The sequence below is a fragment of the Geobacter sp. AOG1 genome (assembly GCF_019972315.1).
Lineage (GTDB): Bacteria > Desulfobacterota > Desulfuromonadia > Geobacterales > Geobacteraceae > Geomobilimonas.
This window is the reverse complement of record NZ_BLIZ01000001.1, coordinates 809,856-866,726: the sequence shown is the minus strand read 5'-3', so window position 1 is coordinate 866,726 and position 56,871 is coordinate 809,856. Positions and strand designations below refer to the sequence as shown.

At 59.5% G+C, this 56,871-nt stretch carries 54 protein-coding genes and 1 riboswitch (2 of these 55 running past the window's edge); of the genes, 39 read left to right on the top strand and 15 right to left on the bottom strand.

From position 1 onward, the window contains the following. The 14 genes from LDN04_RS03885 to LDN04_RS03820 all read left to right on the top strand — a co-directional run. Positions 1–324 carry the 3' portion of an NAD(P)H-dependent oxidoreductase subunit E gene (locus LDN04_RS03885; RefSeq protein WP_223906557.1) on the top strand. The gene continues 186 nt to the left of window position 1, outside the view, so 324 of the gene's 510 nt are visible here — the last part of the coding sequence; its start codon lies off the left edge, out of view; the stop codon is at positions 322–324. Positions 325–356: 32 nt separating this feature from the next. Next, complete coding sequence (gene nuoF / locus LDN04_RS03880; RefSeq protein ID WP_223906554.1) at positions 357–2,138, top strand: NADH-quinone oxidoreductase subunit NuoF; 1,782 nt, start codon at positions 357–359, stop codon at positions 2,136–2,138. Positions 2,139–2,179: 41 nt separating this feature from the next. Further along, positions 2,180–4,669 carry a molybdopterin-dependent oxidoreductase gene (locus LDN04_RS03875; protein WP_223906552.1) on the top strand — a complete coding sequence of 830 codons (2,490 nt, stop codon included), beginning with the start codon at positions 2,180–2,182 and terminating at the stop codon, positions 4,667–4,669. A gap of 43 nt (positions 4,670–4,712) precedes the next feature. Beyond that, a complete protein-coding gene (gene nuoH / locus LDN04_RS03870; RefSeq protein WP_223906549.1) occupies positions 4,713–5,804 on the top strand; it encodes an NADH-quinone oxidoreductase subunit NuoH in 1,092 nt (363 codons plus the stop codon). A gap of 29 nt (positions 5,805–5,833) precedes the next feature. Beyond that, on the top strand, positions 5,834–6,232 hold the full coding sequence (nuoI, locus tag LDN04_RS03865) for an NADH-quinone oxidoreductase subunit NuoI (RefSeq protein WP_214173863.1): 399 nt from the start codon (positions 5,834–5,836) through the stop codon (positions 6,230–6,232). 10 nt (positions 6,233–6,242) lie between these two features. Continuing rightward, positions 6,243–6,749, top strand: coding sequence for an NADH-quinone oxidoreductase subunit J (locus LDN04_RS03860; protein WP_223906545.1), 507 nt, complete (start codon positions 6,243–6,245; stop codon positions 6,747–6,749). An 18-nt stretch (positions 6,750–6,767) separates the two neighbouring features. Further along, the gene (gene nuoK, locus LDN04_RS03855) at positions 6,768–7,064 is read left to right on the top strand and encodes an NADH-quinone oxidoreductase subunit NuoK (RefSeq protein WP_223906542.1); all 297 of its coding nucleotides are present in this window, start codon (positions 6,768–6,770) and stop codon (positions 7,062–7,064) included. Positions 7,065–7,106: 42 nt separating this feature from the next. Further along, the gene (gene nuoL, locus LDN04_RS03850) at positions 7,107–9,113 is read left to right on the top strand and encodes an NADH-quinone oxidoreductase subunit L (protein WP_223906539.1); all 2,007 of its coding nucleotides are present in this window, start codon (positions 7,107–7,109) and stop codon (positions 9,111–9,113) included. A 41-nt stretch (positions 9,114–9,154) separates the two neighbouring features. Continuing rightward, the gene (locus LDN04_RS03845; protein WP_223906536.1) at positions 9,155–10,723 is read left to right on the top strand and encodes an NADH-quinone oxidoreductase subunit M; all 1,569 of its coding nucleotides are present in this window, start codon (positions 9,155–9,157) and stop codon (positions 10,721–10,723) included. A 41-nt stretch (positions 10,724–10,764) separates the two neighbouring features. Then, on the top strand, positions 10,765–12,228 hold the full coding sequence (locus tag LDN04_RS03840; RefSeq protein WP_223906533.1) for an NADH-quinone oxidoreductase subunit N: 1,464 nt from the start codon (positions 10,765–10,767) through the stop codon (positions 12,226–12,228). Between the two features lie 142 nt (positions 12,229–12,370). After that, entirely contained in the window at positions 12,371–12,718 is a 348-nt protein-coding gene (locus LDN04_RS03835; protein ID WP_223906530.1) for a hypothetical protein, read from the top strand. Positions 12,719–12,803: 85 nt separating this feature from the next. After that, positions 12,804–13,001, top strand: coding sequence for a hypothetical protein (locus tag LDN04_RS03830; protein WP_223906526.1), 198 nt, complete (start codon positions 12,804–12,806; stop codon positions 12,999–13,001). 23 nt (positions 13,002–13,024) lie between these two features. Continuing rightward, the gene (locus LDN04_RS03825) at positions 13,025–13,474 is read left to right on the top strand and encodes a hypothetical protein (RefSeq protein ID WP_223906523.1); all 450 of its coding nucleotides are present in this window, start codon (positions 13,025–13,027) and stop codon (positions 13,472–13,474) included. 13 nt (positions 13,475–13,487) lie between these two features. Next, a complete protein-coding gene (locus LDN04_RS03820) occupies positions 13,488–14,369 on the top strand; it encodes a radical SAM protein (RefSeq protein WP_223906520.1) in 882 nt (293 codons plus the stop codon). A gap of 4 nt (positions 14,370–14,373) precedes the next feature. Here LDN04_RS03820 and LDN04_RS03815 read toward each other — a convergent pair whose 3' ends face one another. From LDN04_RS03815 to ttcA, 3 genes are all read right to left on the bottom strand, one after another. Next, on the bottom strand, positions 14,374–15,291 hold the full coding sequence (locus LDN04_RS03815; RefSeq protein ID WP_223906517.1) for a TIGR01212 family radical SAM protein: 918 nt from the start codon (positions 15,289–15,291) through the stop codon (positions 14,374–14,376). Positions 15,292–15,339: 48 nt separating this feature from the next. Further along, positions 15,340–16,317, bottom strand: a complete 978-nt coding sequence (locus LDN04_RS03810) for a 4Fe-4S binding protein (protein ID WP_223906514.1) — start codon at positions 16,315–16,317, stop codon at positions 15,340–15,342. Positions 16,318–16,572: 255 nt separating this feature from the next. Then, entirely contained in the window at positions 16,573–17,349 is a 777-nt protein-coding gene (gene ttcA / locus LDN04_RS03805; protein WP_223906511.1) for a tRNA 2-thiocytidine(32) synthetase TtcA, read from the bottom strand. 204 nt (positions 17,350–17,553) lie between these two features. Here ttcA and LDN04_RS03800 point away from each other — a divergent pair, with 204 nt between their 5' ends. Continuing rightward, positions 17,554–18,741, top strand: a complete 1,188-nt coding sequence (locus LDN04_RS03800; RefSeq protein ID WP_223906508.1) for an FprA family A-type flavoprotein — start codon at positions 17,554–17,556, stop codon at positions 18,739–18,741. Between the two features lie 266 nt (positions 18,742–19,007). Here LDN04_RS03800 and LDN04_RS03795 read toward each other — a convergent pair whose 3' ends face one another. Then, positions 19,008–19,250, bottom strand: a complete 243-nt coding sequence (locus tag LDN04_RS03795; protein ID WP_223906505.1) for a hypothetical protein — start codon at positions 19,248–19,250, stop codon at positions 19,008–19,010. Positions 19,251–19,412: 162 nt separating this feature from the next. On the opposite strand from LDN04_RS03795, the gene LDN04_RS03790 reads away from it, so the two are divergent. Both LDN04_RS03790 and LDN04_RS03785 read left to right on the top strand, forming a co-directional pair. Then, positions 19,413–20,471, top strand: coding sequence for a hotdog domain-containing protein (locus LDN04_RS03790; RefSeq protein ID WP_223906502.1), 1,059 nt, complete (start codon positions 19,413–19,415; stop codon positions 20,469–20,471). A 205-nt stretch (positions 20,472–20,676) separates the two neighbouring features. Beyond that, positions 20,677–20,922, top strand: coding sequence for a hypothetical protein (locus tag LDN04_RS03785; protein WP_223906499.1), 246 nt, complete (start codon positions 20,677–20,679; stop codon positions 20,920–20,922). Positions 20,923–21,005: 83 nt separating this feature from the next. On the opposite strand, the gene LDN04_RS03780 is transcribed toward LDN04_RS03785, so the two are convergent. The 8 genes from LDN04_RS03780 to LDN04_RS03745 all read right to left on the bottom strand — a co-directional run bounded on the left by LDN04_RS03780 (position 21,006) and on the right by LDN04_RS03745 (position 30,342). After that, positions 21,006–21,251: a YheU family protein gene (locus LDN04_RS03780; RefSeq protein WP_223906497.1), complete on the bottom strand. Its 246-nt coding sequence runs from the start codon at positions 21,249–21,251 to the stop codon at positions 21,006–21,008. Between the two features lie 45 nt (positions 21,252–21,296). Further along, positions 21,297–21,989, bottom strand: coding sequence for a Bax inhibitor-1/YccA family protein (locus tag LDN04_RS03775; protein WP_223906494.1), 693 nt, complete (start codon positions 21,987–21,989; stop codon positions 21,297–21,299). 48 nt (positions 21,990–22,037) lie between these two features. Next, positions 22,038–23,216: a glycosyltransferase family 2 protein gene (locus tag LDN04_RS03770; protein ID WP_223906492.1), complete on the bottom strand. Its 1,179-nt coding sequence runs from the start codon at positions 23,214–23,216 to the stop codon at positions 22,038–22,040. Positions 23,217–23,399: 183 nt separating this feature from the next. Then, entirely contained in the window at positions 23,400–23,879 is a 480-nt protein-coding gene (locus LDN04_RS03765) for a class II SORL domain-containing protein (protein WP_223906489.1), read from the bottom strand. A gap of 364 nt (positions 23,880–24,243) precedes the next feature. Continuing rightward, positions 24,244–25,572 (bottom strand): anaerobic C4-dicarboxylate transporter, encoded by a 1,329-nt coding sequence (locus tag LDN04_RS03760; RefSeq protein ID WP_223906485.1) that lies wholly within the window; start codon positions 25,570–25,572, stop codon positions 24,244–24,246. A 272-nt stretch (positions 25,573–25,844) separates the two neighbouring features. After that, positions 25,845–27,260 carry a sigma-54 dependent transcriptional regulator gene (locus tag LDN04_RS03755; protein WP_223906482.1) on the bottom strand — a complete coding sequence of 472 codons (1,416 nt, stop codon included), beginning with the start codon at positions 27,258–27,260 and terminating at the stop codon, positions 25,845–25,847. Positions 27,261–27,296: 36 nt separating this feature from the next. Next, entirely contained in the window at positions 27,297–29,033 is a 1,737-nt protein-coding gene (locus tag LDN04_RS03750) for a transporter substrate-binding domain-containing protein (protein ID WP_223913327.1), read from the bottom strand. A gap of 151 nt (positions 29,034–29,184) precedes the next feature. Then, entirely contained in the window at positions 29,185–30,342 is a 1,158-nt protein-coding gene (locus LDN04_RS03745) for an MFS transporter (RefSeq protein ID WP_223906480.1), read from the bottom strand. A 206-nt stretch (positions 30,343–30,548) separates the two neighbouring features. On the opposite strand from LDN04_RS03745, the gene LDN04_RS03740 reads away from it, so the two are divergent. The 7 genes from LDN04_RS03740 (at position 30,549) to LDN04_RS03710 (ending at position 40,063) form a co-directional block, all read left to right on the top strand. Then, positions 30,549–31,781, top strand: a complete 1,233-nt coding sequence (locus tag LDN04_RS03740) for an MFS transporter (RefSeq protein ID WP_223906477.1) — start codon at positions 30,549–30,551, stop codon at positions 31,779–31,781. Positions 31,782–31,862: 81 nt separating this feature from the next. Continuing rightward, positions 31,863–32,618, top strand: coding sequence for a substrate-binding domain-containing protein (locus tag LDN04_RS03735; RefSeq protein WP_223906474.1), 756 nt, complete (start codon positions 31,863–31,865; stop codon positions 32,616–32,618). 78 nt (positions 32,619–32,696) lie between these two features. Then, positions 32,697–34,805, top strand: coding sequence for a 5-histidylcysteine sulfoxide synthase (gene ovoA, locus LDN04_RS03730; RefSeq protein WP_223906472.1), 2,109 nt, complete (start codon positions 32,697–32,699; stop codon positions 34,803–34,805). Positions 34,806–35,055: 250 nt separating this feature from the next. After that, a complete protein-coding gene (locus LDN04_RS03725; protein WP_374045163.1) occupies positions 35,056–36,033 on the top strand; it encodes an ABC transporter substrate-binding protein in 978 nt (325 codons plus the stop codon). Between the two features lie 206 nt (positions 36,034–36,239). Next, entirely contained in the window at positions 36,240–37,151 is a 912-nt protein-coding gene (locus tag LDN04_RS03720) for an ABC transporter permease (RefSeq protein ID WP_223906467.1), read from the top strand. Next, positions 37,144–37,941 carry an ABC transporter ATP-binding protein gene (locus LDN04_RS03715; protein ID WP_223906464.1) on the top strand — a complete coding sequence of 266 codons (798 nt, stop codon included), beginning with the start codon at positions 37,144–37,146 and terminating at the stop codon, positions 37,939–37,941. Before LDN04_RS03720 ends, LDN04_RS03715 begins: the two co-directional genes overlap by 8 nt. Positions 37,942–38,245: 304 nt before the next feature. Then, positions 38,246–40,063: a DUF5018 domain-containing protein gene (locus tag LDN04_RS03710; RefSeq protein WP_223906461.1), complete on the top strand. Its 1,818-nt coding sequence runs from the start codon at positions 38,246–38,248 to the stop codon at positions 40,061–40,063. 575 nt (positions 40,064–40,638) lie between these two features. Further along, positions 40,639–40,715, bottom strand: a riboswitch (cyclic di-GMP riboswitch). Positions 40,716–40,892: 177 nt separating this feature from the next. On the opposite strand, the gene LDN04_RS03705 is transcribed toward LDN04_RS03710, so the two are convergent. Both LDN04_RS03705 and LDN04_RS03700 read right to left on the bottom strand, forming a co-directional pair. Continuing rightward, a complete protein-coding gene (locus LDN04_RS03705) occupies positions 40,893–42,104 on the bottom strand; it encodes an MFS transporter (RefSeq protein ID WP_223906457.1) in 1,212 nt (403 codons plus the stop codon). Positions 42,105–42,192: 88 nt separating this feature from the next. Further along, positions 42,193–43,284, bottom strand: a complete 1,092-nt coding sequence (locus tag LDN04_RS03700) for a hypothetical protein (protein ID WP_223906454.1) — start codon at positions 43,282–43,284, stop codon at positions 42,193–42,195. Between the two features lie 130 nt (positions 43,285–43,414). On the opposite strand from LDN04_RS03700, the gene LDN04_RS03695 reads away from it, so the two are divergent. The 3 genes from LDN04_RS03695 (at position 43,415) to LDN04_RS03685 (ending at position 46,839) form a co-directional block, all read left to right on the top strand. Beyond that, positions 43,415–44,761 (top strand): cyclic 2,3-diphosphoglycerate synthase, encoded by a 1,347-nt coding sequence (locus LDN04_RS03695; RefSeq protein ID WP_223906451.1) that lies wholly within the window; start codon positions 43,415–43,417, stop codon positions 44,759–44,761. 89 nt (positions 44,762–44,850) lie between these two features. Then, positions 44,851–45,837 carry a serine/threonine protein kinase gene (locus LDN04_RS03690; RefSeq protein ID WP_223906449.1) on the top strand — a complete coding sequence of 329 codons (987 nt, stop codon included), beginning with the start codon at positions 44,851–44,853 and terminating at the stop codon, positions 45,835–45,837. A gap of 114 nt (positions 45,838–45,951) precedes the next feature. Then, on the top strand, positions 45,952–46,839 hold the full coding sequence (locus LDN04_RS03685; protein WP_223906446.1) for a retropepsin-like aspartic protease: 888 nt from the start codon (positions 45,952–45,954) through the stop codon (positions 46,837–46,839). 88 nt (positions 46,840–46,927) lie between these two features. Here LDN04_RS03685 and LDN04_RS03680 read toward each other — a convergent pair whose 3' ends face one another. Continuing rightward, positions 46,928–47,542 carry a YMGG-like glycine zipper-containing protein gene (locus tag LDN04_RS03680; protein WP_223906443.1) on the bottom strand — a complete coding sequence of 205 codons (615 nt, stop codon included), beginning with the start codon at positions 47,540–47,542 and terminating at the stop codon, positions 46,928–46,930. A 268-nt stretch (positions 47,543–47,810) separates the two neighbouring features. Here LDN04_RS03680 and LDN04_RS03675 point away from each other — a divergent pair, with 268 nt between their 5' ends. From LDN04_RS03675 to LDN04_RS03620, 12 genes are all read left to right on the top strand, one after another. Beyond that, a complete protein-coding gene (locus LDN04_RS03675; protein WP_223906440.1) occupies positions 47,811–48,296 on the top strand; it encodes a DUF456 domain-containing protein in 486 nt (161 codons plus the stop codon). A gap of 131 nt (positions 48,297–48,427) precedes the next feature. Further along, positions 48,428–49,243 (top strand): mechanosensitive ion channel family protein, encoded by an 816-nt coding sequence (locus LDN04_RS03670; protein ID WP_223906437.1) that lies wholly within the window; start codon positions 48,428–48,430, stop codon positions 49,241–49,243. A gap of 138 nt (positions 49,244–49,381) precedes the next feature. Further along, entirely contained in the window at positions 49,382–50,254 is an 873-nt protein-coding gene (locus LDN04_RS03665) for a bifunctional 5,10-methylenetetrahydrofolate dehydrogenase/5,10-methenyltetrahydrofolate cyclohydrolase (protein WP_223906434.1), read from the top strand. A 13-nt stretch (positions 50,255–50,267) separates the two neighbouring features. Then, positions 50,268–51,128, top strand: coding sequence for an SCO family protein (locus LDN04_RS03660; protein WP_223906431.1), 861 nt, complete (start codon positions 50,268–50,270; stop codon positions 51,126–51,128). A gap of 128 nt (positions 51,129–51,256) precedes the next feature. Next, positions 51,257–52,885 carry a cytochrome c oxidase subunit I gene (ctaD, locus tag LDN04_RS03655; protein ID WP_223906428.1) on the top strand — a complete coding sequence of 543 codons (1,629 nt, stop codon included), beginning with the start codon at positions 51,257–51,259 and terminating at the stop codon, positions 52,883–52,885. After that, positions 52,882–53,484 carry a cytochrome c oxidase subunit 3 gene (locus tag LDN04_RS03650; RefSeq protein WP_223906425.1) on the top strand — a complete coding sequence of 201 codons (603 nt, stop codon included), beginning with the start codon at positions 52,882–52,884 and terminating at the stop codon, positions 53,482–53,484. The genes ctaD and LDN04_RS03650 overlap by 4 nt, the downstream gene beginning before the upstream one ends. A gap of 162 nt (positions 53,485–53,646) precedes the next feature. Next, a complete protein-coding gene (locus LDN04_RS03645; RefSeq protein WP_223906421.1) occupies positions 53,647–53,928 on the top strand; it encodes a cytochrome C oxidase subunit IV family protein in 282 nt (93 codons plus the stop codon). A gap of 9 nt (positions 53,929–53,937) precedes the next feature. After that, entirely contained in the window at positions 53,938–54,846 is a 909-nt protein-coding gene (coxB, locus tag LDN04_RS03640; protein WP_223906418.1) for a cytochrome c oxidase subunit II, read from the top strand. Next, the gene (locus LDN04_RS03635; protein WP_308464654.1) at positions 54,843–55,664 is read left to right on the top strand and encodes a protoheme IX farnesyltransferase; all 822 of its coding nucleotides are present in this window, start codon (positions 54,843–54,845) and stop codon (positions 55,662–55,664) included. The genes coxB and LDN04_RS03635 overlap by 4 nt, the downstream gene beginning before the upstream one ends. 89 nt (positions 55,665–55,753) lie before the next feature. Next, positions 55,754–55,951: an ArsR family transcriptional regulator gene (locus tag LDN04_RS03630; protein ID WP_223906411.1), complete on the top strand. Its 198-nt coding sequence runs from the start codon at positions 55,754–55,756 to the stop codon at positions 55,949–55,951. 184 nt (positions 55,952–56,135) lie between these two features. Next, positions 56,136–56,507 (top strand): DUF2784 domain-containing protein, encoded by a 372-nt coding sequence (locus LDN04_RS03625; protein ID WP_223906408.1) that lies wholly within the window; start codon positions 56,136–56,138, stop codon positions 56,505–56,507. A 198-nt stretch (positions 56,508–56,705) separates the two neighbouring features. Next, positions 56,706–56,871 carry the 5' end (the start) of a cupin domain-containing protein gene (locus LDN04_RS03620; protein WP_223906405.1) on the top strand. The gene runs 209 nt beyond the window's last position, so 166 of the gene's 375 nt are visible here — the first part of the coding sequence; its start codon is at positions 56,706–56,708; its stop codon lies off the right edge, out of view.

Genomic DNA, 56,871 nt, shown 5'->3' with positions numbered 1-56,871 from the left:
CCGAGCCAGATCTACGGTGTCCTCACCTTCTATGCCCAGTTCCACCTCAAGCCGCGGGGGAAGTTCATTATCAGGGTCTGCGTTGGAACTGCGTGCCACGTCCAGGGCGCTCCTCGTATCGTTGAGACGTTCTTTGATAAGCTGGGAATTGGACACGCTGAAACCACTCCCGACTTGCGCTTCACTTTCGAGAAGGTCGCCTGTCTCGGTGCCTGTGGTATGGCACCACTGGCCATGGTGAATGATTCCACCTACGGTTCGATGACGGTGCAGAAAGTCGGAGAGATTATTGCCGATTACAGCCAGAGGCCGATGAAGAAGTAGCTCGATACTTATCCAGTAGGGGACTATTCGTCATGAGCGAAAACGCAGCGATAAAAATTCTGATCTGCCAGGGAACTGGTGGCGTTTCCATGGGTGCCAAGGACGTTGAGGCGGCATTCATCAAGCAAATCGCGGAAAAAGGTGTTGATGCCGTCGTCGGCAAGCGCTGTGACGTCATCAAGACCGGTTGCCGCGGCCTCTGCGCAAACGATGTCCTCGTCGATATCATCACCCCTGAGCAGGGACGGGTCACCTACGACTTTGTCAAGGCGGAAGAGGTCGAACAAATCGTCGAAGAGCACATTATCAACAAGACAACCATGGAGAAACGGAAGGCGAAGCCCTACTACAACACCTTCGTCGACCAGCAGATGCGCATCGTCATGACCGGTTGTGGTCAGATAGACCCCGATAGCCTGGATGCCTATCTGGAAGAGGATGGCTTCAAGGCGATCGAAAAATGCATCAAGTCCATGAAGCCTGCTGAAGTTACCGAGGAAGTCAAGAAGTCGGGACTGCGTGGTCGTGGTGGTGGTGGATTCCCCACCGGCATGAAATGGTCCTTCTGCGCCGCTTCGCCTGGCGACAAAAAGTACCTGATCTGCAACGCCGACGAGGGCGACCCCGGTGCCTTTATGGACCGCTCAGTTCTCGAAGGGGACCCCTTCTGTATCATCGAGGGGATGATGATCGCTGCCTATGCAATAGGCTGCTACTACGGCTACGTCTACGTCCGGGCCGAGTACCCGCTGGCCATCGAGCGCTTGCAGCGTGCCATCGATACCTGCTACGAGAAGGGCTGGCTTGGCAAGAACATCCAAGGGTGGGGCTTCGACTTCGACATGCGGATAAAAATGGGTGCGGGCGCCTTCGTCTGTGGCGAAGAGACCGCGCTCATGGCCTCCATCGAAGGCGAGCGCGGTATGCCACGACCCCGTCCTCCGTTTCCGGCGGTCAAGGGTCTGTGGGGTAAGCCGACCAACATCAACAACGTGGAAACCTTTGCCAACGTCCGTCATATCATCAACAAGGGTGCCGATTGGTATGCATCCCTTGGCACCGAGACGACCAAGGGGACCAAGATCTTCGCCGTGACCGGGAAGGTCAAGCATACGGGTCTCGTCGAGGTTCCGGCCGGGATGACGGTCCGTCAGGTCATCTACGATGTCTGTGGCGGCATCGCCAACAACCGCAAGTTCAAAGCGGTTCAGGCGGGGGGGCCGTCCGGGGGTTGCATCCCCGCGGAAGTGCTCGACACTCCTGTTGACTACGACTCTCTCATCAAAGCAGGTGCCATGATGGGGTCCGGTGGACTAGTGGTCATGGACGAGACCACCTGCATGGTGGACGTGGCCAAGTTCTTTCTTGCCTTTACCAGAATGGAGTCGTGCGGCAAGTGTGTCCCCTGCCGGATTGGCCTCAAGGCCATGCTCGATATTCTTACGCGGATCACTGAAGGAAGGGGTGAGGCCCAGGACATCGAGACTCTTCTGGAGATGGGGACCACCATCAAGAAGGCGTCTCTCTGCGGCCTTGGCCAGACAGCTCCGAACCCGATCCTCTCTACAGTCAAGTATTTCCGCCACGAGTACGAGGCACACATCAACGACAAGCGCTGCCCCTCCAACTGCTGCAAGGAACTGCTCCTGTGGCAGGTGGTGGAAGACAAGTGTGTCAAGTGCGGCGCCTGCCTCAAGGCCTGCCCTTCCAACGCCATCCGCTGGGAGAAAGGGCAAGTCGCTTTTCTCATCAAGGAAAACTGCACCAAGTGCAAGTCTTGTTACGACGCCTGCCGTTTCATGGCCATTGAGTAGCTGATCACCAAGTAAACATCCGAGGGAGAACAGAGGGCGAGATGGTAAATCTTACAATCGACGATACACAGGTAACGGTACCGAAAGACGCTACCATATTTGATGCGGCCAAGGCAGCCGGCATAAGAATACCGATCCTCTGTCACGATAAGAAGCTCCAGCCGTTCGGCGGATGCCGTATGTGTCTCGTGGAGGTTGAGCAGATGAAGGGACGGCAGATTCCCGCCTGCACCACCCCGGTGACCGAGGGGATGATCGTTCGGACTACCACCGACGAAATTGTCAAGGCCCGTAAGCTGGTGCTGGAACTCTTGCTGCTCAAGCACCCCATCGACTGTCCGGTCTGCGATGCGGCTGGTGACTGTGACCTCCAGAATCTTACCTATGAATACAAGGTCAACCTCAACCGCTTCCAGGACGAAAAATTCCAACACCAGATCGACTACGAGAACCCCCTCATAGAGCGGGACATGAACCGCTGCATCCACTGCGGCAAGTGTGCCCGGATATGCGACGAGATCGTTTCCTACGGGGCCTATACGTTCATGAACCGTGGTATCGAGGCGAAGATAGGGACCGAGTTTGATGGTCCCCTCAACTGTGAATTCTGCGGTTCCTGCGTCTCGGTCTGTCCCGTGGGCGCGCTCATCTCTCGTCCCTTCAAGTTCAAGGCCCGCTGGTGGGCTCTCAATAAGGTAAAATCGGTTTGTTCCTACTGCGGTACCGGCTGCCAATTGACTCTGGGGGTCAAGGACGGCAAGGTCCTCACCACCATTTACGACGAGAACCAGGGCTTCCATAATGGCCAACTCTGTACCCGGGGGCGTTTCGGTTACCAGTTTGTCAACAGCGACAAGCGTCTGGCAACACCGCTCATCCGGAAAAATGGTGTCCTGCAGCAGGCCAGCTGGGACGAGGCGCTGACTCTCGTCGCTGCAAAGCTTGCCGAGGCGAAAAATGCCGGCGGAAAAGCAGTTGCTGGCTTGGTAACCGCACGGCTCACGAATGAGGAACTGTTCCTCTTCAAGAAACTCTTCAAGGACGGTCTCGGCTCGGACAACATTGACCATTCGGCGGGGTATGCCCATGCAGCCCTCACCGCAGGTGCAATGGAGAGCTTTGGTACCGTAGCTTCACCGGCGGCCATTTCTGATATCCAGGCATCCGACCTCCTGCTCGTGGTGAAGACTGATGCCTACGAAACCCACCCGGTACTCGGCTTCGAAATCAATCTGGGGGTCAAGCGCAAGGAGATCGACCTCAGGATCATCTCAGATAAGCGCGGCAAGCTGGCCAAACTTCCCAAGGCAGTTACCTACGTTCACAAGCCGGGACAGGAAGTGGCGCTGGTCAATGCCCTTGCCCAGGTGATCCTGGCCGAAAATCTTCAGGATGCCACTGCTACTGGTATTGAAGGATTTGAAGCCCTGAAGCAACAACTGGCAGATTACGCTCCCGAAAACGTTGCTGCAACCTGTGGCCTGGATGCTGATGCCATCAAGAACCTTGCTAGAGACTATGCCAAGGCAGCAAAGGCGCTTATCATCCTTCCTCTTGGCCTCGGCTATCCGGGCCACGGCAAAGCCCTGGCACAGGCCATCGCCAATCTGACACTGCTGACCGGCAAGGTCGGCAAGGAAGGGTGCGGGGTCCTCTACCTGGGTGAGAAGAACAACAGCCAGGGTGCGGCAGACCTCGGCGTCTACCCGACTGCCGGTGGTGCCGATGCGGATGCCATCATGACGGGCTGTCTGAACGGCTCCATCAAGACTCTGATCGTGGCTGGAGAAAATCCGGTTGTCTCCTACCCCGACCGGAAGCGGGTGGAGGCAGCGCTCGACAAGGTGGAATTCCTCGTTGTGCAGGACCTCTTCCTGACTGAAACGGCGGCCAAGGCCCACGTGGTGTTGCCGGCCTGTTCATTTGCCGAGAAGGGCGGTACCTACACCAGCGTCGGGCGTGCGGTGCAGCGGATTAACCAGGCCATCAAACCTGTTGGAGAAGCACGGAGCGATTTTGCCATCCTCAATGGTCTCGTCGCCAGCCTAACCGGTAGTGCGCCCTATGCCGATGTAGCGGCGGTATTCGCCGAGATCGCGGCAACCGTTCCCGCCTATGCCGGCCTCTCTTTGGCCGAACTGGGTGACACAGGGGCCATTCTTCCTGTCACGATAAAACCGCGCTTCGTGCCGGCAGGGGCTGCGGTAATCCCGGTGGAGAGCGGCAAGTTAGCCCTCGTAACCGGAAGTGCTCTCTATCACTGTGGGACCATGTCCCGCTTCGGTGAAGGCCCCATGCACGTATGTCCGGAAGGCTACGTGGAACTGGGGCGCGACGATGCTCGGGCTCTCAGTGTCAAAGAGGGGGATACGGTTGTGGTCAAATCCGCATCCGGAGAACTCAAGCTAAAGGCCAAGGTTGGAACACGCATGCCCCAAGGGGTTGTCTTTGCCCCTTACCATTTTGGCGAGGCATCCGTCAATAGCATCGCCGCCGGTGCGGCGGTAACCTGGGTCAGCATCAGTAAGTAGCAACTACTCCTATACCAATTATTTTCGAGGGGAAGAGGAACACATGGACGCTCTATTAGCACTGCCACCGATGTACTATGTCGCCATGGTCGCCAAGGTTCTCGTAGCCTTTGTATTCGTACTGTTGACGGTGGCTTATGCAACCTACGCAGAACGGAAAGTCATCGGTTTCATGCAGGTACGGCTGGGACCGATGCGGACCGGTTGGTATGGCCTTCTCCAGCCGATTGCGGACGGGCTCAAACTTTTTTTCAAGGAAGAGATCATCCCGAAACAGGCGAGTACCTTTGCCTTCCTGGTTGCACCGCTCATCGCCCTGGTGCCCGCGTTCATCTCCTTTGCCGTCATCCCCTTCGGCGGCAACATCGAAGTATTCGGCTACACGATCCCTCTGCAGATTGCATCGGTGTATGACCCCCAGGTAGGTAAAGTGCTCGACTTAAATGTCGGCGTTCTCTATATACTCGGCATGGCGTCCCTCGGCGTTTACGGCATTGTCCTTGCCGGGTGGTCCTCCAACAGCAAATACTCTCTGCTGGGTGGTCTCCGCGCTTCGGCACAGATGATCTCCTACGAACTGGCCGCAGGCCTTGCAATCATTACTGTCTTTCTCATGTCGGGATCTCTTTCCCTTAACCAGATCGTTGCGGACCAGGCCGGGGCCTTCGGTGTAACCGGATGGTACCTGTTCCGTAACCCCTGCACCTTTGTGGCAGGGATCATATTCTTCATCTGCTCAATTGCTGAAATCAACCGCACCCCCTTCGACCTTCCCGAAGCGGAAACAGAACTGGTCTCCGGCTTCTGTACCGAGTATTCCAGTATGAAATACGCCATGTTCTTCATGGCTGAGTATGCCAACATGGTAACGGTCTGCGCGGTCACTACGACCCTTTTCCTGGGAGGGTGGCATGGGCCGGCGTTCCTTCCGGGATGGATGTGGTTCGTTGCCAAGGTCTATTTCCTGATCTTCTGCTGCATGTGGATTCGGGCTACCTACCCGCGCTACCGTTATGACCAGCTTATGCGACTGGGATGGAAGGTATTTCTGCCGATCACGCTGGTACTTGTTGTTCTCACCGCTCTCTGGATTATGGCGTTTGGAACCGAACCGTGGTTTTCATTCATCATGTAGGGATTAATAACGAAAAGAGGTAAATTCGCATGATAATGCCATTGCTGCAAGGTCTGAAGATAACGTTTCTCCACATGTTCAAGAAGCCGGTTACCCTCCAGTATCCGAAAGAACGACCCGTCGTCGTCCCGAATTACCGTGGACTTCACGCTCTCAAGGTTTCCCATGAACAGGCTAAATGTGTTGCCTGTTATCTCTGCCCGACGGTCTGCCCGGCTAAATGTATTACCGTTGAGGCGGGAGAGGACGCAAAGCACGACAAGTATGCGGCACGCTACGAAATAGACCTGCTCCGCTGCATATTCTGCGGATACTGCGTTGAGGCCTGCCCCGTCGATGCACTGAAGATGACCCAGGAGTTTGAACTGGCCAACTATAAGCGTGAAGACTTCGTTTTCGTTAAAGAAAGACTCTTAGAAAAGAAATAAAGGAGCAGCAATGGAAACCCTCTTCTTTACCATTGTGGCAGCAGTGGCTGTCCTTTCCAGCATCCTGGTCATCACCTGCAAGAACCCGATCAACAGCGCACTGTCTCTGGTCATGACCTTCTTTTGCCTGGCGACCTTCTACGTCATGCTGGATGCTCCGTTCATGGCGGCCATCCAGGTCATTGTCTACGCGGGTGCGATCATGGTCCTCATCGTCTTCGTCATCATGCTCCTCAATATCAGGAGTGAAACGGGGAAACGTACGAACCATGCCGTTGCCGTCAGTAGCATTCTTGCCTTCTTTGTACTCTTTGAGGCCTGCTACTTCCTGTTCCGAAGCACGCCAGCCAAGGAAGGGATGGGGCCGCTTACCAGCAACGTGATCGAAAAGATCGGGCATACCGAATTGATAGGGAAGGCCATGTACAGCGAATTCCTCCTCCCCTTTGAGATTACGTCACTGCTACTTCTGGTCGCTATTATCGGTGCAGTTATCCTGTCGAAAAAGAAAATCTAACCAGTCAGGGGTGATGAAATGTTAGAGAAGTACCTCATTCTGAGCGCAATACTGTTCTCCATCGGGACCCTCGGGGTGCTGATCAGACGAAACGCCATCGTCATCTTCATGTGCGTCGAGATGATGCTCAACGCAGTCAACCTGACATTCATTGCCCTTTCAAAACACTTGGGCAATATCGACGGTCAGGTCTTCGTCTTCTTCGTCATGACGGTTGCTGCTGCCGAGGCGGCTGTCGGTCTGGCGCTGATGATTGCCTTCTTCAAGAACCGCGAGTCGATCGACGTAGAAGATATTAATGTGATGAAGTTGTAACTGCACTCAAGTTTCAGGAACTATACGGACAAGGAGTCTGGAATGTTTGATAATGTATGGCTTATACCTCTCTTTCCCCTGATCGGTTTTTTGATTAACGGATTATTCGGAAAGGCCATCAAGGAAGAAAAGGTGATCGGCGGGATTGGCGCGCTCGCAGTGCTTTGCTCTTTCGCGGTGGCGTGCATGACGCTCTTCAACATCATATCCCTGCCAGTTCACGAACGGGTGCATAATGTCCCGGTATTCACGTGGATAAAATCAGGGACATTCCAGGCTGATGTCGCCTTCCTGATCGATCCCCTTTCCTGCGTCATGCTCATGGTGGTGACAGGAGTCGGATTCCTGATTCATGTTTACTCCATCGGTTACATGCACGGTGAGGAAGGGTTCTACCGTTTCTTCGCCTACCTCAACCTGTTCACCTTCTCCATGCTCCTCTTGGTGATGGGGAACAACCTGCTCCTCATGTTCGTCGGTTGGGAGGGTGTCGGTCTCTGCTCATATCTTCTCATTGGCTACTATTTCCACAAGAAATCCGCCGGAGATGCAGGCAAAAAGGCATTCGTCATGAACCGGGTCGGTGACTTCGGGTTTCTTCTCGGCGTGTTCACCCTCTACTGGTGGCTTGGCCAGAATCATGGTATCTGGACCATACAATTTACCGAACTTGCCAAGCATGCCGAACTCTTCCAGGGGTGCACGCTGCTGACGGTTATAACGCTTGTCTTCTTCGTCGGCGCCACTGGTAAATCTGCACAGATACCACTCTACACATGGTTGCCTGATGCTATGGAGGGCCCGACGCCGGTTTCTGCACTCATCCATGCAGCCACCATGGTCACTGCCGGTGTCTACATGATCGGTCGCATGAATTTCCTCTACATACAAGCTCCCACCACCATGATGGTGGTAGCTCTCATCGGTGGCGCAACGGCACTGTTCGCTGCCACCATCGGCACGGCTCAGAACGACATCAAACGGGTCCTTGCCTACTCCACCGTCTCCCAGCTCGGCTACATGTTCTTGGCCATGGGGGTCGGAGCCTTTGCCGCAGGCATTTTCCACCTGATGACCCACGCCTTCTTCAAGGCCTGTCTGTTCCTCGGGTCCGGTGCCGTTATTCACTCCATGCACCACGCCCTGCACCACTGTCATTCCCATGATGACGCACAGGACATGCGAAACATGGGTGGCTTAAAGTCGAAAATGCCCCTTACTTACGGTACGTTCCTCATTGCAACCATCGCGATCGCAGGTATCCCAGGCTTTGCTGGTTTCTTCTCAAAAGACGAAATTCTCTGGCAGGCGTTTGCCAATCCGCACCACGGCAGCCTGAACATTCTGCTCTGGGCCTTCGGTGCTTGTGCGGCGCTGCTTACCGCTTTCTACATGTTCCGTCTCGTATTCATGACCTTTCACGGGGAATGCCGGATTACCCCCAAGGCAAAGGACCACCTCCACGAATCACCCATGGTGATCGTTTTCCCGCTCATCGTTCTCGCGTTTCTGTCGGTGGTCGGCGGCTATATCGGCATGCCGAAGATCCTCGGTGAATTGCTTGGCGGAATACCCAACTACTTTGAACACTTCCTGGCGCCCGTATTTGAATTTTCAGAGGAGTTCACCAAGGCACATGCCCATGTCGCCGGTCACCATAGCGTGGCGCTTGAATGGGGACTCATGGGGCTGTCGGTTCTGATTGCCTTTGTCGGTATCGGCATCGCCTTCGTCCTCTATGTGAAGGACACTACGATTCCCGCAAAGTTCACCTCTGCTTTTCCGGCCCTGCACCGGGCGGTGTACAATAAATGGTACATTGACGAGCTCTATGATTTCCTCTTCGTCAACCCCTGCAAGGCCTTGGGGAATTTCCTCTGGAAAGGGTTCGACGTGGTCGTGGTGGACGGTATTGTCAACGGAGTGGGGAGCATCGTCATGGGCTTCAGTGGCATACTGCGCTACATCCAGTCGGGCTATGTATTTAACTATGCGTTCAGCATGACCCTCGGCGCCGTAGTGATTGTTGCGTTCTATATCTTCCGGTAGTACCCAGACAATTTTTAACAGGAGCAAAAGGAGCAGAGTAAATGAACCAGATGCCCGCGTTACTGAGCATAATTACTTTCACACCGCTGATTGGGGTAATTCTTCTCCTCTTCATCAACAAGAATAACCACTCCGTACTCCGCGGACTCACAATGGTGGTGACTCTTATTGCCTTCCTGGCATCCCTGCCGCTGGTTACCGGGTTCCAGACCAACGCCGAGTTTCAGTTCGTGGAGATGGTTCCCTGGATCGCAGCCGGGCCCTTCCAGATGAACTATCACGTCGGTATTGACGGTATCAGTCTCTGGCTCGTGATCCTCACCACCTTCATAATGCCGATCGCGGTGCTTTCCACCTGGACCGCCGTGGAGGAAAAGGTCAAGGAATACATGATCTGCCTGCTGCTGCTTGAAGTAGGCATGCTCGGGGCCTTCATCTCCATCGATCTGTTCCTCTTCTACATCTTCTGGGAAGTCATGCTCATTCCGATGTACTTTATCATCGGTATCTGGGGCGGCAAGCGGAAGATCTACGCAGCCGTCAAGTTCTTCATCTACACCATGGTCGGTTCGCTCCTCATGCTGGTGGCTCTTATCTTCCTCTACTTCAAGGCAGGTGCTGGCGATTTCAACCTGCTCCACTTCTACCAGGTTGCTCTTGACCCGGGGACCCAGACCTGGCTGTTCCTTGCTTTCGCACTTGCATTTGCCATTAAAGTTCCTATGTTTCCTCTTCACACCTGGTTGCCCGACGCGCATACCGAAGCACCGACAGCCGGCTCCGTTATCCTGGCCGCCATCCTCCTGAAGATGGGCACTTACGGTTTTGTCCGCTTTGCCATGCCGCTTTTCCCCGATGCCACTGAGAAGTTTACTCCGTTATTCGCCACCCTGTCGGTCATTGGTATCATTTATGCTGCACTGGTAGCCATGGTGCAGGAGGACGTCAAAAAACTGGTCGCCTACTCATCTGTCGCCCACCTTGGTTTCGTCATGCTCGGTGTGTTTGCCCTCAATCAGCAGGGGGTAGCGGGCGGCCTGCTGCAGATGCTCAATCACGGGGTTTCCACCGGAGCACTCTTCCTTATCGTCGGCTTTATCTATGAACGCCGGCATACCCGGCTGATCACCGACTTTGGCGGCCTCTCCAAGCAGATGCCGATCTTTGCCACAGTCTTTATGATCGTAACTCTGTCGTCCATCGGCCTACCCGGTACAAACGGCTTCGTCGGCGAGTTCCTCGTCCTGCTCGGTGCCTTCGAGAGCAAACTGCGCTGGTACACCATCATTGCAACCAGTGGTGTCATTCTTTCCGCCGTCTATATGCTCTGGATGTTCCAGCGGGTCATGTTCGGCGAGCTCAACAATCCCAAGAATCAGACCTTGAAAGACCTCAACGCACGCGAGATAGTCATCATGGTGCCGCTCATAATCATGATCTTCGTCATGGGTGTTTATCCCACTCCTTTTATCGATAAGATGAACCCGGCAATCGACAGGATGATTCAGCTTACCAAAACCAAGCAGGCTGCGCGCCTTCAGCAGCAAATGCCTGCAATGCTCCCCCAGGCAGCTCCCATGGCGGCTCCCCCCGCTCTGGAGATGAAGTAACACGATAACGGTTTCAGAATAGTCACCGGAGGAAATATTTGATGGAAACACTCGTTATGCCAGCCATAAACTTCGCCGCAATCATGCCTGAGACGATCTTGTCGATCGTTGCCATGGTGCTGCTGCTCCTCAACGTCTTCGTTCCCGGCGAGCAGAAGGCCTACTTGGCTTACCTGAGCTTAATCGGCATCGTCGTCGCCTTCTTCAGCGTCGTCAGCGGCTGGAATGCTCCGCTTCCTATGCAGGAAGGGTTCAACGGCTCCGTGCTGCAAGACAACTTCTCCCTCTTCTTCAAGGCGATATTTCTCATCTCAGCCGGGCTGGCGGTCCTGATCTCCGACCACTACATGGTCAAGGAAGAGTGCAACTATGGCGAACTCTATCCGCTTATCCTCTTTGCAACGGCCGGCATGATGCTGATGGCGTCCGGCACGGACCTCATGACCATCTTCCTTGGTCTGGAGGTTCTTTCGGTCTCCCTTTATGTGCTGGCCGGCTACAACCGTTCCAACATCAAGTCAAACGAGGCTGGTCTCAAGTACTTTCTTCTCGGGGCCTTTTCAACCGGGTTTCTCCTCTACGGTATGGCACTTACCTACGGTGCCACCGGCACCACCAAAATTGCTAAGATAGCCTCAGCAGCAGCCTTGGACGCCACCCTTTCCAGCAACCCGATGTTTGTGGTCGGCATGCTGCTCATGGCGGTGGGGTTCTCTTTCAAGATCGCAGCTGCTCCGTTCCACATGTGGACCCCTGACGTTTATGAAGGAGCACCGACCCCCATGACCGCCTTTATGTCAGCAGGACCTAAGGCTGCCGGTTTCGCTGCTTTCATTCGCGTGCTCATGGTTGCTATGCCAACGCTCAAGGCCGATTGGAGTGACCTTCTCTGGATACTGGCAGTGCTGACCATGACCGTTGGTAATATCATAGCCCTGAGCCAGAACAACATCAAACGGATGCTCGCCTACTCTTCCATTGCCCATGCAGGGTATGCTCTGGTCGGTTTTACCGCAGGCAATGGCGAAGGAACTGCCGGCATTCTCTTCTACATGCTCTCCTATGCATTCATGAACATCGGTGCCTTTGCCATCATCATCTTGGTGGGCAAGAAGGGTGAACCGAACAACAATGTGGAAGATTACGCCGGATTCGGCGTCAAACATCCGGTGCTTGCCATGATCATGGCGCTCTTCCTTTTCTCCCTTGCGGGGATGCCACCCACCGCCGGCTTTGTCGGTAAGTTCTATCTCTTCTCCGCCGCACTCAAATCCGGATATGTCTGGCTCGTCGTCATCGGTGTCCTCAACAGTGCCGCTTCGTGCTATTATTATCTCCGGGTCATGGTCTACATGTATATGAAGGACCCGGTTGAGGAATTCGACTGGATGAAGCTCAGTCCCGCAATCTGGGCATCCATCGCTATCTCGGCGGTAGGTGTCATCGTGCCGGGGATCGTGCCGAGCATCATCCTGCAACTGGCACAGAAAGCGATACTTCTCTAGTCAGGCATGTTATGAAAAATGAGAGCCCCTCTTCCCACCGGTAGAGGGGTTTTTTCGTCTATACCCTTACGAAATACAATAGGTTGCTTGGAGCCCAGTTGCATGGTGCTGGAATACAATTATTGCGGTTTGTACTGAATATATGGAATCTGCACAACTTGAAAGACTTCTCAATCGCTTAGTGTGGGCTTCCCGGCGCCATCACGCTGCACTGGAATCCTTAGACGAAGAAACGGCCAACCGCCAGGCAGATGTCATAGCACGGATTGCCGCTGGCATCCTTGGTGGGGGTGAGGCTGGAGAGGAGGGGCTTGTTACGCTTACTCGCAATCCAGACCCGGTGGTGGCTGGGATGGCAGCGGTCTACCTGCTCCCCCGTAAACCGGAAGAGGCGCTGATGGCGCTGCGTCGTGTTGCGCGCGAGGCAGGGCTCATCGGATTCCGCGCCCGGTGCGCAATCGATCGTTGGGAAAAAGGTGAATGGGGCTAGTCCAAATTGAACGTGATGGTAGTTTGCGAGCTGCTGGCGGAGCGCCCGTATAATTGATATACTGACGCTGGATGAGGGAGGGGAAATGGGCGAGGTGAAAGACCGGGAACTGCTCGGGGAGGAACCGAACCCTCGGCGGACTGACAGTATCACCGAGCGACTCGTACGGCTCCGGAGAGAGATCGCCCGGGGGGAGGCGGTATATACCCCCGCCGAACTCCGAACCCTTGAGCGGCAACTGGAGGAGTATGAGCATCTGCAGGAGATGCTCCAGTACCGATGATGGCAGGGGTGGAGGAGACCTACGTGAAGACGATCACTATCGTCCTGCTCGTCCTCGTTCTTTGTGGAACCTGCATGTCTGCACCCGCCAGGGGAGGGGACGATGGTCCCGGCATATCAGGTGCCCGCGAGTTCAAGGACCTTGTAGTCATGTGGCGGGTCTGGAAAAATGGTGACCAGCTTGCCGTTACCGGTGGGATTCGCGCCGTGGGCTCCCAGCCGATCCGTAACCTTGAGTTGCGAACGCGGCATCTTTCGGTAACAGGAGAAGAACTCGGTCGCGCCACCTTCGCCTTTTTCCCCACCGTTGTTCAGCCCGGCTCGTTCCTCCACCAGGGACTCTCCCTGCCGGTTCCGCCAGGGAAGAAACCGGCGCGGCTCGAATTCGTCTATGCCTACTACCACGAGGACGATGAAGCGGAGGTGCTCCCAACTTTTGAAGGGTTCGAGGTGGACCTGACGGACGTGAAGTGAAGGAAGCCTAACCATGCCCCACTACGTCGAACCCTTGTTCCGACCCCCCTCTGAGGCCCGCAGCCTCATCTTCCAGATCACCATCGGCTGCTCACAGAACCACTGCAACTTCTGTGGCATGTACAAGGGGAAGAAATTCCGCCTGAAACCGGTTGGCGAGGTCCGGGATGAGATCGTCTCACTACCGTCCCAGTATCGCTCCCAGGTGGATCGTGTCTTCCTGGCCGATGGTGATGCTCTCGTCTACCCCTTTGACGGCCTCATGGCCATTCTCGACGACCTGGCGGCATTTTTCCCCCGGCTTGCCCGGGTTGGTTCCTATGCCTCACCCAACAGTCTCACCACCAAATCCGCCGCTGAGCTTGCCCTGCTCAGGGGAAAAGGGCTCAGTATCCTCTATTTCGGTCTGGAGTCGGGGGACGACCTCACGCTGAAGAGCATAAGTAAGGGGTTCGATGCCGCCACCATGGCCGAGCTGGCACTGAAGGCGCGGGGAGCTGGAATTAAACTTTCCGTTACTGCCATCCTTGGCCTGGCAGGTAGCAGGCGGAGCCTGGACCACGCTCTGGCCACGGCCGCCTGGGTCAATCTGGTCAATCCGGAGTACTTCTCCCTCCTTACCCTCTTCCACCGCCACAACGACGACTTTATCCGGACCCTTCAGCAGTGCAGCCGTCGCGAGCTGATGCTCGAAGCGCGGGAGATCGTCTACAACCTCAATCCCACCCGGACCATTCTCCGTTCCAACCACGTCTCCAACTTTCTCAACCTCGCCGGCAGCTATCCCAAGGACCGGGAGAGGATCATCGCTGCCGTGGACGGGGCGATGGAGCGTGCGGCAAGGGTGCCCGGATTTCTCGACGGGGTTCCTGAGAATGGAGAAGAGTACTACTGAGCCGTCATGGTGTCAGCCGCTGCCCCTGCCGCGTTCCTCGCCGTGCAAGTTCGGCGTCTATGGCGTTCAACACTTCGAACTTAGCCAGGGACCAGAGCGGCGCGATCAGGTGGTCCCTTCCACCGTCCCCGGTGAGCCGCTGGATGAAGATGCGTGGATCGAGCCGTTCCAGGAAGTCGCAAACCAGTCCCACATAATCGTCCCGGTCAAGCAGCCTGACGTCCCCCTGTTCATAGAGATCTGCCAGCTCCGTTCCCCTCATGACATGGAGAAGGTGAAGCTTCACCCCCTCCACCCCCATCTCGTTGAGCATACCGGCTGTTGCAAGTGTCTCCTCGCGGCTCTCCCCTGGCAGCCCCAGAATAACATGGGCGCAGATACGCAAGCCGCGTGAACTAGCGGCCCGGATGGCTGCCACCGTTACCGCGGCGTCATGACCACGGTTGATGAGGGCAAGAGTCCGGTCGTGGACCGACTGGAGCCCCAGCTCCAGCCAGAAGTAGGTGCGCCGGTGGTAGTCGGCGAGGAGGTCGAGGACAGGGGGGGGGAGGCAATCGGGGCGGGTCCCGACGATGAGCCCGACCACGTCAGGGACTGCCAGCGCTTCGTCGTAGAGAGTACGCAACCGCGCCACCGGGGCGTAGGTGTTGGAATAGGGCTGGAAGTAGGCGATGAACTTTGCTGCCTTGTACTTGCGGACCATGACCTCCTTTCCGTCCGCCAACTGCTCGGTGATGGAGAGGCCGCGTGAGATGCCGAAAGAACCGGACCCGTCTCCGCCGCAGTAAATGCACCCATCCGTCCCCACGGTGCCGTCACGGTTCGGGCAGGTGAAACCGGCATCCACGGATATCCGATGTACTCGGCAGCCGAAGACCCGCTTCAGCTCCTCGGAAAATGCATTGTAACGCTTGTCGGCCATTCCCGAATCCCCAATAAACTAGTCACCATGGAGGCACGAAGGACTGCCCTACCGCCCCATGAGCCGCATATACTCCTGGACCGTGATCGCCGTGTGCCAGTGGCCGGTCAGCCGCCCCACCATGGTCCCCCCCCAGAAGAGGAGCACCACCAGGATGGCGAACAGTAGGCCGGGGACGATGACCTTCTGTCCGGTCAGTTTCATCTCCAGGGCACCCTCGGCACGGCAGTGGCTGATACAGCGCCAGCAGCCGATGCATTCGGGGGAATGGACCCGCCGCTTAGCCATGACCGGTATGTAGGAAGGGCAGACCTGGGTGCAGACGCCGCACGAGACACACAGCTCTCCCTCACGGCTGACCTTGGCGGGCGACAGCATGGAGATGAGTCCAACGAGAGCGCCGTAGGGACAAAGGAAGCGGCAGAAGGGGTTGCGTACCGGCAGTGAAAGGAGTGTGAGAAAAAGGAAGACCCCGAGGGCGAAGGGGGAGAGGTGGAGGAAAAAGTCGAGCATACGCACGTCTGCGGTCTTGTTGTAGTCGGAATAGACGAAGGTTGTCACCTGCTCCGGTCCCATGACCACAAGGATGGAGTAGAGGAAGAAGACGAGCAGCAGGTACTTGATGCCGCGCAGTGCCACGTCGAGCCAGCGGGGGGGGCGATAGTTGCGGCGGAGCAGGCCGAACCCCCCCTTCCAGAAGAATTCAGACAGGGTGCCGACCGGGCAGACCCAAGAGCAGAAGGAGCGCTTGAGGAGGAGGGAGACGACGGCGATGGTGAGGAAGATAACGAGCCCTGCCGGGTGGACCGGGTTGATCTCCTTCGTCAGTACCCACTCCTTGAGGCTTACCAGGGCGGAGATGGGGAGGAACCCCTCCACCCCCTCCGGCCGGGGGACAAAGGGGGTGGCCCCTCCGGTGCGGCAGTAGCGAACGAAGCGGAAAAATTCCACGCCCAGATAGACCATGAAGAGGAGATACCCCCACTGCACGGCGATCCGGAGCGGCTGCATGAAACGTTTACCCATGATGCCTCCCTGAAGGTTGCGCATGCAACCTTCAGATTTTGAAGTGAGCGCTGGACCAGAACGTTGTTGTTGCGACACATTTTGTCACACCGTACTGGTATCCTGTCACCATCGACCAAGAGGGAGGAAACGACATGGAACCGATCGTGGTGTTCGGTGCGGGACTGGTGCTCTACTGTGGATATCTAGCGGCCATGGATACATGGCGCGACTGGCGGCGGAGCCGGGTTAAAGTCCGGGCCACCGTCAGGGCGATTAGCCATCGGCGCAGGTCACTTTGTGTAGCAGCGGGTCGAGCAGGTGCCGCGGCTGCACGTTGGCAAGTGCCCGCAAAAGGCTCCGCTTGACGTGGGGGATATCCTGCTCCAGGTGGCGCAGCAGTTCCTTCATCCGCTTGCGCTGCTGGTCCGCAGCGCCGCAGACTGGGCAGCAGCAGCAGACTACCGGGAAGCGGTTCTGGCGGGAGAAGGTGACGATGTCCTGCTCCTCCACGTAGACCAGAGGACGGATAACAGTGGTATGTCCGTTGTCAGCCAGCATACGCGGTGCCATTGCCTTGAGCGACCCGACGAAGAACTGGTTCAGCAGGAGAGTTTCTACGAAGTCGTCCATGTGATGACCCAGGGCCAGCTTGTTGCAGTCGAACCGCTGGGCGAGGCCGTAGAGCACCCCCCGCTTGAGCCGGGCGCAGATGGAACAGTAGGAGGAGTCGGGGCGTCGCTTCTCCTTGATAATCCCGTAGTGGTCGGTCGCCTCCATGTGGTGGGTGAAACCGTGTTCCCGCAAGTGCTCGACGATGATGTCGGTCCTGAAGCCGGGATAGCCGGAGTCGATATTTATCGCCATGATGTCGTATTTTATGGGGGCTCGCCGCTGCAGTTCGGCCAGGATATGGAGCAGGGTGTAGGAGTCCTTCCCTCCCGACACTGCCACTGCGATCCGGTCTCCCTCCTCGATCAGGCCGAAGTCGGCAATTGCTCTCCCCACACCGTTCTTGATCCGCTTGTATAGTTTGTCCTCAATCAGTGCCACACGAACTCCCCATTTTTTCATAAAGATTAAAGAGTACCGGAAAGCTCCGAAACAAGTCAAGGAGAGGATTTTATCGTCGCGATGGTGGCGCCGAGCGTCGATCGATTTTCAAGTGTTACCACCTTCTCCCTTGCCCCAACAGGACTAGTTTGGTATTATTTGTGGGCTTGCCATATTCGACTACTCAACAAGGAGATAGATTCCATGAACGACGTGATCGAGATAAAACCGGGACTCTACTGGATAGGGGTCGAAGACCCCGACCTGCGCACCTTCGACGATCTCTTTCCCACGGAGCAGGGGACTACCTACAACTCCTACCTCATCAAGGGGAAGGAGAAGATCGCCATCGTCGACACGGTGAAGGAGGAACGGGCCGAAGAGTTCCTCGCCAAGGTGAAAAAGCTCGTCGACCCTGCCGAGGTGGACTACTTCATCATCAACCACACCGAGCCGGATCATTCCGGGTCGCTGGCTTTCATGCTCAAGAACTGCCCTAAGGCGACCGTGGTCTCCACCCAGGCGGCCAACACCTTCCTCAAGAACCTGATCCACACCGAGTTCCCTGCCCACATCGTCAAGGACGGGGAGGTGATCGACCTGGGGGACCGGCATGTCCGCTTTATCGTCGCCCCGTTCCTTCACTGGCCCGATACCATGTTCGCCCTGCTGGAAGAGGACGGCGCCCTCTTCACCTGTGATGCCTTCGGTGCCCATTACTGCGGCCCGTCCATCTTCAACGACGAATTGCCGGAATACCTCAAGGACATGCAGTTCTACTTCGACTGTATCATGCGCCCCTTCAAGGACCGGGCGCTGGCAGCCATCGCCAAGATCAAGGGGGAGCGGCTCGAGGTGGTCTGCCCCAGCCACGGCCCGGTGCTTCGTTCCGACCCGTGGAAATATATCGGCTACTATGAGACCTGGTGCCAGCCTGTTGCCGAAGGGAAAAGGGTGGTCATATTCTTCCTCTCCCCCCATGGCAACACGGAAAAGATGGCGGCGGCCGTCGCCAAGGGTGCGGCTCTGCCGGGGGTGGAAGTGCTCAACTACCACATCAACCATCTCACCGTCGACGAGATCCGCGACCACATGGAGGAGGCGGACGCCCTCATCTTCGGCATCCCCACCATCAACCGGGACATCCCCAAGCCGATGTGGGACGTACTCGCCTATCTCTCCTCGGTCAAGCTGAAAACTGCCATTGCCGCCGTCTTTGGCAGCTACGGCTGGAGCGGCGAGGCGTGCAAGATGGCCGAGGAGCGCCTGAAGGGGCTCAATTTCAAGCTGCCGGTCCCCTTCGTCCGTACCCCTTTCACCCCCCGTCCGGAGGTGCTGGAGCAGTGCGAGGCCCTAGGGCGGACTATTGCTGAGGAAGTGCTGAAGAAGTAGCCCCCATTAATACCAATTCCACATCAAGGCGCTATCTGCGTTGGCTCATCTTCGGCTCCTCAACGTACTGTCTGTACGCCTGCGTCGCCTCAATCCTCGCCGCCTTGATTTCATCCTTGATCTGAAATTGGTATAAGAAGTCAGATGAAAAAGCCGGGAGCGCCCCATGGGGTGTTTCCGGCTTTTTTGCGAATAGTGAAACGGTTGTCGGCATTTGTGCTTGTGTGGCTTTGTGCGTTGCGGCGGGGACGTGGAAAGGGGGAGAATCACTTAACCATGCATATGTGGCGATACTGGTGCAACATGACCCCGTTCGACGGCATGTCACTCGCCCGCTCTCCCGACTCATGTCCGGATCGTGGTTCCTTTTGCAGGGGATTGTGGCAAGCGCGCATGAGTCCATCCGATCCCCAGAAGGCGACGACTTCTTGCTCTTCGATCAGATAGTCCAGTGCAGTGGAAGGGACAAATCCGTTGGACCCATTGGTGTACACGACGGGTATCTGCATGATCAATTCTCCTTACCGGCAGTGTCTTAGTAATACTTAATTTTGCGCGTCATTGCAACCCAATTTTGCGTGGTGCGCGGGAGAAATGGCGTGCGTTTGACATACCCCGCTCTGGCAGGTATTATCAACGCAGCTGGGAAATCCACGGGAACGGGTAGCCCCATGAGTCCAGACGATCCATCATCGAAGCATGACGAAACCTTGACGCCCCACGACACGCGGTATCTGTTCGTCCTTCCCTTCTCGACAGACCCCGCCCTGGCGCGGCGGTTTCTCGCCACCGATCGGGACGTGGCCGGCAACATCCGGTTCGGCAAGCTGCTCGAAACCCTCGACAAGGTGGCCGAGAACACCGCCCTTGCTTACGTCAACAGGTTCTACCCCGACGCCAGGGTCGTCACCGCCGCCATCGACAGTGTGGTAGTGCGGCATCCGGCCGATACGAAGCACGACCTGGTCTTTTCGGCCCAGATCAACCACGTGGGGAAATCGTCCCTCGAAATCGGTATCCGGATCGAACACCTGGGACCGGGATCGGGACACGTGGCGACTGCTTACTTCACCATGGTGGCACGTTCCACCGAGGGGGGCCAGGGACGGAGCCTCACCCTGCCACCCCTCGCCTATGTCCTCGACACCGAGAAGCGACGGTACGAAAAGGCCAACCAGCGGCGGCAGACTTACCGGGAGAGCCTGGCAAAGGCCGAGGAGATGCCGTCCCTCGATGAATACCTGCTCCTCAAGGGGTTGCACAAGAAGCAGGAGGCCGAAGGATTCAGCGGCATCCGTGCCAGCGCCCTCGTGCTGCAATCCACCCAGCGGGCCTATCCCGAACAGGAAAACGTTCCAAAAACCATTTTCGGCGGGTATCTCATCAGGAGGGCCTACGAACTGGCCGCCCTGGCCGCCGAGATGGTGGCCCCTGACCGGGTGGTGCCGTGCCAGGTGAACCGGATCAACTTCAACCAGCCGGTGCTTCTCGGCGACCAGCTGAAATTTACCGCGCGAGTGGTCTATACCGGCAAGACGACCATCACCGTCCAGTCGAATATCGAGCGGTTTGCTCGGGGCGTCGGCGACAAGGCACTCTCCAACTCCTGTCTCTTTACCTTCAGAAACGTCGACGCCACCATGCAGCCGCAGCCGGTGCCGTTCATCTTCCCGGTCACCTACGACGAGGACGCCCGGTTCCTGAATGCCTATCGCCAGCGGGTAGACTGATCCCGATTTCACGGCACGACGACCATGAAAAAAGCCCGCTCACCCCGGGCTTTTTTGCGATGCGTCGACGTCGCTTCAGGCGGTGCGAAAGCCCGCTCCCGGCAGCGGCAGGTGGGCTCAGGTAAAGATTGACTTCCGGGGGAAAGTCATCTATTGTTATTCCCCTATATATCAACACGTTATGGGCAGGAAGGAGAAATCTGAAATGAAGAAGGTACTAGCCAGCATTGTAGGTGTTCTTGCCACTGCCAGTTTTGCCATCGCCGGCGTCGGCGTCGACGTCGCCACCCCCAACGTGAGGGTGCAGGTCGGCACTCCCCAGCCCCCTCCCGTGACCGTGGTGCGTCAGGAAACGGTCATCGTCAAAGAGGGGAGGAAGGACAACGGCAAGCACAAGGGTCATTACAAGGAGCACAAGAAACACAAGAAACACGGCAAGCATGACGATTGATCCGGCCCCGCCGGCCCATCGGATGGAACGCAAAAAGCCCGCTTATGCGGGCTTTTTGCTGTGCGGCGTGTGAGTCCTTCCCTTCACCGGCAGACGACGATGTTCCCGGTCTCCGACCGGAAGTCGAACACCACCTTAACCTTCCCCTCCCGCAGCTGCTGCATGACCTGATTGACCTTGTCATCGAGCGTATGCCCCGAATCGCTCAGATCCGCCCACTCCCGCGTGACGAACTCCTCGATCATGTTCCGCAAGGTTTCCGGGCTTATCCGGTCGTAGGGAACCTCGATTCCTTCTTCCCCATGGTCTGGCCGTTGTTCCGGCGTCATTTTCCCCCCGTTACAATCCATCTGATATCACTGGACGGAAACTGGCTAGCGCCGGTTACCCCCTAGCCTTAGCAGCATAAGGAAAAGGTTTATGAAGTCCAGGTAGAGGGTGAGAGCTCCCATGATGGCCGGCTTCCGCCCGCCCCCCTGTGCGGCCATCGCCTTGATCTTCCAGGTATCGTAGGCGGTCAGCCCCGTGAAGACGATCACCCCTATGGCGGAGATGATCCAGGAAACCCTGCTGCTGCCGACGAAGATGTTGACGACCGACGCGATCACCACGCCGATCAGTCCCATGAAGAGAAAGCTCCCCCACGAAGTGAGGTCGCGCCTGGTGATGTAGCCGTAACCGCTCATGGCGCCGAACATCCCGGCGGTGACGAGAAAGGTGGAGGCGATGGAGTCGGCGGTGTAAACGAGGAAGATGATGGAGAAGGTGATGCCGTTCAGGGCCGAATAGACGAGAAACAGCATGGTCGCCGTGGCGGCGCTCAACCGGTTTATGGCGCTGGAAAGGGCGATCACCAGACCAAGCTCGCCGAACACCAGGCCGTAGAAGAGGAGCCGGTTGCCGGTGATGGCTTGCAGGAGCGTCGGGGAAGAGAGGGTGACCACGGCCATCAGGGCGGTAAGGAGAAGCCCCGTCCCCATCCAGGCGTACACCTGGCGGATGAGGGTGTTCTGGGCGGCAACGAGCTGGTCGCCGGTCTGGGGGTAACCTATGTCGTACTGGTTCATCGTCTGCTCCTTTAGTATCAGGGTAATGATCGGTTTATGGTGGCGGTATTATGCCCGTTTGTCAAGAGAATGCCGTGGTATCCGGTTGGCCTTCAGCTCTTTCAGCGGATAAAACGTGCCGCGCCAGTAAATTCCACCCTGCCAGAGGTTCAGCGCCATGGTGCGCAGCAGGATGAAGACGAACAGGGTCGCCGTCAGGGGGTAGCCGATGGCATGCCACGGCCGGGCGCGGTGAAATCGGGCGCTGTCGGCGACAGCCAGCATGATCAGGGCCGCCGTGGCCAGATAGATTCCCTGCACCGCCCCACGGGCAAGGAAGATGGCCGCAAAGGGCCAGATGCTGCCCAGAGTGAGGAGCAGCGCGCCCCCCAGCACCCGCGGAATGCTGTAGTCCGCACCGGAGAAGGCGTTCTTCTCCAGCCCCCTGATTACTTCACGCAGCGACGCATACCACTCCACCGTCATGAAGTCGGGGGCATAGACCACGTCCTGGTGGAAGCCTGCCCGCTTGATGATTTTACCCAACTTGATGTCATCGTCCGGCCGGAGACGGATGGTCTCGTGCCCCCCCACCTGCCGGTAGACCGAGGTTTTGACCAGGTTGAAGGCGCCGATGCCGATGTGGCAGAGGCTTTTGGGGTCCCTGGCCTTCCAGGGGCGCGAGAAGAGTGAAAAGAAGACGATGAAGGCCGTTCCGAACATTCCCAGGAAGGTGGTCGGCATGTGGATGGAGGGGGTCGCGGCAAGGTGGTCGAGTCCGTTCAGCTTGAGATACGTCACGGCACGGGTGACCAGCGTCGGTTCCATGATGATATCGGCGTCGGTGAATAGCAAGAGATCCCCGCAGGCCCGTCGGCTGGCAATCCACAGGGCGTGGTTCTTCCCCAGCCACCCCGGTGGCAGGGCCTCCACATGGATCACCCGCAACCGGCTGTCCGTAACTGCCATTTCGTCCAGTATGCGGCCGGTTTCGTCCCCGGAGCGGTCATCCACCACGATCAATTCGTAGTCGGGATAGCCGAGGTGCAGCAGCGACTGCAGCGCCTCGCGGATGTTCCGCTGCTCGTTGCGGGCGGCGACGATAATGGAAACACGGGGGAGAAGGGGGGCGGGGTCGGGCGACAGATCGCGCAAAGCGGCCACGGAACGGTTGCCGACGATCAGGTCGAGGGCGGCCAGGATGGTGAGGATGAGTGTCGCAGCGGCGATCCAGAAGAGGATGGTCATGGGTAATATTACACTGAAACGAGCATGCTCTTCAAAAAATTATGACAAAACTTTGTCAGGGGCGTATGCCAAGTTAAAGGCGGCCGTTGCAGCCGGCCGCCTCTTGTGTGATGGATTTTCCCCCGGTCGGGACCGGTCAGGCATGCCGGCATTTCCGGCCATGTGTTCCCAGCTTACCCCTGCTTACGTCACGGTAATGGTAAAGCTTCCCTCCCACATTCCATGGAGGTTGCAGTGCTGCCTGGCCAAAAGGGTCAGTTTCCCCTCAGGAGCGGTATCCTTGGGGATTACGACGGTAAAGATTGCCCTGGGCTTGAGAAAGCCCCGTGGCTGAAAATCCACCCTTCCGGCAGGCTCATTGCCGATGCTGAGCTCGATGAACTCGATCCAGTGGGACGGTCCCATGGGGTGCAGGGTTTCTCCCACCGAGACTTCGACGGTGAACGGCTCGCCGGCCTTTACGGATGCAGGTGCCGTGATGACCGGCGCGTGCCCTTTCTCCAGCGGTGTTTTGCTGGTGGGATCTTTCACGCGATTGATCCCTTCAAAGAGCGACTTGTCGACCTTTGTCGGAAAGTAGATTTCTGCCGCTACGGCGTTGCCCGTGACGCCTGCTGCCATGGCTCCGACTAACGTTGTCCTGAGAAATGTCCGACGATCCATACGCTGACCTCCTGAGTTATTTTCCCCCGTAGTTCGTGATAGGGTGACAATGCATCAAGTGTATCATGCCTGACCGAAAAAGCTGCCGGCTCTACGGTCGGGCATCCAAAGGGAACTGCGGGGAGACAGGCAGATGATAGTCCGGCCAATCAACCGCCTGTCCTTTTTCAGTTGACTCTCTGCCCCGAAGGACCGCAATTCTGGGAGCGGTGACGGTGAGTAAGGGGTGGCGATGGACGTGGCAGTTGCCGGAAGTCTCCGGTTGCTCAGGCTGACCTCTTTCAACTGCCGTTCAAAGGCAAAAAAAGCTGGGATGCCCTAGGCACCCCAGCTTTTTATGTGCAGATTGCCTGATACGTTACCGTTACAGCAGGACGGTCGCGATGAAGTACGCCACCACGGTGGAGACGCCGACACCGATGAGGCCGGGGATCATGAAGCTGTGGTTGAGGAGGTATTTGCCGATCCGGGTGGTGCCGGTGCGGTCGAAGTTGATGGCCGCCAGATCGCTCGGATAGAAGGCGAAGAAGAAGTACGCATAGCTGGCGGGGACGAGCCCGAGTAGGAGCGTCACCGGCAGCCCCAGGGCCAGACCGAGCGGCAGGGTGATGGCCAGCGTAGCGGCCTGGCTCTTGACGAAGGCGGAGATGCAGAACGTGGCGATGGCAAAGGTCCAGGGCGCCATCTTCACCATGATCCCGATGTTGTCCACCAGGAACTTCTTGTTGGCGGTGATGAAGGTGTCGCTCATCCAGGCAATGCCGAAGATGGAGACAACAGCGGTCATGCCGGCGATGAAGACGCTCGAATTGGCGATCTCCTTGGCTTTGACATTGCCAGCGAACATGATGAAGGCGCCATAGGCGAGCATGACGAACTGGACGACCGTGGTCATCGGCACTGGCTTCTTGTCCGCGCCAAGGGGGAGCAGGTCCGGCCAGACGGCGAAGAGGATGATGGTGGCCACGCCGGTGAAGAAAAGTGCCACCGACACCTTGGCTGTGGTGGTGATTTTTTTGTCGAGGGTGGTGACGTTGGAGTTGATCGATTTGCGGAACTCCGGGTCCTGCAGACGTCCCTGGTACTCGGGGTCCTTGTCCAGATCCTTGCCGCGGTTGAAGCTCCAGGCCGAGGCAGCCACGACACCGACAATCCCTGCCGGCATGGTTACGGAGATGATATCGATGAGGGTGACGGGATGACCGGTCTTGGCGGCAAAACCGAGAAAGAAGGTGACGGCCGCGGCTACCGGGCTGGCGGTGATCCCCATCTGGGATGCGACGCTGGCGATCGCCATGGGCCGTTCGGGCCGGGTACCGGTCTTGATGGCAACATCGGCAATGACCGGCAGCAGCGCATACACCGCGTGGCCGGTACCGACGCAGACCGTGAGAAAGAAAGTGCTCAAGGGGGCGAGGATGGTCACGTACTTGGGATGGGCGCGGAGTAGCTTTTCGGTGAGCTGCACCAGGTAGTCGAGGCCGCCGGCAACCTGTAGCGTGGCCGCAGCGGTAACCACCGCCAGGATGATGAGCATGACGCCGACCGGCGGCTCGGCAGGAGAGCTGCGGAACCCGAGCGTGAGCAGCGCTACACCGAGCCCGCCGATGAGACCGAGGGCCACTCCGCCCCGTCTGATACCGATGAGGATGGCACCGAGGACGAGCACAAATTGGATCCAGAACATTGCCATGACGAACCTCCATTCTTACCATGAGCTGGACGGGTCAGTTGGTCGCCCGTCTCTTTCTGCAGAGGTAAGAGCATGGACAATGCCAGAAAGGAATTTATCTGCAACATGCTGAAAGTACTGCGCTATTTGGTCGTGGGCAGGTTTTGTGGCGGGGGAACCGGCATAACCGCAGGTTATACCAGCGGGGGAGCGATATTTGAAAGTGTAATGATGTAAGTATGTTAAGCCAGTTTAAACAAACGGTTATGGGTATAACCTCGGGTTATACGTGGTCAACTCCGCATTATCTTGAGCCGCTTGTTGAGCGCCGGCTGGGATATGCCGAGGAGTCGCGCCGCCAGGGTCTGGTTGCCGCTGGCCCGGTCCATGGCTTCCATCACCAGGAAACCGGCCGCTTCACTGAAGGTGGGGAGTTCGATGAAACCGGCGAAGGGATTCTGCCGGGATGGCGCTACAGCGGCCGGTCCCGCCTCCGTCCGTCCCTGCTCCACGGCGGCGATGAAGGAGTCCATGGAGAGCAGACCGTCGCGATGGATGCTGACGGCGTCGTAGACCATGGCCTTCAGTTCGCGCACGTTGCCGGGAAAGCCGTAGGTGGCGAGGAACTGGGCCAGCCCCTTGGGGGGGGTCGGTTTCTTCTTCCCGAGGGTGCGGGCCGCCTCGGCGAGGAAATGGTCGAGGAGGAGCGGGATATCGCCCTTCCGTTCCCGGAGAGGCGGAACATGAACCTTGTGGGTGCGGAGCCGGTAGTAGAGGTCCCGGCGGAACTCCCCCGCCGCCTCTTTGGCGGCCAGGTTCCGGTGGGTGGCGACGATGACCCGCGCCTTGATCCGTTTGGGCTGGTCCGTACCGAGGGGGAAATACTCCCCCTCCTGGAGCAGGCGGAGGAGCTTTACCTGGGAGGGGATGCTCAGGTCGCCGATCTCGTCGAGGAACAGGGTGCCGTCGGCTGCCTCCTCCACCATCCCGCGGCGGACCGTCTCCGCTCCTGTGTAGGCCCCCCGCACGTGACCGAAGAGGGTATCGGCAAAGATGGTGTCGTCGAGCCCCGCCACGTTAACCGCCACGAGCTTCCCCCGGCAGCCGCTCAGGGTATGGGCGGCATGGGCGATGAGCTCCTTGCCGACGCCGCTCTCTCCGGTGATGAGGAGCGGTTGGGGGCTTGTGGCTACCGCTTCGATGTAGGAAAAGACGGCCAGCATCCCCCGGTCCCCGGTGACGATGGCGGAAAATGCCTCGGGGTGGCGGAGCTCCCCGGAAACGAGCCGGCTGGACATCTCCTGGTACTCGCGCTGCATCTCCACCATCCGCACAGCCCTGAGTACCCCCCCGACAATCCGGTCTTCCTCGTCGGTCTTGATGAAGTAGTCGTAAGCGCCGAGCCGCATGCAGCGAACGGCGGTCTCCAGCTGATTGAGACCGCTGACCACGATGGTGGTGATGTCGGGGTGGCGCTCGCCGATCTGCCGGAGGAGCTCTTCTCCCGACAGGTGGGGCATGGTGAGATCGAGCAGGACCAGGCCGATTCCCCCCCGGTCCAGGATCCCCATGACCTCCCGGCTCTCCTGGCAGGTGACGATGTTGGTCAGACCCGCGCAGCTCCTGAGGGTGAGCGAAAGCGACTTGAGCCATGCCGGCTCGTCGTCGACAAGGAGAATCTTGTAGCTGGGATAGGGGGATTCACTCATGGGGTATTCCTCTCTGCCACATGGTACCGAGGGTGGTCAGGTGTCGGATTGCTCATTCCTGGGTATGGGCAGCATCAGCGTCACGGTGGTCCCCTTGCCGACTTCCGATTCGAAGGTGAGGGTTCCGCCATGCTCCTTGACGATGCCGGCGGAAACCGACAGGCCGAGACCGGTTCCGCCGCTGTCCCGTTTCGTGGTGAAAAAGGGGTCGGTCAGCCGGGAGAGGTGCTCGGGATCGATGCCGACCCCTTCATCACGCACCTGCAGGACGACCTGCCCCTGCTCCCGGTCGTGGCGAATGTCGAGTGCAATCTTCCGGGCCGTGTCGGGAAGGGCCTGGCAGGCGTTGAGGAGCAGGTTGACCACTACCTGCTCGATCCGCTGGGCGTTCCCCCAGACCTGGGGAAGTCCTTCCTCGCAGGCGGCGGTGAAGCTGTTCGTCGCCTTGCGGATGGTCGGATCGACCAGGCGTATCGCCGTCTTCACGACGGCGGTGAAGTCCATGGTCCCCTTGTCCCCCGTGTCGTCCCGCCGGGCAAAGTCCTTCAGGTCGTTGACGATACGCTTGATCCTGTGGGCTCCCTCCAGCATTTCGTCGTGTATCCGTGGAATCTCGTCCCGCATCTCCGTGTAGGGGACCCCGCCGATGGGGAAATCCCCCCCTTGTCGGAAGTGCTCTTCCAGGATGGGGGCCGTGTCCCGGTGGGCCCGCTTCAGGATCGGGATATCCAGCAGGATGAGGCCGGTGGGGTTATTGATCTCGTGGGCCACGCCGGAGACCAGGACCCCCAGGGCCGCCATCTTGTCGGCCTGGACCAGCTGCTGCTGATTGAGGAGCAGTTCCTCCTCGGCATGCCGGCGCTCGGCGATCTCCCGCGTCAGGTCGGCGGTGCGCAGGGCCACCTGCCGGTGCAGGGTCCGGGACCAGAGGGCAAAACCACCGAGCAGCAGGACCAGGGGAATTACCACCACCGCCCCGTACTTGACGATGGTCCGCCAGTCTACCCGCTCCGGTTCCAGCACCCCCAGCCACTTTTCGTAGATCGCCTGGTGCTGCCCGGTCTGCTTGAGGATGGCCAGCCCCTCGTCGAAGCGGGAGAGGAGCTCCTTGTTCCCCTTCTTCACCGCGTAGCAGTAACGGTAGGTGGCCACGTTGCGCACCACCGGCAGCAGGTTGGTCAGCTTCAGTTCACGGATGAGGTACATCCCCGGTACGATGGCCACGATGGCGTAGTCGCATTTCCCCGCGGCAAGGAGGCGCAGGGCGTCGGCGGGGGTGTCGGTCAGGACCAGGTTCCCGGCGAAGCCCTTCCTGGCCAGGAGATCGTGCATGATCCCCCCTCGGTGGACGGCCACGCTCTTCCCCTCGGCCTCCTTGAGGGAGTTGATCATGGGGGAATCGCGGCGGGCGAAGACCGCATGGTTGACGATGGTGTGGGGGAGGGAAAAGTCGACTTCATTCACCCGTTCATCCGAATAGGAGATACCCTGAAGCACGTCGACCGTGCCGTTCTGCAGGGCGGTGCGCATCTCCGACCAGCCGCCGAGGCGGAATTCGACCTTCATCCCCATCACGTTGGCGATGGCCCTGGTGAGCTCCACGTTGTAGCCGGACGGATTACCGTCCCGGTCGATGAACTCGTAGGGGGGGTAATCCCGGTCTCCCCCCACGACGATCACATTTTTCGGATGGGACAGAAGCGTCTCGGCGACAACGGAACCGGCATGGAAGGGGACGAGCAGGAGCGCCAGGAGAAGGAAAAGCGCCGTCATGCCGCGACGCAGATGGCACGCAGCTGCAGGGTAATGATAGGGGAGCGGTGACACGGGGGGCTCCTGAGAAGATGATTTGGCATCCAGGTAAAAGATACCACAAACCTCGCCATACCCCAGCAGTTCGGTGAAAAACTACTGGGGAAGCCGGTCAGTGAGCGGCAGCCTGACCGGTCCTGGCCGGGAGACGGATGAACTGGGCCAGGACCAGGGAGACCACTCCCAGCGCGGCGCCGCCGATAAAGGGGATCCGGTAGTCGATCATCCAGAGGTACCCCCCCAGGGCAGGGAGGAAGACGGCGGCGATGTGGTTGATGGTGAAGCCGACGGCGGTGGTGGGGGCGATGTCCTCGCGATCGGCGATCTTCTGGAAGTAGGTCCGGATGGCCACGGCGAAGTTGAAGAGGATGGAGTCGATGATGTACATGGCGGCTACCATCCCCTTGGACGACGCGTAGGCGTAGGTGAGGAAAATGGCCACGACGCCGATGTACTCGATGGAGCAGAGGAGCCGCTCACCGAAGGCGTTGATGGCCCGGCCGATGAGGGGGTTGACGAACCAGTTGATGGCGTTGTTGACGATGAAGAGGATGGTCATCTCCCGCACCGAGAAGTGGAAGAGCTTCACCAGGAGGAATATGGAGAAGACCATGAATATCTGCCGGCGGGCGCCGGACATGAAGGTGAGGGCATAATAGAGCCAGTAGCGCCGTTTCAGGAACATCCGGAGCTTTTGGGGGGGAATGCTCTCGTGGGTCGGGTCCTGGAAAAGTGCCCAGATACCCAGGCAGAAGACCACTCCTCCCAGTACCAGGAACATCCCCCGGTAGCCCAGGAATCCCCCCATGACCCAGATCGCCCCGGCCGCGACGATACTGGAGATGGCCGCCAGACTCCGCAGTTTCCCCATCACCAGGGGGGAGAGGTGGGTGGAGAAGTACTGGAGGGTCAGGGACTGGTTGGTGGTTTCGTAGTAGTGGAAGCCGAAGCTCAGGACCAGGGAGGTGAGGGTCACGCCGGCGAAGGAGGGGAAGAAGCCGGTCAGACCGACGCCGATGCCGAGCAGGGCGATGGAAAAGGCCGACAGGCGGTGCTCGCGGATTACCATCATCACGTAGACGGCCGTCAGGGCCAGAAAACCGGGAATCTCCCGCACCGACTGGATGATGCCGATGTGCTTTCCCTCCAGGTGCACCGATTCAACGGCGAAGTTGTTGATGAGGATGGCATACCCCTGCAGGCCGACCATGGAGGCGGCGGTGAGGACGGCAAGGAAGCGGAACATCGGTTTCTGATGGGATTCGAACATAGCAGAGGCTTCCTTGGGCTAGGGGTTAAGGTGCTGCCAATCCTATAGCGTAACCGGGGGGGAGGCAAGCAGAAAAGGAGGGTGGCGGCGTTGCATTTTTCGCTTCGCTTCGGAGGGGGTCCGGGGGTATGCTGGGATGATTCTTGGGAGGGGGGGGACGAAAACGTGACGTACAAGGTTCGGGGATCGCGCAAGGAAGGTGCAGCATGTCCGTGAACGGAGACAGGATGCATCCGACTCACCGCCAGGGTATCCATCTCCTCGTCTGCTGCGGCATCGGCTTTCTCTGCTTCTTCGGCGCCTACATGCGGATTCCGGTACTGCCGCTCTTTGCCGCCTCCCTCGGGGCCACCACTCCCCAGGTGGGGATGATCAACGCGGCCTTCATGCTCTCCGCCGGTCTCCTGGCGATCCCCTCGGGGCTCCTCTCCGACCGGTTCGGCCAGTGGCCGATGCTGCTGGCGGGGCTTCTGACCATCGCCTGCTCGTCGCTCCTGATACCGTTCTGTTCGGGACCGTTGACCATGGGGTGCGTCTACCTCCTCTTCGGTGCCGGTCTGGCGGCCTTTGCCCCCACCATGATGTCATACGTGGCGAACATAACACCGGCGTCGCATCTGGGACGGGCGTACAGCTTCTACACCACGGCGGTCTACCTCGGGATGACCGTCGGGCCGGCCATCGGCGGCTTTCTTGGCCGTGCGTGGGGGCTCGGACGGGTGTTCTGGGCCTCCGGGGGGACGGTGTTCCTGGCGCTTCCGTTCATGCTGGCGTTCCTCTCCCGTGCCGACTCCCATCCCTTTCCCGACCGGGAGCATCGCTCCGTCTGGCGTGCCGTCGCGGCACTCCTGGGGAACCATCGGTTCGTCGCTGCCCTCGTCGGCACCCTGGGGGGGTGTTTCGGATTCGGAATGTTCGTCTCCTTCCTCCCCCTGCACGCCAGGGCCGAGGGGCTCAATGCGGGACATGTGGGGATGGTGTTCGGCATGCAGGCGCTGGCCAACGTTCTGCTGCGGATCCCCCTGGGACGGCTTAGCGACCGGCTCAACCGCGGCACCATGTCGGCATGGGGGCTGGCACTGTTAGGCTTGAGCCTGGGGACGGTCGGAATCTTCAACGGACTGATGCCGCTTGCGGCCTGCGCCGCGGTGGTCGGCGCGGGGATGGGGGTGAGTTTCACCGCGCTCGGAGCGCTGGTGGCCGAGGTGGTCTCCCGTGAGGAGCGAGGGCTTGGCCTTGGGGTGTACAACAGCTGCATCTACCTGGGGATGATGCTCAGTTCGGCCACCATGGGGGGGGTCATCCACCGCGTCGGCTTCGGGTGGGGGTTCGCCGTGGCGGGAGGCTGCACGCTGCTGGCGACGGTGCTGTTCCACGTCGGGTTCCGGCGGGCGTCCCGTGCCCATCTTGACCGACTCCGGGATTCCCTGCCGGGATGAAGGTGCCGCCGGGCCGATCCCCTGGCGGCACTGCAAGATTGATGGTATGCGAGGAGATTTCAAACTGACGGAGAGTTGTCCATGACGCGATTTGTAAAGACAGTGATTATTGCCCTATGCATAGGCTGCGCAGCAGGATGCGCGCCGTCCGGCAAGGTACTGCGGGTCGGTGGCGAGGATGGGTCCATCAGCGGTTTTGTCCTGCCGGCCAAGGAGACCTTTGAAGAGGAAAACGCGGGGGTCACCCTCGAGATCGTCCGGAGCAGGCCGGGAAACGAGCTTGCTGACCTGGAGAAAGGGGTGGTGGATGTCGTTGTTTCGGTGCAGTCCCTGGCCGATCTTGTGCGCGCCGCGGCGGATGAAAAGGTGGTGATCGACCCGGCAGGGCTGCGGAGCACCGAGGTCGGTAAAAATGACACGGTCATTTTTCTCAACAGGAAAAACAGCATAAAAAAACTGACGAAAAAACAGCTCAGGTCCATCTTCGCCGGCAGGATCACCAACTGGAAACAGCTGAAGGGGGCCAACAGGGCGATCGTGGTGGTCTGGAACCTGGAGGCGGAGGCGGAGAACGATATGTTCGTCAAGGATATCCTCGGAGGAGCGTCGTTCGCGCCGAAACTGCTCACCGTCAACAGCTACGACGAGGTGCGGAAGCGGGTCATGGAGACGCCGGGCGCCATCGGCATCGCCCCTTCCGGCTACATCGCCGCCGGGGTAAGGGTGCCGAAGGCGCCGGTGGTTTCGTCGCCGGTCATCGTGGTGACCAAGGGGGAGCCGACGCCGAACGTGAAGAAGCTGACGGATATCCTGAAAGATATGGCATTGCTTCAGTAGGAGAGAAGGCCCCGATCTCCGTGGTATACTCATAAAGCGCATCTATGCGCCACATCGCTACTGACACGGAGTGACGCCATGGACCTGAAGAAAACCCGTACCATCGTCCTGAACGAGGGGGACCCGGAGCGGAAACGGATGGAGATACTGGAGTATTTCCACCGGACGTTCGACATCGACGAGAAGCTCTACGAAACCCTGAAGTACGACGACACCTTCTACCTGCGGGCCGACCGGCTCCGGCATCCCCTCATCTTCTACTTTGGCCACACCGCCACCTTCTTCATCAACAAGCTGACCATTGCCCGGGTGATCGACACCCGGATCAACCCGCGCTTCGAATCCATGTTCGCCGTGGGGGTGGACGAGATGTCCTGGGACGACCTGGACGCCACCCACTACGACTGGCCGACCCGCCAGGAGGTGAAGGAGTACCGGGACAAGGTCCGGGAACTGGTGGACGGCCTGATCCGCCGTCTCCCCCTTACGCTCCCCATAACCTGGGAGGACCCCTTCTGGGGGATTATGATGGGAATCGAACACGAGCGCATCCACCTGGAGACCTCGTCGGTGCTGATCCGCCAGCTTCCCCTCGATCAGGTGGTGCAGCTCCCCTTCTGGGAGATCTGCCGCGAGTCGGGAGAGCCGCCGGCCAATGAACTGCTGCCGGTGGCGGGGGGCAAAGTAATCCTGGGGAAGCCGAAGGACCATCCGCTCTACGGCTGGGACAACGAGTACGGACGGCATGAGGCGGAGGTGGAGGCGTTCAGGGCCTCCCGCTACCTGGTTTCCAACCGTGAGTTCCTGGCGTTCGTCGAGGCTGGCGGCTACCGCGAACAGCGGTGGTGGACCGAGGAGGGATGGAACTGGTGCCAGTTCAAGCAGGCAGAGCATCCGCTCTTCTGGATCAGGGACGGTGCCGGCTGGAAGCTGCGCACCATGGCCTCGGTCATCCCCCTCCCCTGGAACTGGCCGGTGGAGGTGAACTGCCTCGAGGCGAAGGCCTTCTGCAACTGGAAGGCCGAGCGGAGCGGCCGGCCGGTCCGCCTCCCTACCGAGGACGAGTGGAACCGGCTGCGGGACGTCTGCGCCATTCCCGACCAGCCATACTGGGACAAGGCCCCCGGCAACATCAACCTGGAGCAGTGGAGCTCCTCCTGCCCGGTGGACCGTTTCCCCTTCGGCCCGTTCTACGACGTGCTCGGGAATGTCTGGCAGTGGACCGAGACCCCCATCTACCCCTTCCACGGCTTCCAGATCCACCCCTGGTACGACGACTTTTCCACCCCCACCTTCGACACCCGCCACAACCTGATCAAGGGGGGCTCCTGGATATCCACCGGCAACGAGGCGACCCGCGATTCCCGCTATGCCTTCCGGCGCCATTTCTTCCAGCATGCCGGTTTCCGTTACGTGGAGAGCGTTGCCCCGGTGGTGGTCCACCAGGACCAGTACGAGACCGACACCCTGGCGGCCCAGTACTGCGACGCCCACTACGGGCCGGCCCACTTCGACGTGGCGAATTTTCCGGCGACCTGCGCCCGGATATGCCTGGAGTTGATGGAGGGGCGCACCAGGGGTGCCGCCCTCGACCTGGGGTGTGCCGTGGGGCGGGCTTCCTTCGAACTGGCGAAGGGGGGCTTCGAACGGGTCACCGGGCTCGACTTCTCCACCCGCTTCTTCCGCCTGGCAGCCCGGATGCAGGAGGAAGGGTACCTGCGCTTTGCCCTGCCCGAGGAGGGGGAGATCGTCTCCTTCCACGAAATCGGTCTCGCCGAACTGGGGCTGGCGGAGGTCCGGGACCGGGTGGCGTTCTTCCAGGCGGACGCCTGCAACCTGCCGGACAAGTTCACCGGCTACGACCTGGTGCTGGCCGCCAACCTCATCGACCGGCTCTACGCGCCGCGCCGATTCCTCTCCACCATCCACGAGCGGATGAATCCCGGCGGCCTGCTGGTGATTACTTCCCCCTATACCTGGCTGGAGGAGTTCACGAAAAAAGAGGAGTGGCTCGGTGGCTACCGCGATGCCGGCGAGCCGGTCTGGACCCTGGATGGGCTGAAGGAGGCGCTGGCGACCCGCTTCCGGATGCTGGGCGCGCCGCGGGACATCCCCTTCGTGATCCGGGAGACCCGGCATAAGTTCCAGCACACCATTGCCGAACTGACGGCATGGGAACTGGCCTGAGGGGGGAGCGGGGGAGCGGATGCGGTGCCGTCGTTGGTTGGGCTGGCACCGCGCCAGGTTCGACGTTTTGACCTCTTTATGTCGCTACGTTCGGGGCGTGGCCTTTTTCAGGTCTTACCAGTTGCCATCGACGGGGCGAACCCCAGAATCACGTTGACGACAACTCTTCCGGGGTGCTATTCTTCCCCCTTGCCGCGGCAAGGGTGCGGAAAATTTACTATCGTCCCGGAGGTGTTACGTGCGTACAAGAATGAGCCTGGTGATCTTCCTCGCAGTTTCCCTGATGCTGCTTTCCTCGGCCTTTGCCGCGGATCCGGCAAAGCCCCTCATCGGGATATCGAAAATCGTCTCCCACCCGGCCCTGGATGCCGTTGAAAAGGGGATCCAGGACGAGCTCGCCGCTCTTAAGGTCAACGCCCAGTACGACCTGCAGAACGCCAACGGCGATGCCAATACCGCGGCGTCCATTGCCAACAAGTTCCAGTCGGAAAAAGTCACCCTGGCCATCGGCATCGCCACCCCCACCGCCCAGGCACTGGTGAACACCCTGAAGGGGACCCCCGTGGTCTTCTCGGCGGTGACCGACCCGGTCAAGGCCGGCCTGGTCAAGTCCCTGAAAAAGGGGGAGAAGACGGTGACCGGCGTTTCCGACATGACCCCGGTGAAAGAGCAGATCGAGCTGCTCCTCAAGATAAAGAAGGTCAAGCGGCTCGGCCACATCTACACCAGTTCCGAGGAGAATGCGGTGGTGCTGGCGGGGGTCGTGAAGCAGGTCTGCCGGGTAATGGGGATCGAGTACGTGGAGACCACGGTCTCCAAATCCGCCGAAGTGAAACAGGCGACCCAGGCGATCATCAAGCGGGTGGATGCCCTCTACATCAGCACTGACAACACGGTGGTATCGGCCATGAGCGCCGTCACGGACGTGGCCATGAAGAACAAGGTGCCGGTCATGTCGGCCGACCCGAGCTCCGCCGAGACCCATCCTGTGCTGGCTGCCTGGGGTTTCGACTACTACAAGATGGGACGGGCCACGGGCAAGATGGTCGCCGAGATCCTCAAGGGGAAGAAGCCGGAGCAGATACCGACCCGGTTCATGACCAAGGCGTCGGATGTGGACCTGCTGGTGAACCTGGACGTGGCGAAGAAGCTCGGCCTCACCATCCCGAAGGATGTCGTCAAAACCGCCAACAGGGTGGTGGAGAACGGCAAGTTGACGAAGAAATAACCCAGAACCACCACAGAGGCACAGAGACACGGAGAACATCAGGAAAATCGATTAACAGGGATGGACAGGATATTCAGGATAAAAACCAGAACCATTTTTTGGTTTAAAAATCAAAGACTTTAATCCTGAATATCCCTGTTAACAGAAGGTGTTGCTTTTCTCCGTGCCCCTGTGTCTCTGTGGTAGATTTTTTTAAAAGGTTTCCCATGATCGAAGGTATTTTCGTCGAAGGACTCATTTACGGCATCATGGTCCTGGGGGTGTTCATCTCCTTCAGGGTTCTGGATTTCCCGGACCTGACGGTGGACGGCTCGTTTCCGCTGGGGGCGGCCCTCATGGCCCAGTGTCTCCTCATGGGGGTGAACGGTTGGCTGGCGCTTCTCGTCGCCTTCGCCGGCGGGGTGGCCGCCGGGGTGATCACCTCCCTGATCCATAACCACCTCAAGGTGCCGAACCTCCTGGCCGGCATCCTGACCATGACCATGCTCTACTCCATCAATATCCGGATACTGGGGAACCGGGCCAACGTCCCCCTCCTCAACCAGGAGACGATCCTGACCCAGGTCACCGGCCGCCTGACGGGGATCATCCCCGATGACTACATCCTGCTGGTCTTCTTCGCCGTGGTGACCATCGTCATCAAGATCCTCCTCGACCTCTTCTTCCGCACCGACCTGGGGATGACCATCGGCGCCATGGGGAACAACGAGCAGATGGTCATCTCCCAGGGGGTGAACCCCAAGACCCTGAAGTCAATCGGCCTCGGGATCTCCAACGGCCTGGTGGCCCTCTCCGGAGCCTTCGCGGCCCAGTATCTCGGCTTCGCCGACGTGGGGCTCGGGCAGGGGATCATCATCTCCGGCCTGGCATCGGTCATGATCGGCGAGTTCCTGATCCTGAAGAGCAATCGCATCGGCGTCCTGACGCTCTGCGCGGTCCTCGGCTCCATCTGCTTCTATGCGGTCATGTACGTGGGGCGCTACTACGGCTACGTCATCAACATGACCCCCAACGACCTGAACCTGATCAAGGGGATACTGATCATCGTGCTGCTGGTGATGACCCAGAGTAAGAAACTGAAGAAAGCCGCCGTCCGGGCCGTGGTGAAACATGATTGAGCTCAAGAACGTATCCATGATCTTCAACCAGGGGACGGTGAACGAGAACCAGGCGATCTCCACCATCAACCTGAACGTCCGGGAGGGGGACTTCATCACCGTCATCGGGAGCAACGGCGCCGGCAAGTCCACTCTCTTCAACCTGATTGCCGGCACCATCACCCCCACGGTCGGCTCCATCCACCTGAACGACCGGAACATCACTCGCGACCCGGAATACAAGCGAGCGCGGTACATCGGCAGGATCTTCCAGAACCCGCTCCTCGGAACAGCGTCCAACATGAGCCTGGAAGACAACATGATGATCACCTATAAGAAGGGGTTCAAGTGGCTGAAGCGGAGCCTGAACCATTCCATGCGGGAGTTCTTCAAGTCGGAACTGGTCCAGCTCAGGATGGGGCTGGAGGACCGGATGAAGGAGAACCTCGCCCTCTTTTCCGGCGGGCAGCGGCAGGCGCTGACGCTGCTGATGATGGTCCTTTCCCGGCCGGACCTCATCCTGCTGGACGAGCACACGGCGGCCCTCGACCCGAAGAACGCCGAGATCGTCCTGGAGCTGACGAACAAGTTCATCGCGGAGTACAAGCTTACCGCCATGATGATCACCCACAACATGAGTCATGCCATCGAGTACGGCAACCGGCTCCTGATGATGGACAAGGGGGAGATCATCTTCGAGGCGGCGGGGGAAGAGAAGAAAGCCCTCACGGTGGAAAAGCTCATCGACAAGTTCCACCAGATCCGTCACAAGAGCTTCGAGAGCGACCGGACGTTGCTGTCGGAGGAGTGAGACTATGCATCATCAGTGACGAAACGCGAAAGGCGGCCGATTTGGCCGCCTTTTTTTATGCGGGAAGGGGGGATTTGCATGGTTGTTTGTTTCTAGATGCCGCCACGCTTATCGCTCGTTTTATTGAAAATTTTAATTTACAGGCTATCAGAGTTTGCGTATATTTCGACAACCTTCCCAACAGCACAGCACACCCAACGGGAAAGAGCCGACTCATCATATGGCGTTACTCCTGCAAATACCGCTAAACGCCGACCAGGTCAAACGGTCAAGGCCGCTTAACTTTCTAAAGGAGGAAGTTCAGATGAAGAAAAACATTGTCCGGGGCCTGGTTTATTTGATGGTTGCTTTTGGTTTAATTTCATGTGGTGGTGCCAGCACTAACTCTCCCGGCGTGTCTTCATCGTCAATGGCTATTACAGCATATTCATTCTCAAATATTCCTGTAACTGGTGTTGTAAATGAGAGCACTAAAACGATATCCCTCACGGTTCCTTATGGAACAAACGTTACCGGCCTTGTTGCCACTTTCACGACGACGGGCGCAAGCGTGAAGGTAGGTGGAGTTGTGCAAGTAAGCGAGACAACGGCGAATGACTTCATGAATCCCGTCGTATATACCGTGACTGCGGCGGATGGCTCAACAACCCAATACACTGTTACAGTCACAGTTGCTTTGAACTCATCAAAAACCCTAACGTCATTATCCATCCTCGGCATACCGGGAGCAATCAACGAATCATCAAAAACTGTGGCCTTGTCCGTTCCCTATGGAACAAACATTACCAGCCTTGTTGCCACTTTCACGACGACGGGCGCAAGCGTGAAGGTAGGTGGAGTTGTGCAAGTAAGCGGGACAACGGCGAATGACTTCACGAATCCCGTCGTATATACCGTGACTGCGGCGGATGGCTCAACAACCCAATACACTGTTACTGTCACAGTTGCTTTGAACTCATCAAAAACCCTAACGTCATTTTCCATCCTCGGCATACCGGGAGCAATCAACGAATCATCAAAAACAGTGGCCTTGCCCGTTCCCTATGGAACAAACGTTACCGGTCTTGTTGCCACTTTTACGACGACGGGCGCAAGCGTGAAGGTGGGTGGAGCTGTGCAAGTGAGCGGAACAACGGCGAATAATTTCACTAACATCGTAGCCTACACGGTAACGGCTGAAGATAACTCGGTAGCAACCTATACTGTACGTGTCACGATTCCGAATTATGTTCATCTTCAGAGCGATACCGGAGATTACATCGGAAGCGGCAACACCTACACCTACACTCAAGCCGATGCCCTGATTGGCGTCAGCGCAACGGGCGACCTCCTTTCAACAAGTATTAACGGAGACCAGAAATGGTCTGGTTACTTCCAGGTCCCGAACAGCCTCAGCCAACTTCAGCCTGGCACCTTCAGCAATCTTACTCGCTATCCCTTTAACAATCCTGCGGTAGGCGGTCTTAGCTGGTCTGGTGAAGGGCGAGGTTGTAATACTCTTACTGGATGGTTTGTCGTAGACAACGCCACGTATAGCAACGGAAATCTCGACGCTATCGACCTGCATTTTGAACAGCATTGTGAGGGCGGTGTTCCCGCCCTACACGGCCAGATTCACTGGACTCCATACGATACCACAGCACCAGCAGGCCCGGTTACGCCTCCACCCACGGGACTCTGGCAACCCGCCTCCGGATCGACACCAGCCACCGGCAACTACGTTTATCTCCAGAGCGATTCCGGAGACTATATCGGTGCTGGCCAGAATTACACCTACACCCCGAGCGTTGCTACTATTGCTCTTGGTACCGACGGTGGGCATCTCACGGTTAATATCTCCGGAACCAAGAATTGGAACGGCGATTTCAAGACCATGAACGTTCTCTCCCAGTTTCAGCCCGGCTACTACGGGAATCTTATGCGCTATCCGTTCAACAACCCCGTGCGTGGCGGCCTTAACTGGTCTGGAGATGGGAGAGGTTGCAGTACTTTAACCGGCTGGTATGTAGTAGACAATGTTACGTATTACAACGGAATTCTTACGTCAATCGATCTTCGTTTTGAGCAGCATTGCGAGGGAGCCACTCCCGCTCTTCATGGCCAGATCCACTGGATACAATAGCGGGGGCAGGAGTTGGACACCGACCGGGCGATTAGACTGCCCGGTCGGGTCGACGGCTGGCCCGTTAGGTAAAGTAAAATAACCCCTGATTCAGTCATGTTTGCCAGTCTCCTGCTGAAGATTGTAGAGGACTTTTACAAGCAACGGCGGCAGACGGTCTTCGTTCCGCTGGCGCTCCACTACCCCGTTGCGCCTCACCCACGTTATCGGATTGGAAAGGTGTGTCACCGCGGCCGAGACGCCCTCACTCCTGAAAGTAACAGCCTGTCTTCCCTATTTGCCTGAAAATTTCATGCGGTCTTCATGTTTGCAGACAAATCCGTTGCCGAACGACAAGGAAAATTCACAGTATCGGGGCCGTGACTTTTTCACCAGGCATTCGAACAGACCTTCGTTGATCATTCGAGTGGTACAAACTTTAGGGGTGTTGAACAGATCGTTCAGTTTACTGTTGATCGCTTTAAATATAATGTTCATGATCGCATCCTTGTGAGTATTTTTTCCTGCCGTTATCGATGCAGAATCATTTCGCATCGAGCCAATAAAAAAAGCCGGGTTGGAAATATCGGAGATATTTCGGTAACCCGGCTGTCTCGAGGAGATCCGTTAGGCTTTCCGCCCCACCCTCGCGGATGGTTTAGTATTATCGTCTATCACTGGAACATTATGTAATTGTTGGCATTATCGTTAAAAATCGGGAAATGTCAACCCATACGTTCATAGTCTCGCAAAATCAATCACTTCCCTTTAACGATCGAATAGTTCATGGCCAGGTCCACTTTTACTCTTGCCCAACAGCCTCTTTTCAGAAGAACTGCTTATGTTTTGATCATCCTCCCTGGAGACGCTCCCGTCGCAGCAAGTCCGGGAAGAGCCGTATCCAGATGAGGACGACGACGAGGGTGCCGATGCCGCCGATGAGGGCGGCCGGGACGGCGCCGAACCAGGCGGCGGTGAGCCCCGATTCGAATTCCCCCAGTTCGTTGGAGGAGCTGACGAAGATGGCGTTGACGGCACTCACCCGGCCACGCATCTCGTCCGGGGTCTCCAGCTGGATGAGGGAGGCGCGGATGACGATGCTGATCATGTCGGCCCAGCCGAGGATGGCGAGGGCCGCGAAGGAGAGGAGGATGGAGCGGGAGAGGGCGAAGACGACGGTCATGGCGCCGAACAGGGCGACGGCGGCGAACATGACCCGGCCGACTTTCTGGCGGAGCGGGTTCCGGGCAAGATAGAGGGATGCCACCAGCGCCCCAACGGCCGGCGCACCCCGGAGCAGGCCGAGACCTTCGGGGCCTGTAAGGAGGATGTCCCGGGCGTAGATGGGGAGGAGTGCCGTGGCCCCTCCCAGGAGGACGGCGAACAGGTCGAGGGATATGGCGCCGAGAAGCACGGGGCGGCTCCGGATGAAGCCGATTCCGGCGAAGACGGTCTGGAGGCTGATGGGTTCCCGCGAGGGGGGGATGCGCCTGATCCGGATGCAGAGGATGGTGACGGCGGCAAAGAGGAAGAGGAGGAAGCTTATGCCGTAGACCGCGGCGGGACCGGCGAGGTAGAGAAAGCCCCCCAGCACTGGGCCGATGATGGTGGCCGCCTGCTTGACCCCGGAGCTGGCGGCTATGGCCTGGGGAAGGATCTCCGATTCCGCCAGGGAGGGGACCAGGGCGAGCATGGTGGAGTATTCGAAGGCGCGGCCGATGCCGATGGCGAGGACGAAGAGGAGGATGGTCTCGCGGCTCCCCCCGTGCAGGAGGGTGGTCGCGGCGAGACCGGCCAGTGCTGCCGCCTCGGCCAGGAGGGCGAAGGAGACGATCCGCCGCCGGTCGTGGCGGTCGGCCAGGTGCCCCACATAGAGGGTAAGGAGAAGCGACGGGATGAACTGGACGAGCCCCACCAGACCCAGGTCAAGGGCGCGGTGGGTCAGCCCGTAGATCTGCCAGCCGACGGCGACCCCCGCCATCTGGTAGGCCAGGGTCGCCGCGCCGCGGGCGGCGATGAAGAAGGCTAGCGGTCGGTGCTGCCGGAGCGAAAAGGGGGGCATGGTCGGGTGTCGGGTCCCTTCGGTGCCGTGATGGTGTACGGGAGCATCCTATGCCAGTCCGCGGCTCTTGTCCAGCTGGAGTTTGCCCTTATCCCTCCAGGGCATGCCGCAGGTTCACCACGAAGTCCTGGGCGTTGGTCAGGATGGCGCGGGCCTGCCCCGAACCGCGGTTCGCCAGCTTGTCGGCGCCGAATTCGGACATGTCGACGATGTAGAAGAAGACCGGCCGCACGGTGCCGTCATCCATCACCCGGTAGTCGGGGACCATGTTGCCGGTGGCGATGGTATGGAGCTGGGTCGCCACGGCGATGACGGTGGTGGCCAGGCGTGTCTGGCAGCGCATGGCATCCTGGGCCTGGACCGTGTCGGTGATCACTTCGGGGAGGGGGCCGTCGTCCCGGATGGAGCCGGCCAGGACGACGGGGGCCGACCGGCGCAGGCAGGCGGGGATGATACCGTCCCGGATATCCAGATCGGCGACGGTCTTTGCCAGGGACCCGCGGCGGCGAATCTCGTTGATGGCGTCCAGATGGTTGTAGTGCCCCCCGGGAACCAGCGCCTGGGTGTAGATGTCCTGGCCGAGGCCGGTGCGGAAGAGGGCCGCCTCCAGGTCGTGGGTGGCGAGGGCGTTGCCCGCCAGCAGGGCCTGGCAGTAACCGTTCTCGATCAGCCACTGCATGGCGTCGCGGCTGTCCCGATCGAAGGCGACGGCCGGTCCGAGCACCCAGAGGATAGAGCCGTGCTCACGGTCATGGCGGAGGATCTCGTACAGCTCGTCGTAGGAGCGGGAGAAGGGGGTCTCCCGGGTGCCGCGGACGCGGAAGGCGAACTTTCCCTCCGCCGCCGGGCCGGCGGGATCGAAACCGGTGGTATGGACGTAGATTCCCTCTTCGCCGTTCTCGCTCCGTCCCATGACGACCGGGTCCCCCTGCCGGACGAGGCGGGGCTCCACTGCCTGGAGCGTGTCGTCCCGCAGGAGGAGGACGGCGTCCATTCGACTTTCCCGGACCAGCAGCCACTCTCCATTTCCCTGGTGGACGTACTCGGGGTGGTTGCTGGTAGCATGGAAGCCGGCGGGGAGAATGCCGTCGGCGGTTGCCGGTTCGGTCCGGGCCGGCGGCGCCGCAGCCAGGTCGGGGCGGGAGAAGTCGGGGGGGATGTAGGGGGGAATGGCTGCCATGATGGCCTCCTGGATGTCGGGGAGATGGGACAAGTAAAGCGCCGGAGGGAGATTTGTCAAGCGGGAGTCGGCGACAGCCGCCAATGTGTGGTACGCTTATGGCTAGATAATGGCGGACGGGAGGATGGTCATGGAAAGAGGTCGGAGAAGCCGACCCACGCGGGTCGTCATCATGGGGGCGGCGGGACGGGACTTCCACAACTTCAACTGCTGTTTCCGGGACAACCCGCTGTTCAGGGTGGTGGCGTTCACGGCGGCCCAGATCCCCTCCATCAGCGGCCGGCGCTACCCTCCCACCCTGGCCGGGCCGCTCTATCCCAAGGGGATTTCCATCTATCCCGAGGAGCGGCTCCCCGACCTGATCCGCCGCCACCGGGTTCGGCAGGTGGTCTTTGCCTACAGCGACATCTCCCATGAACAGCTGATGCACACCGCCTCCCTCGTCCTTGCCTGCGGCGCCGATTTCCGGCTCATGGGCCCGGACGCCACCATGCTGGCGAGTCGGCGACCGGTGGTGTCGGTCTGCGCCGTACGGACCGGCTGTGGCAAGAGCCAGGTGGTCCGCTATTTCTGCGACATCTTGCGGGAGCGGGGGATACTACCGGTGGTGGTACGCCATCCCATGCCTTACGGCGACCTGGCTTCCCAGGCGGTGGAGCGTCTTGCGGAACCCGCCGACCTGGACCGGTTCCACTGCACCATCGAAGAGCGGGAGGAGTACGAGCATCTGCTGGAACATGGCGCCATCGTCTATGCGGGGGTGGACTACCGGCGGATCCTGCGGCGGGCCGAGAGGGAGGCGCAGGTTATCATCTGGGACGGGGGGAATAACGACCTCCCCTTTTTCCGCCCCGACCTGGAGATCGTGGTGGCGGACCCCCTCCGTCCGGGACACGAGACCTCCTGGTATCCTGGCGAGGTCAACCTGCGGCGGGCGCAGCTCGTGGTGGTCAACAAGGTGAATGCCGCCGGGCCGGCGGCCGTGGAGATGGTGGAAGCCGCGGCGAAGAGGGTGAACTCGGCGGCCAGGGTGGTGCGGACGGCGTCGCTCGTGACCGTGCCAAACGGGGAAAGGATCCGGGGAAAACGGGTCCTGGTGGTCGAGGACGGCCCATCCGTCACCCACGGCTCCCTCCCTTCCGGGGCCGGCCTCGCCGCGGCCCGGAAGCACGGCGCCGAGGTGGTGGACCCCCGCCCCTGGGCACAGGGCTCCCTGGCCGGGGTCTATGCCGCCTTTCCCCACATCGGGCCGGTACTCCCCGCCATGGGGTACACCCCCGGCCAGGTGGCGGACCTGGCCGCCACCATAGCGGCAGTGCCGACCGACTTCGTGCTGGCTGCTACCCCCATCGACCTGAACCGGCTGCTGGCAAGCCCGCAACCCATTATTCGCGTTTCCTATGCCATCGGGGAGATCGCCGGGACTCCGCTCAAGGATGCGTTCTGCGGGCTCATGGAGCGATCGGGCGGATCGTAACGAACGACCCTTCTCCTTGGTTCCGGCGGCGATTGGTGGTATGGTGGGGAAGTCGGTACGATCACACATTCACAAGGGAACCGTGACCCATGCCCGAGAGCCCGCACCCCTTTCAGACCCTCACCCCCAGTTTCATCATGGACGCCGTGGAGAGCCAGGGGTTTCGCTGCGACTGCCGCACCTTTGCCCTGAACAGTTACGAGAACCGCGTCTACCAGGTGGGGATCGAAGAGGGGCAGCCGCTCATCGCCAAATTCTACCGCCCCGGCCGCTGGAACGACCTCCAGATCCTGGAGGAGCACACTTTCTGTCGGGAGCTGGCCGACCAGGAGCTTTCGGTGGTGGCCCCGTGGCGAAACGGGGTAGGGGAGAGCCTCTTCCACTACGGAGGGTTCGGTTTTTCCCTCTATCCCCGCCAGGGTGGCCACGCCCCCGAATTCGACAACCTGGACAACCTGCTGATCCTCGGCCGGATGCTCGGCCGTATCCATTGCGTCGGCGCAGTCCATGTCTTCAGGCACCGGCCGGCCCTGAATGTTCAAAGCTTCGGCCGTGACAGTGTTGCCCTGATCGGCGAGCGCTTCATCCCGGCGGAGTACCGGCCCAGCTACACCGCCGTGACCGACCAGCTCCTGGATGCCATCGACGGGTGCCTTGCGGAGGCGGGACCGATCCGGCAGATCCGGACCCATGGCGACTGCCACGCGGGGAATATTCTCTGGCGTGGCGGCGTTCCTCACTTCGTCGATTTTGACGATGCCCGGACGGCCCCGGCAGTGCAGGACCTCTGGATGATGCTCTCCGGTGACCGGCAACGCCAGACCGCCCAGCTGGATGCGCTGCTGGAGGGGTACCGGGAGTTCAGCGACTTCGATCCCCGGGAATTACGGCTGATCGAAGCGCTGCGTGCCCTGCGCATGCTCCACTACGCTGCCTGGCTCGCCAGCCGCTGGGAGGATCCGATCTTTCCCGGCACCTTCCCCTGGTTCAACACCGTGCGCTACTGGGGTGAGCATATTCTCCAGCTGCGGGAACAGCTGGCGGCACTTGCCGAACCGCCGCTGGAACTCCCCTGAACGGGTTTTCGCGCACTGGCGTCTTCGTCGTGCTGGCCATTGTCCCGCCATACGGTACACTAACGGAAGGTTTTTACCTGGGGGCCGTCACCGGCTGACGGCAGGGAGGAAGGGATGGAATTCCGGTCCGTTTTTCTGCGGAGAGCCGTGGTGCTTCTCCTGTTTGTCGGGGTGCCGGGGGGGGCGACAGCGGGTGGCGGACCGGCTTCCGTCGACGCTGCCGCCTACCTGGCCCGGGGAGAGTATGCCAGGGCGGCCAGAGCCTTCGCCCAGGCTATCGACCGTGGCGACAGGAGCGCCAGCGTCTATGCCGGCCTGGGGCGGGCCTATCTGAAGCTGGGTGACAACCAGCATGCCACCGATATGGAACTGCTGGAAAAGGGGGCGGCGGCGCTGCGCACGGCAGAGGAACTGGATCCGTCGCGGGCGGAAACCCACTACGACCTAGGCCTGACATTGCTGGCCCTTGGTGACCGGCCGGGGGCAGCCGGGGAAATCGAACATCTGAAGCAGCTGGACCCGGGGCTGACCGCCACCCTTACCCGCGCCCTGGAAGGGCATCGCCCCCTTCCTTCCTACCGGCTCGTCGGCGAGAGTGGCCGGCCGGAAAAAAACGGGACCCCCGTCATCGTCGAGGGGAATACGGTCCTCGTCCCGGTCACCCTCTCCCTCGGCTCCCGGAGCGTCCAGGCGCGGCTGATCCTGGATACCGGCGCGAGTATGACCACCATCACCCCCCAGGTGGCGGCGCAGCTGGATATCAATCTCAACCAGGCCGTGTCGGGTGCCGTGCAGGTGGTGGGGGGAGGCTTCGTGGAAGCCCGGGGGGTGCGGCTCGACCAGATCTCGGTCGGCCCCCATGCCAGGACGAAGATGAACGTGGCCGTCATCGGCAACGGTAACCCGCGGGTACCCTATGACGGCCTGCTGGGGATGGATTTTCTTCGGGGGCTCCATTACCATGTGGATTTCAGGAACCGGGTGATCAACTGGACCCCTTGAGAAGGGGGAAGCGGGGGATTCGGGACATGAACGGAAAAGGCGGCCACCGGCCGCCTTTTCCTGTTTCTCTCCCCATACCGGTTTGGGGTCACTGGACGGTGAACGACGTCTCCCGGGAGTCCTTACCGCTGGCGGTGCTGATGGTGGTGGTTACCTTGTAGGTCCCTTTTTTTGCGTCCTGGGGGAGAAAGAGCGGAATGCTGGAGCTGTAAGTGCCGGCGGGATGGGAGACGTTCACCGACGGGTTACCCACCAGCTCGTTGTTCAGCCTGATTTCGTGGGATTCGGTGATGGCCACCGGGGTGGTGGGGGTGGGTGCCATTACCGCGTAGGTGGCCATCAGGTCGACTTTGTCGCCGGCTTTCACGGTGGCGGGGGCTGCGGACGTATTCTCTATCCTCGTTACGATTCCGGCCGACGGCTGGTAGCCGTATTTGTTTGCCGTCTCTGCAGCGGTTTTTTTCTTGTCGACGGTGTAATTGCCGACTACGCCTCCCACCAGCGCCCCGGCCAGTCCTCCGAGGATCGCCCCCTTGGTCCGGGAGCCTTCGCCTGCCAGCAGTGCACCTGCCAGTGCGCCCGTCGCCGCGCCGATGCCGGCCCCTTTTGTTGCCCCCTCATGCCCTTCCGGAACGGTTGCACAACCGGCTATCCCCAGGGTAAAGGTGGCAAGCGTCACGAGTGCTGCAATTCTCAGGTTCATGTGTTTCCTCCCGTCTTGAGTTGATGCGTTGACAAACGCACCGGTGTCGACGCACATGTTCTTTGGGTGTCTTTGCCCTTGATCGGCAAAAAATGGATGACTCAATCCTGCGTGGCGAGACACATCATGTGCCGTGTCTCATAATTCTAATTGGTCGTCTGTTGCTGTCAACCTGCCCGGACCCGTTCGTCAGGTTACGGTTTGCATTTACGTGAAGAGGTCGTTACGCTATGTTTTCCGGTACATGGGGGAAGAGGGAGGAGAATCAATGGACGTTACCGTCGTGTTGTGGATAGGGGCAGGAGTGTTGACCCTGCTTGGACTAGCCGGGCTGGTGCTGCCGGCACTGCCGGGGGCGCCGCTTCTCTTCGCGGGGCTTTTGCTGGCTGCCTGGGCGGAGCATTTTGTCTATGTGGGGCCGGGGACGCTGGCGGTCCTTGCCGTCATGATGGTCCTGACCTACCTGGTGGAGTTTGCCGCCTCGGCCATCGGCGCGAAGCGCTTCGGTGCTTCCGGACGGGCAATGATGGGTGCCTTGCTGGGAGGGGTGATCGGCATTTTTTTCGGGATACCGGGAATTCTGCTCGGCCCCTTTGCGGGTGCGGTCATCGGCGAACTGTCGCTCCAGCGGAGCCTGCATGCGGCGGGGTGGGCCGGGCTGGGAGCCTCCCTTGGCATGGCACTTGGAATGGCGGCCAAGCTGGCCCTGGGATTCGGTATGGTCGGACTGTACCTGCTGGCACGCTTTTTCTGATCCTTCTCTATCTTTCCTCCTTGGAAACCCCCTGAATTAGGCTACACTATCATGTAGAATTCAAAGCGAGATGGTTCCGTCTCTTCGTTTCGGTTGAGCGGGACGACCGGAAACTCCAAGGGGGAAACTGTATGGAAACGATGGGACAGTACCAGCAGCTTGCCATAGCCTATGTCACGGAACTGGGAACCAAGCTTATCGCCGTCATCCTGTTCTGGATAGTCGGCCGCTGGCTGATCGGGCTGGTGGGGCGGATGCTGAATGGAGTTCTGGAACGGCAGAAGGTCGACCCCACCCTGATGCGCTACATCGGCAACTTCGTTGCGGTGACCCTCAACATCATTCTGGTAGTTGCCATCCTTGGCTACTGCGGCATACAGACGACGACCTTCGCCGCATTGGTGGCCGGCATCGGCATCGCCATCGGCGCCGCCTGGGGCGGACTCCTTTCCAACCTGGCGGCAGGCATCTTTCTCGTGGTGTTGCACCCCTTCAAGGTGGGGGATTTCGTGACGGCGGCCGGTGTGACCGGCACCATCAGGGAGATCGGCCTCTTCGTCACGACCATCAACACGCCGGACAACGTCATGACGCTGGTGGGGAATGGCAAGATTTTCAGCGATACCATCCAGAACTTCACCACCAACGATTTCCGCCGGGTCGAACTGAAGTGCCAGCTGGCCGGCAGTGCCGATCATGTCGCCGCTATGCAGCTTTTGCGGGAGAAACTGGCGGCGGTTCCCAACGTACTGGCGCAGCCGTCGGTGGAGGTGGAAATCCTCGACTTCACCCTGGTGGGACCGGTGCTGGCCGTGCGCCCCTTCTGCCATAATGACCATTACTGGCAGGTCTATTTCGACGGCAACCGCACCATCCGTGAGTCCCTCGCCGCCGCCGGCTTCCCGTCCCCCATGCCGGCGCAGATGGTGGTGGTGCAGAACCCGTAGCGGGCTTTTTCAGGAGCGTACGGTATACAGGGAAGGGGGGCTGTTGTGGCCCCCTTCGTTTTGTGGTAGAAAGAAAGATACTTTTGCGAGGCGACGAGGGTATTCCCGTCTGCCCTTTTTAAGAGAGGACAGCACATCATGAACCTGTTGGATGGAAAGAAATGCGCGGAGAGCCTGATCGCCGACATAGCGAAGAAGGTGGCGGGGTATGTGGATTCCGGCCTGCGCAAGCCCCACATGACCATTATCCTGGTCGGCAAGCACGCGCCGAGTGAGTCGTACGTCAAGTCGAAGATAACCACCAGCACCCTGGCAGGTTTCGAAAGCAACCTGATCCGGTTTCCGGAAACGGTGAAGGAGGCGGAGCTGCTGGCGAAGATCGAGGAGATCAACAGCGATCAGACCACCGACGGGGTGATCGTCCAGCTCCCCCTCCCCAAGCATATCAACCAGCAGCACATCATCAATGCCATATCCCCCGACAAGGACATCGACGGCTTCCATCCGACGAATTTCGGCCGGATGACGCTGGGGCAGAAGGCCTTCCGGCCGGCGACCGCCTATGGCATCTGCAAACTCTTGCAGTTCTACGAAGTGCCGGTGAAGGGGAAGCATTGTGTCGTCATCGGCAGGTCCAACATCGTCGGCAAGCCGATCTCCATCATGCTCTCCAACGATTTCGACATCGGCAACGCCACGGTCACCCTGTCTCATATCGAGACCCCCCGGGAGCTGCTCCTGGACGAGACCCGCCGGGCCGACATCGTGATCGTGGCGGTCGGCATCCCGGGGTTCGTCACCGAGGATATGGTGAAGGAGGGGGTCGTCCTCATCGACGTGGGGATCAACCGGCTGGAGAACGGCAAGATCGTGGGGGACGTGGCATTTGACCAGGTTGCGCCGAAATGTTCCTGGATAACGCCGGTCCCTGGCGGGGTCGGCCGGATGACCGTCACCGCCCTGATGATCAATACGCTGGTAGCCTACCAAAACAACTTCAACCTGGCCTGAGTGGGGGAGACTTATGGGACGGCGCTGCGGAACAGGATGGCCCGACTCATGCCTGGTGCTTGCGGCACTGCTGATAATGCTCGGTGGTATCCCTTCCCTTGCGATGTCCCACACGGCGGAAGACCTCCCGACGAATGACCATCCTGGCATGGCAGCAGGATCAGCTGATGCGATAACGGCCGGCCTCACCGAACGGTTGGGGGAAAAAATCCCTCTCGACCTCACCTTCCGCGACGAATCGGGCAAACCGGTCCGTCTGGCGGACCTGGTGACCGTTCCGACCATCATCCTCCCTGTCTACTACAGCTGCACCAACGTCTGCAATTTCCTCCAGGGAGGGCTGGCCGGTGCCCTGCCGGGGGTAAAACGGAAACCGGGAGAAGAGTACCGGGTCATCTCCGTCAGTTTCGACGAGACCGAGACGCCGGCGCTGGCGGCAAAATACAAGCGGATGTACCTGGCCTCCATGAACCCCCCCTTTCCCGAGGATGGATGGCGGTTCCTCACCGGCGACGCGCAGAATATCCGCCGGTTGACCGATGCGGCGGGGTTTCGTTTTGCCCGCAAAGGACGGGATTTCATTCACCCGGTGGCGAGTATGGTCGTCGCTCCGGACGGCACGATTGTCCGTTACCTGTACGGGACCGTTTTCCTCCCCAAGGACCTGACCCTGGCACTCATGGAGGCCCGGGAAGGGAAGGTGGGGGTGACGATTCGCAAGGTGGTCGGCTACTGCTTCACCTTCGATCCGGAAGGGAAGACCTACGTCTTCAACCTGTTGCGGGTCAGCGCCACGGTCGTTATCCTCTGCACGGGGGGCTTTCTCGCCTTCCTTCTCCTGACCGGCCGCAGGCGTAAGGACCGAAAAACATAGCTTGAATAGAACACGGATCACATCTGAACATACGGATAAAAGCGGATAGTTTAAATCGGGGATTGATCCGCAGTTATCCTGGCTTTTCTGCCTTTTCCGTGTTCCATTCGAAGTAGCCCGGAGTGACGATGATCCCAGTCGAAAACGTGCCCCCTGCCGGAGATGGCGGTTTCTGGAACGATACCGGTAAAACCGGCATCACCGCGTGGATTTTTTCCACCGATCACAAGCGGATCGGCCTGCTCTACTTCTATTCGGTGCTCACCTTCTTCCTGATAGCCGTTGTGCTCGGGGTTCTGCTCCGGATCGAACTGATGGCGCCGGGACGGACCATCATGGGGCCCCAGACGTACAACGCCGTATTCACCGTGCACGGAGTGGTGATGGTCTTTCTCTTCATCATCCCCGGATTTCAGGGTTCTTTCGGCAACCTGGTCATGCCGATCCAGATCGGTGCCCGGGATGTGGCCTTTCCCCGCCTGAACCTCTTCTCCTGGTGGCTTTACATCGCAGGTGCCGCCGTGATCATCACCTCCCTCTTCACCGGTGGCGGCCCTCCCGACACCGGCTGGACCTTCTACGTCCCCTTCAGCGAGCGGACCGGCACCAACGTCTCCCTGGCGGTCTTCGGCGTCTTCATTGTCGGCTTCTCGTCTATTGTTACCGGCCTCAACTTCGTCACCACCATCCATCGCCTGCGGGCAGAGGGGATGACCTGGGGGAGGTTGCCACTCTTCGTCTGGTCGCTCTACGCCACCGCCTGGGTGCAGATCCTGGCGACCCCGATTCTCGGCATCACCCTGGCATTGATCATCGCCGAACGATTCCTCGGCACCGGACTCTTCGATCCGGCACGGGGGGGCGACCCCCTCATGTACCAGCACCTGTTCTGGATCTATTCCCACCCGGCGGTCTACATCATGATCCTGCCGGGGATGGGGGTAATTTCCGAGATCATTCCCGCCTTTGCCCGCAAACCGATCTTCGGCTACAAGATGATTGCCTTTTCCAGCCTTGCCATCGCCGCCGCCGGTTCCCTGGTCTGGGGGCACCACATGTTCACCAGCGGGATGAGTGACACGGCCATCCTGGTTTTTTCCTTCCTCACCTTCGTGGTGGCGATTCCTTCGGCCATCAAGGTCTTCAACTGGGTCTCCACCCTCTACCGGGGGTCGATTTCCCTGGAAGCCCCTATGCTCTTCGCCCTCGCCTTCATCCTGCTCTTCTCCATCGGCGGGCTGACCGGCCTGATCCTCGGCGCGGCCGCCACCGACATCCATGTCCATGACACGCAGTTCGTGGTCGGTCACTTCCACTATGTCATCTTCGGCGGCGCCGTCTTCGCCTTCTTCGGGGCCATGCATTACTGGCTTCCCAAGTTCTACGGCCGCCGCTACGCCGAAAAGCCGGCCGTCGTCGCCTGGGTGCTGATGTTCGTCGGCTTCAACATCACCTACTTCACCATGATGGTATTGGGGATGAAGGGGATGCCCCGCCGCTACTACGACTACCTCCCGGAGTTCGCCCCCCTCAACCTGGTCTCCACCATCGGCAGCTGGATTCTGGTGAGCGGCCTGATACTGATGCTGGTGAACCTGTTCCGGGGCCTCTTCAAAGGGGAGCCGATCGACAGGAACCCCTGGGGGGCCGCCACCCTGGAATGGACAATACCCACACCTCCGCCGACGGAGAACTTCGAAGAAGAGCCGGTCGTGACCCATGGTCCGTACGATTTCAAGGGAGCGGGAATCCCATGAGCGGGCCACTGCACAAGGACTATGCCGGCGCCAAGCTCGGCATGTGGCTCTTCCTCTTCACCGAGTTGCTCCTCTTTGGCGGACTCTTTCTGCTCTATGCCGCCTACCTTGCCCGCTACCCCCGGGAATTCGGCACGGCAGGGGGGCAGATGCATCTGGGGTTCGGCACGCTCAACACGGTGATCCTCATTACCAGCAGTCTGCTGGTGGCCATGGCGGTGACTGCCATCCAGCGGAACGCACGCCGAATGGTCCTTTGGCTGCTCGGCGGAACGGTCCTCTGCGCGGCGGTATTTCTGTTCAACAAATACCTGGAGTGGAGTGATGAGATAGGGAAGGGGATCTATCCAAATTCACCGAAACTGGTTGCTGCCCCTCCGGGAGAGTCGGTCTTCTTCAGCCTTTACTACCTCACCGTCGGGCTCCATGGCCTGCACGTGCTGATCGGCGGCACGCTCCTGACCCTCGTGGCGGTCCGCGTCCAGCGGGGAACCATCCATGCCGGTGACTACGTGCTGCTGGAGAACGGGGCCCTTTACTGGCATCTGGTGGATCTGGTCTGGATTTTCATCTTCCCGCTCTACTACCTGATTCTGTAGGGCGGGGGCGGTCTTCCGACCATCTCGGCGCCGTGTCCTCAAAGCCCCGCTTCGACGTAGCGCTGCTACGCCTCAGCGAAGCTTCTGCGGGCCGGCGACGATCTAGCCGAAATCTCGCGCCCGGTTAGCAAGGTCGAATGCTTTCGAACGGAGATTCAGTTGATGAGTGAACAACAACACATCGTCAGTTACGGCAAACTGACGGCGATCTGGCTGGGGCTCCTTGCCTTGACGGCCCTCACCGTCTGGGTTGCCCGCCATAATGTGGGAATAGGCCATGTCTGGGGTTCACTCGCCATAGCTGTAGTTAAGGGAGGCTTGGTGATCGCCTTTTTCATGCATATGAAGTACGAGGGGCGTCTCCTGCGTTGGCTGCTGTTCTTTGCCCTCTCCGTCCTGGCCATCTTCATCGGCTTCACGTTTTTCGACGTGCTGTACCGGTAGGAATGTAACATGAACCCTTTGCTCATCACCACGACACAGGCGGTCGACCCTGTCTTCAAGTTCATCTTCGGGGTGTCCCTCGTCCTGTTGCTCGGCATCACGGCAACGACGGTGGGGTTCGTCATCCGCTACCGCCGCTCCCGTGCACCCGAACCGACGTCCCAGTCGTCCGGCAATATCTGGCTCGAAATCGTCTGGATCGTCCTCCCCTCCATCCTGGTGCTGGCCATGTTCTATTACGGCTGGTCGGGCTACCTTTCCCTGCGCAATGTGCCCAAGGATGCGCTGCCGGTGACGGCGACGGCCCGCATGTGGTCATGGAGCTTCACCTACGCCAACGGCAAGACCAGCCCCAGGCTGTATGTCCCGGTCGGGAAGCCGGTGGTGGTGAACCTGGTCTCCAAGGATGTGCTGCACGGCTTCTATATCCCCGCCTTCCGGGTCAAGCGGGACGTGGTCCCGGGGATGAAGAACTTTGCCTGGTTCGTGGCAAGCAAGCCCGGCTCCTACGACCTCTTCTGCTCCGTCTACTGTGGTGTAGGCCATTCAGCGATGATCACGACCGTGGAGGCGGTCCCCGCCGCCGAGTTTGCCGCATGGCTTGAGAAGGGGGAAGGTAAAGAGGAAAAGGCAGCCGGCAAGGCCCTTCTGGAAAAACATGGCTGCCTCGGCTGCCATTCCCTCGATGGGACGGCGAAGGTGGGGCCGACCTTCAAGGGGATTTTCGGGCGGCGCGTGACGGTCTTGACAGGGGGTACCGAGCGGACCATCACGGTGGACGAGGAGTACCTGCGGCGCTCTATCCTCGATCCGAACGCCGACGTGGTGAAGGGGTACCAGCCGATCATGCCCTCTTTCCCTGGTCTGACCAAGGACGAGGTGACGACGATGGTCGAGTTCATCGAGGGGGTCAGGTGATGGGGGCTCTTTCCCTGCTGTTCCGGCCCCGGCTTGCGCTCCTGAACGGTGCCACGGCGGTCGGGGGGTACCTCCTCTTCCCGACTGCGGTCGATCCGGTTCGGCTGGCCGCGGTCTTTACCGGCGTGGCGATCCTGGCGGCGGCGGGATCGGCGTTCAACCAGGTGCTGGAGCGGGATGTCGACCGGCTCATGGAGAGGACCCGGCATCGCCCATTACCTGCCGACGACATGACGCCGGTGGGGGCCATGGCTGTCGGTTGCGGTTGTCTGCTGGCCGGCTTGCTTTTTCTCGCCGAGTCCCGGGACCTGTTGCCGATGCTGTTGGGTGTGGCGGCCCTCGCCTGGTACCTCGGTGTCTATACTCCCCTCAAGCGGCGCACCACCTTGGCCCTGGCGATCGGTGCACTCTGCGGGACAATCCCGCCGGTCATCGGCTGGTGCAGTGCCGGCGGAGAGCCGATCGATTATCCCGTTGTCCTTTTCGCCGGTCTCATCTACCTCTGGCAGATCCCCCATTTCTGGCTCCTCCAGCAGCGTCACGCCGACGACTACCGCCGTGCCGGCATTCCCCTGCTCCAACTCCGACGGAGCGATTCATCCCCTCACGGTCTCTGCCGGCTCTGGGTGGCCGCCCTGGCGGTTGGGGCGATGCTGCTGCCAGCCTTTGGCATCATCGGCCATTTCATCCCTCTATGGTATGCGGCCCTTTGTCTTCCCCTCGGTGCAATCGCTCTCGGCCGTTCCGAAACGGCCATCTTTTCCTCCCTCAACCTCTTTCCCCTCCTGTTGACCCTGCTGCTCTTTATCCAGCGATAGCGCAGCTGACGGAATCCCGTTCACTCCGTTGCCTTCTCCCGAAACGGGGGTAGACTGTACCTACGTTGATAGGGGAAAGGAGTCCGACAATGGGAGAAGTTGCACGGACAACCCCGGCGGAAGCCCGTCGGAAAGTGACGGCAGGGGAGGCGCTTTTCGTCTGCGCCTATGAAAGCGAAGAGTTGTGTGGCAGGATGATGCTCGAAGGGGGAATATCCCTCGCCCAGTTCCGGAGCCGTCTCGGCAGCCTGGACAAGGGGCAGCAGATCATCTTCTACTGCGCCTGACCGACCGAGCATACATCCGCCGGTCGGGCGGAAGAGTATCAGGCGCAGGGATACGGGAATGTCTCGGCGCTGCTGGGTGGAGTGGAGGCCTGGAAGGGTGCCGGCTACCCGGTCAGGTGAGCAAGTGAACGACGTATGAAAGGCGGCCAATGGCCGCCTTTTCCGTGTAACTACGGAGATATCCATGCCCTATCTTGTTCTGGCAGATTTGATCGTGCTCGTCCATGCCTTTTTCGTCCTCTTCGTGCTGTTGGGAGGAGTTGCGGTGCTGCGCTGGCGGTGCCTGGCATGGTTGCACCTGCCTGCCGCCATCTGGGGTGTGGCGATTGAGATGGGAGGATGGGTCTGCCCCCTCACCTTCGTGGAAAACCGGTTTCGGCGGCTGGGGGGAGAAGCGGGGTACGGTGGTACCTTCATCGAGCGCTACCTGGAGCCGCTCCTCTATCCCCTCGGCCTCACTCGTAATTTACAGATCGTGTTCGGCCTGGTGGCCATCCTCGTCAATCTTGCCATATACGCCAGTCTTTGGCGGCGCTCCCCCCACAACCGTACGTGACAATTTCCCCCTGCCGGACCTTTGCCGTCGTCTTCCACCGCATTGCCCCTGATTAGGGGGGGAATAGACGGGAAACAGCGGGAGGACCCGGCCGTAACGACGCGGGCGTCTTGGCTTGAAGTTTCTGGAACGGAGGAGGAAAATGAAACCAGAAGAAGAGGGAACTGTTCCGGATGGGTGCAGGGAAAGGAGCGAACCATGAAAACCATAGGGGAAAATGCGGACGTCAAGAGTTTCACCATGCCGGATGAAGTCAGGACCTTCCCGAAGGGGAGAGTGGAACTGGTGACGATAGGCGGGGCGATGGTTGGTCGGGCGATCTTCGAGCCGGGGTGGCGCTGGTCGACCTCGGTGCAGCCGCTGG

What these genes read in the sequence shown, in the direction of transcription:
- LDN04_RS03875 (WP_223906552.1), top strand. Translation starts at nt 2,180, where the DNA reads ATGGTAAATCTTACAATCGACGATACACAGGTAACGGTACCGAAAGAC.
- LDN04_RS03810 (WP_223906514.1), bottom strand. Translation starts at nt 16,317, where the DNA reads ATGGGTAAACGTTTCATGCAGCCGCTCCGGATCGCCGTGCAGTGGGGG.
- LDN04_RS03700 (WP_223906454.1), bottom strand. Translation starts at nt 43,284, where the DNA reads ATGGCAGCCATTCCCCCCTACATCCCCCCCGACTTCTCCCGCCCCGAC.
- LDN04_RS03695 (WP_223906451.1), top strand. Translation starts at nt 43,415, where the DNA reads ATGGAAAGAGGTCGGAGAAGCCGACCCACGCGGGTCGTCATCATGGGG.
- LDN04_RS03785 (WP_223906499.1), top strand. Translation starts at nt 20,677, where the DNA reads ATGAAGAAGGTACTAGCCAGCATTGTAGGTGTTCTTGCCACTGCCAGT.
- LDN04_RS03860 (WP_223906545.1), top strand. Translation starts at nt 6,243, where the DNA reads ATGGAAACCCTCTTCTTTACCATTGTGGCAGCAGTGGCTGTCCTTTCC.
- LDN04_RS03835 (WP_223906530.1), top strand. Translation starts at nt 12,371, where the DNA reads ATGGAATCTGCACAACTTGAAAGACTTCTCAATCGCTTAGTGTGGGCT.
- nuoF (WP_223906554.1), top strand. Translation starts at nt 357, where the DNA reads ATGAGCGAAAACGCAGCGATAAAAATTCTGATCTGCCAGGGAACTGGT.
- LDN04_RS03735 (WP_223906474.1), top strand. Translation starts at nt 31,863, where the DNA reads ATGACGCGATTTGTAAAGACAGTGATTATTGCCCTATGCATAGGCTGC.
- nuoK (WP_223906542.1), top strand. Translation starts at nt 6,768, where the DNA reads ATGTTAGAGAAGTACCTCATTCTGAGCGCAATACTGTTCTCCATCGGG.
- LDN04_RS03830 (WP_223906526.1), top strand. Translation starts at nt 12,804, where the DNA reads ATGGGCGAGGTGAAAGACCGGGAACTGCTCGGGGAGGAACCGAACCCT.
- LDN04_RS03670 (WP_223906437.1), top strand. Translation starts at nt 48,428, where the DNA reads ATGGAAACGATGGGACAGTACCAGCAGCTTGCCATAGCCTATGTCACG.
- LDN04_RS03625 (WP_223906408.1), top strand. Translation starts at nt 56,136, where the DNA reads ATGCCCTATCTTGTTCTGGCAGATTTGATCGTGCTCGTCCATGCCTTT.
- LDN04_RS03795 (WP_223906505.1), bottom strand. Translation starts at nt 19,250, where the DNA reads ATGCAGATACCCGTCGTGTACACCAATGGGTCCAACGGATTTGTCCCT.
- LDN04_RS03780 (WP_223906497.1), bottom strand. Translation starts at nt 21,251, where the DNA reads ATGACGCCGGAACAACGGCCAGACCATGGGGAAGAAGGAATCGAGGTT.
- LDN04_RS03770 (WP_223906492.1), bottom strand. Translation starts at nt 23,216, where the DNA reads ATGACCATCCTCTTCTGGATCGCCGCTGCGACACTCATCCTCACCATC.
- nuoH (WP_223906549.1), top strand. Translation starts at nt 4,713, where the DNA reads ATGGACGCTCTATTAGCACTGCCACCGATGTACTATGTCGCCATGGTC.
- LDN04_RS03765 (WP_223906489.1), bottom strand. Translation starts at nt 23,879, where the DNA reads ATGGATCGTCGGACATTTCTCAGGACAACGTTAGTCGGAGCCATGGCA.
- LDN04_RS03755 (WP_223906482.1), bottom strand. Translation starts at nt 27,260, where the DNA reads ATGAGTGAATCCCCCTATCCCAGCTACAAGATTCTCCTTGTCGACGAC.
- LDN04_RS03790 (WP_223906502.1), top strand. Translation starts at nt 19,413, where the DNA reads ATGAGTCCAGACGATCCATCATCGAAGCATGACGAAACCTTGACGCCC.
- LDN04_RS03840 (WP_223906533.1), top strand. Translation starts at nt 10,765, where the DNA reads ATGGAAACACTCGTTATGCCAGCCATAAACTTCGCCGCAATCATGCCT.
- LDN04_RS03800 (WP_223906508.1), top strand. Translation starts at nt 17,554, where the DNA reads ATGAACGACGTGATCGAGATAAAACCGGGACTCTACTGGATAGGGGTC.
- LDN04_RS03745 (WP_223906480.1), bottom strand. Translation starts at nt 30,342, where the DNA reads ATGTTCGAATCCCATCAGAAACCGATGTTCCGCTTCCTTGCCGTCCTC.
- LDN04_RS03675 (WP_223906440.1), top strand. Translation starts at nt 47,811, where the DNA reads ATGGACGTTACCGTCGTGTTGTGGATAGGGGCAGGAGTGTTGACCCTG.
- LDN04_RS03710 (WP_223906461.1), top strand. Translation starts at nt 38,246, where the DNA reads ATGAAGAAAAACATTGTCCGGGGCCTGGTTTATTTGATGGTTGCTTTT.
- LDN04_RS03685 (WP_223906446.1), top strand. Translation starts at nt 45,952, where the DNA reads ATGGAATTCCGGTCCGTTTTTCTGCGGAGAGCCGTGGTGCTTCTCCTG.
- LDN04_RS03815 (WP_223906517.1), bottom strand. Translation starts at nt 15,291, where the DNA reads ATGGCCGACAAGCGTTACAATGCATTTTCCGAGGAGCTGAAGCGGGTC.
- LDN04_RS03720 (WP_223906467.1), top strand. Translation starts at nt 36,240, where the DNA reads ATGATCGAAGGTATTTTCGTCGAAGGACTCATTTACGGCATCATGGTC.
- LDN04_RS03630 (WP_223906411.1), top strand. Translation starts at nt 55,754, where the DNA reads ATGGGAGAAGTTGCACGGACAACCCCGGCGGAAGCCCGTCGGAAAGTG.
- nuoI (WP_214173863.1), top strand. Translation starts at nt 5,834, where the DNA reads ATGATAATGCCATTGCTGCAAGGTCTGAAGATAACGTTTCTCCACATG.
- LDN04_RS03775 (WP_223906494.1), bottom strand. Translation starts at nt 21,989, where the DNA reads ATGAACCAGTACGACATAGGTTACCCCCAGACCGGCGACCAGCTCGTT.
- coxB (WP_223906418.1), top strand. Translation starts at nt 53,938, where the DNA reads ATGAACCCTTTGCTCATCACCACGACACAGGCGGTCGACCCTGTCTTC.
- LDN04_RS03660 (WP_223906431.1), top strand. Translation starts at nt 50,268, where the DNA reads ATGGGACGGCGCTGCGGAACAGGATGGCCCGACTCATGCCTGGTGCTT.
- LDN04_RS03690 (WP_223906449.1), top strand. Translation starts at nt 44,851, where the DNA reads ATGCCCGAGAGCCCGCACCCCTTTCAGACCCTCACCCCCAGTTTCATC.
- LDN04_RS03680 (WP_223906443.1), bottom strand. Translation starts at nt 47,542, where the DNA reads ATGAACCTGAGAATTGCAGCACTCGTGACGCTTGCCACCTTTACCCTG.
- nuoL (WP_223906539.1), top strand. Translation starts at nt 7,107, where the DNA reads ATGTTTGATAATGTATGGCTTATACCTCTCTTTCCCCTGATCGGTTTT.
- LDN04_RS03740 (WP_223906477.1), top strand. Translation starts at nt 30,549, where the DNA reads ATGTCCGTGAACGGAGACAGGATGCATCCGACTCACCGCCAGGGTATC.
- LDN04_RS03665 (WP_223906434.1), top strand. Translation starts at nt 49,382, where the DNA reads ATGAACCTGTTGGATGGAAAGAAATGCGCGGAGAGCCTGATCGCCGAC.
- ovoA (WP_223906472.1), top strand. Translation starts at nt 32,697, where the DNA reads ATGGACCTGAAGAAAACCCGTACCATCGTCCTGAACGAGGGGGACCCG.
- LDN04_RS03820 (WP_223906520.1), top strand. Translation starts at nt 13,488, where the DNA reads ATGCCCCACTACGTCGAACCCTTGTTCCGACCCCCCTCTGAGGCCCGC.
- LDN04_RS03750 (WP_223913327.1), bottom strand. Translation starts at nt 29,033, where the DNA reads ATGACGGCGCTTTTCCTTCTCCTGGCGCTCCTGCTCGTCCCCTTCCAT.
- LDN04_RS03645 (WP_223906421.1), top strand. Translation starts at nt 53,647, where the DNA reads ATGAGTGAACAACAACACATCGTCAGTTACGGCAAACTGACGGCGATC.
- LDN04_RS03715 (WP_223906464.1), top strand. Translation starts at nt 37,144, where the DNA reads ATGATTGAGCTCAAGAACGTATCCATGATCTTCAACCAGGGGACGGTG.
- LDN04_RS03845 (WP_223906536.1), top strand. Translation starts at nt 9,155, where the DNA reads ATGAACCAGATGCCCGCGTTACTGAGCATAATTACTTTCACACCGCTG.
- LDN04_RS03705 (WP_223906457.1), bottom strand. Translation starts at nt 42,104, where the DNA reads ATGCCCCCCTTTTCGCTCCGGCAGCACCGACCGCTAGCCTTCTTCATC.
- LDN04_RS03650 (WP_223906425.1), top strand. Translation starts at nt 52,882, where the DNA reads ATGAGCGGGCCACTGCACAAGGACTATGCCGGCGCCAAGCTCGGCATG.
- LDN04_RS03725 (WP_374045163.1), top strand. Translation starts at nt 35,056, where the DNA reads ATGAGCCTGGTGATCTTCCTCGCAGTTTCCCTGATGCTGCTTTCCTCG.
- LDN04_RS03760 (WP_223906485.1), bottom strand. Translation starts at nt 25,572, where the DNA reads ATGGCAATGTTCTGGATCCAATTTGTGCTCGTCCTCGGTGCCATCCTC.
- ctaD (WP_223906428.1), top strand. Translation starts at nt 51,257, where the DNA reads ATGATCCCAGTCGAAAACGTGCCCCCTGCCGGAGATGGCGGTTTCTGG.